At 63.4% G+C, this 57,671-nt stretch carries 45 protein-coding genes (2 of these 45 running past the window's edge); 25 read left to right on the forward strand and 20 right to left on the reverse strand.

Features of this window, described 5'->3' with window-relative positions; genetic code table 11:
- On the forward strand, window positions 1–112 hold the end of the coding sequence (dinB, locus tag FHS84_RS19140) for a DNA polymerase IV (protein WP_166937143.1). It extends 974 nt beyond the left edge of the window; only the last 112 of its 1,086 coding nucleotides appear in the window; the start codon falls outside the window, past its left edge; the stop codon is at window positions 110–112.
- A gap of 212 nt (window positions 113–324) precedes the next feature.
- Complete coding sequence (locus FHS84_RS19145) at window positions 325–1,512, forward strand: hypothetical protein (protein ID WP_166937144.1); 1,188 nt, start codon at window positions 325–327, stop codon at window positions 1,510–1,512.
- A gap of 177 nt (window positions 1,513–1,689) precedes the next feature.
- On the opposite strand, the gene FHS84_RS19150 is transcribed toward FHS84_RS19145, so the two are convergent.
- Window positions 1,690–2,541 carry a DUF72 domain-containing protein gene (locus FHS84_RS19150; RefSeq protein WP_166937145.1) on the reverse strand — a complete coding sequence of 284 codons (852 nt, stop codon included), beginning with the start codon at window positions 2,539–2,541 and terminating at the stop codon, window positions 1,690–1,692.
- A gap of 124 nt (window positions 2,542–2,665) precedes the next feature.
- On the opposite strand from FHS84_RS19150, the gene FHS84_RS19155 reads away from it, so the two are divergent.
- Window positions 2,666–3,124, forward strand: a complete 459-nt coding sequence (locus FHS84_RS19155; protein ID WP_166937146.1) for a (2Fe-2S)-binding protein — start codon at window positions 2,666–2,668, stop codon at window positions 3,122–3,124.
- A 41-nt stretch (window positions 3,125–3,165) separates the two neighbouring features.
- Here FHS84_RS19155 and FHS84_RS19160 read toward each other — a convergent pair whose 3' ends face one another.
- A complete protein-coding gene (locus FHS84_RS19160; protein ID WP_166937147.1) occupies window positions 3,166–4,044 on the reverse strand; it encodes a hypothetical protein in 879 nt (292 codons plus the stop codon).
- Window positions 4,045–4,252: 208 nt separating this feature from the next.
- Here FHS84_RS19160 and FHS84_RS19165 point away from each other — a divergent pair, with 208 nt between their 5' ends.
- From FHS84_RS19165 to FHS84_RS19185, 5 genes are all read left to right on the forward strand, one after another.
- Window positions 4,253–5,215: a hypothetical protein gene (locus FHS84_RS19165; RefSeq protein ID WP_166937148.1), complete on the forward strand. Its 963-nt coding sequence runs from the start codon at window positions 4,253–4,255 to the stop codon at window positions 5,213–5,215.
- A 1-nt stretch (window position 5,216) separates the two neighbouring features.
- Window positions 5,217–5,417 carry a DUF2905 domain-containing protein gene (locus tag FHS84_RS19170; RefSeq protein ID WP_166937149.1) on the forward strand — a complete coding sequence of 67 codons (201 nt, stop codon included), beginning with the start codon at window positions 5,217–5,219 and terminating at the stop codon, window positions 5,415–5,417.
- A 111-nt stretch (window positions 5,418–5,528) separates the two neighbouring features.
- Window positions 5,529–6,677 (forward strand): iron-containing alcohol dehydrogenase, encoded by a 1,149-nt coding sequence (locus FHS84_RS19175; RefSeq protein ID WP_166937150.1) that lies wholly within the window; start codon window positions 5,529–5,531, stop codon window positions 6,675–6,677.
- A gap of 48 nt (window positions 6,678–6,725) precedes the next feature.
- Window positions 6,726–8,606: a DUF5060 domain-containing protein gene (locus FHS84_RS19180; RefSeq protein ID WP_166937151.1), complete on the forward strand. Its 1,881-nt coding sequence runs from the start codon at window positions 6,726–6,728 to the stop codon at window positions 8,604–8,606.
- A gap of 208 nt (window positions 8,607–8,814) precedes the next feature.
- Complete coding sequence (locus tag FHS84_RS19185; protein WP_166937152.1) at window positions 8,815–10,290, forward strand: DUF4344 domain-containing metallopeptidase; 1,476 nt, start codon at window positions 8,815–8,817, stop codon at window positions 10,288–10,290.
- A 57-nt stretch (window positions 10,291–10,347) separates the two neighbouring features.
- On the opposite strand, the gene FHS84_RS19190 is transcribed toward FHS84_RS19185, so the two are convergent.
- A complete protein-coding gene (locus tag FHS84_RS19190; RefSeq protein WP_166937153.1) occupies window positions 10,348–11,217 on the reverse strand; it encodes an aldo/keto reductase in 870 nt (289 codons plus the stop codon).
- 125 nt (window positions 11,218–11,342) lie between these two features.
- Between FHS84_RS19190 and FHS84_RS19195 the strand changes: the two genes are divergently transcribed.
- The 4 genes from FHS84_RS19195 (at window position 11,343) to FHS84_RS19210 (ending at window position 15,366) form a co-directional block, all read left to right on the forward strand.
- Window positions 11,343–12,455 carry a glycosyl hydrolase gene (locus FHS84_RS19195; RefSeq protein ID WP_166937154.1) on the forward strand — a complete coding sequence of 371 codons (1,113 nt, stop codon included), beginning with the start codon at window positions 11,343–11,345 and terminating at the stop codon, window positions 12,453–12,455.
- A 9-nt stretch (window positions 12,456–12,464) separates the two neighbouring features.
- Entirely contained in the window at window positions 12,465–13,643 is a 1,179-nt protein-coding gene (locus FHS84_RS19200) for a glycoside hydrolase family 130 protein (protein ID WP_166937155.1), read from the forward strand.
- An 83-nt stretch (window positions 13,644–13,726) separates the two neighbouring features.
- On the forward strand, window positions 13,727–14,527 hold the full coding sequence (locus FHS84_RS19205; RefSeq protein ID WP_166937156.1) for a hypothetical protein: 801 nt from the start codon (window positions 13,727–13,729) through the stop codon (window positions 14,525–14,527).
- On the forward strand, window positions 14,524–15,366 hold the full coding sequence (locus tag FHS84_RS19210; protein ID WP_166937157.1) for an aspartyl protease family protein: 843 nt from the start codon (window positions 14,524–14,526) through the stop codon (window positions 15,364–15,366). Before FHS84_RS19205 ends, FHS84_RS19210 begins: the two co-directional genes overlap by 4 nt.
- Here FHS84_RS19210 and FHS84_RS19215 read toward each other — a convergent pair.
- Complete coding sequence (locus tag FHS84_RS19215) at window positions 15,363–15,830, reverse strand: hypothetical protein (RefSeq protein ID WP_166937158.1); 468 nt, start codon at window positions 15,828–15,830, stop codon at window positions 15,363–15,365. The two genes, FHS84_RS19210 and FHS84_RS19215, sit on opposite strands and share 4 nt — an antisense overlap.
- Before the next feature lie 152 nt (window positions 15,831–15,982).
- Window positions 15,983–19,048 (reverse strand): TonB-dependent receptor, encoded by a 3,066-nt coding sequence (locus FHS84_RS19220; protein ID WP_166937159.1) that lies wholly within the window; start codon window positions 19,046–19,048, stop codon window positions 15,983–15,985.
- A 591-nt stretch (window positions 19,049–19,639) separates the two neighbouring features.
- Between FHS84_RS19220 and FHS84_RS19225 the strand changes: the two genes are divergently transcribed.
- The 10 genes from FHS84_RS19225 to FHS84_RS19270 all read left to right on the forward strand — a co-directional run bounded on the left by FHS84_RS19225 (window position 19,640) and on the right by FHS84_RS19270 (window position 36,652).
- Window positions 19,640–20,764: an AGE family epimerase/isomerase gene (locus tag FHS84_RS19225; RefSeq protein ID WP_166937160.1), complete on the forward strand. Its 1,125-nt coding sequence runs from the start codon at window positions 19,640–19,642 to the stop codon at window positions 20,762–20,764.
- A gap of 106 nt (window positions 20,765–20,870) precedes the next feature.
- Window positions 20,871–22,373, forward strand: a complete 1,503-nt coding sequence (locus FHS84_RS19230) for a substrate-binding domain-containing protein (protein ID WP_166937161.1) — start codon at window positions 20,871–20,873, stop codon at window positions 22,371–22,373.
- Between the two features lie 456 nt (window positions 22,374–22,829).
- Window positions 22,830–24,635 carry a tetratricopeptide repeat protein gene (locus FHS84_RS19235; RefSeq protein ID WP_166937162.1) on the forward strand — a complete coding sequence of 602 codons (1,806 nt, stop codon included), beginning with the start codon at window positions 22,830–22,832 and terminating at the stop codon, window positions 24,633–24,635.
- A 2-nt stretch (window positions 24,636–24,637) separates the two neighbouring features.
- A complete protein-coding gene (locus tag FHS84_RS19240; protein WP_166937163.1) occupies window positions 24,638–26,143 on the forward strand; it encodes a right-handed parallel beta-helix repeat-containing protein in 1,506 nt (501 codons plus the stop codon).
- A gap of 77 nt (window positions 26,144–26,220) precedes the next feature.
- Window positions 26,221–27,777, forward strand: a complete 1,557-nt coding sequence (locus FHS84_RS19245) for a GH39 family glycosyl hydrolase (protein ID WP_208393975.1) — start codon at window positions 26,221–26,223, stop codon at window positions 27,775–27,777.
- 193 nt (window positions 27,778–27,970) lie between these two features.
- The gene (locus FHS84_RS23160; protein WP_344469992.1) at window positions 27,971–28,618 is read left to right on the forward strand and encodes a cold-shock protein; all 648 of its coding nucleotides are present in this window, start codon (window positions 27,971–27,973) and stop codon (window positions 28,616–28,618) included.
- 183 nt (window positions 28,619–28,801) lie between these two features.
- Complete coding sequence (locus tag FHS84_RS19255) at window positions 28,802–29,335, forward strand: PadR family transcriptional regulator (protein ID WP_166937164.1); 534 nt, start codon at window positions 28,802–28,804, stop codon at window positions 29,333–29,335.
- Between the two features lie 12 nt (window positions 29,336–29,347).
- Window positions 29,348–30,493 carry an efflux RND transporter periplasmic adaptor subunit gene (locus FHS84_RS19260; protein WP_166937165.1) on the forward strand — a complete coding sequence of 382 codons (1,146 nt, stop codon included), beginning with the start codon at window positions 29,348–29,350 and terminating at the stop codon, window positions 30,491–30,493.
- Complete coding sequence (locus FHS84_RS19265; RefSeq protein WP_166937166.1) at window positions 30,490–33,669, forward strand: efflux RND transporter permease subunit; 3,180 nt, start codon at window positions 30,490–30,492, stop codon at window positions 33,667–33,669. The genes FHS84_RS19260 and FHS84_RS19265 overlap by 4 nt, the downstream gene beginning before the upstream one ends.
- Window positions 33,670–33,802: 133 nt before the next feature.
- Entirely contained in the window at window positions 33,803–36,652 is a 2,850-nt protein-coding gene (locus FHS84_RS19270; protein ID WP_166937167.1) for a M16 family metallopeptidase, read from the forward strand.
- 9 nt (window positions 36,653–36,661) lie between these two features.
- Here the strand turns inward: FHS84_RS19270 and FHS84_RS19275 are convergent, their stop codons facing one another.
- From FHS84_RS19275 to FHS84_RS19325, 11 genes are all read right to left on the reverse strand, one after another.
- A complete protein-coding gene (locus tag FHS84_RS19275) occupies window positions 36,662–38,542 on the reverse strand; it encodes an ABCB family ABC transporter ATP-binding protein/permease (RefSeq protein ID WP_166937168.1) in 1,881 nt (626 codons plus the stop codon).
- A gap of 97 nt (window positions 38,543–38,639) precedes the next feature.
- Window positions 38,640–39,542, reverse strand: a complete 903-nt coding sequence (gene rarD, locus FHS84_RS19280; protein ID WP_166937169.1) for an EamA family transporter RarD — start codon at window positions 39,540–39,542, stop codon at window positions 38,640–38,642.
- A 46-nt stretch (window positions 39,543–39,588) separates the two neighbouring features.
- Window positions 39,589–41,187, reverse strand: a complete 1,599-nt coding sequence (gene cimA / locus FHS84_RS19285; protein WP_166937170.1) for a citramalate synthase — start codon at window positions 41,185–41,187, stop codon at window positions 39,589–39,591.
- Window positions 41,184–42,530, reverse strand: coding sequence for a cysteine--tRNA ligase (gene cysS, locus FHS84_RS19290; RefSeq protein WP_166937171.1), 1,347 nt, complete (start codon window positions 42,528–42,530; stop codon window positions 41,184–41,186). The genes cimA and cysS overlap by 4 nt, the downstream gene beginning before the upstream one ends.
- A gap of 184 nt (window positions 42,531–42,714) precedes the next feature.
- Complete coding sequence (gene gltX, locus FHS84_RS19295; protein WP_166937172.1) at window positions 42,715–44,046, reverse strand: glutamate--tRNA ligase; 1,332 nt, start codon at window positions 44,044–44,046, stop codon at window positions 42,715–42,717.
- Window positions 44,043–45,698, reverse strand: coding sequence for an NAD+ synthase (locus FHS84_RS19300; protein WP_166937173.1), 1,656 nt, complete (start codon window positions 45,696–45,698; stop codon window positions 44,043–44,045). The genes gltX and FHS84_RS19300 overlap by 4 nt, the downstream gene beginning before the upstream one ends.
- A gap of 173 nt (window positions 45,699–45,871) precedes the next feature.
- Window positions 45,872–46,810, reverse strand: coding sequence for a Gfo/Idh/MocA family protein (locus FHS84_RS19305; protein WP_166937174.1), 939 nt, complete (start codon window positions 46,808–46,810; stop codon window positions 45,872–45,874).
- A gap of 250 nt (window positions 46,811–47,060) precedes the next feature.
- A complete protein-coding gene (locus tag FHS84_RS19310; protein WP_166937175.1) occupies window positions 47,061–47,471 on the reverse strand; it encodes a bacteriohemerythrin in 411 nt (136 codons plus the stop codon).
- 143 nt (window positions 47,472–47,614) lie between these two features.
- On the reverse strand, window positions 47,615–48,817 hold the full coding sequence (locus tag FHS84_RS19315) for a TadE/TadG family type IV pilus assembly protein (RefSeq protein WP_166937176.1): 1,203 nt from the start codon (window positions 48,815–48,817) through the stop codon (window positions 47,615–47,617).
- A gap of 112 nt (window positions 48,818–48,929) precedes the next feature.
- Window positions 48,930–49,688, reverse strand: a complete 759-nt coding sequence (locus FHS84_RS19320; RefSeq protein ID WP_166937177.1) for a hypothetical protein — start codon at window positions 49,686–49,688, stop codon at window positions 48,930–48,932.
- Between the two features lie 8 nt (window positions 49,689–49,696).
- Window positions 49,697–51,064 carry a class II 3-deoxy-7-phosphoheptulonate synthase gene (locus FHS84_RS19325; protein ID WP_166937178.1) on the reverse strand — a complete coding sequence of 456 codons (1,368 nt, stop codon included), beginning with the start codon at window positions 51,062–51,064 and terminating at the stop codon, window positions 49,697–49,699.
- Between the two features lie 171 nt (window positions 51,065–51,235).
- Here FHS84_RS19325 and FHS84_RS19330 point away from each other — a divergent pair, with 171 nt between their 5' ends.
- Both FHS84_RS19330 and FHS84_RS19335 read left to right on the forward strand, forming a co-directional pair.
- Window positions 51,236–51,658, forward strand: a complete 423-nt coding sequence (locus tag FHS84_RS19330) for a cupin domain-containing protein (RefSeq protein ID WP_208393976.1) — start codon at window positions 51,236–51,238, stop codon at window positions 51,656–51,658.
- 68 nt (window positions 51,659–51,726) lie between these two features.
- Complete coding sequence (locus FHS84_RS19335) at window positions 51,727–53,424, forward strand: glycoside hydrolase family 43 protein (RefSeq protein ID WP_166937180.1); 1,698 nt, start codon at window positions 51,727–51,729, stop codon at window positions 53,422–53,424.
- Here FHS84_RS19335 and FHS84_RS19340 read toward each other — a convergent pair.
- Window positions 53,336–54,097: a PEP-CTERM sorting domain-containing protein gene (locus FHS84_RS19340; RefSeq protein WP_166937181.1), complete on the reverse strand. Its 762-nt coding sequence runs from the start codon at window positions 54,095–54,097 to the stop codon at window positions 53,336–53,338. The genes FHS84_RS19335 and FHS84_RS19340 overlap by 89 nt on opposite strands.
- A gap of 90 nt (window positions 54,098–54,187) precedes the next feature.
- On the reverse strand, window positions 54,188–54,781 hold the full coding sequence (locus FHS84_RS19345) for an OmpA family protein (protein ID WP_166937215.1): 594 nt from the start codon (window positions 54,779–54,781) through the stop codon (window positions 54,188–54,190).
- 138 nt (window positions 54,782–54,919) lie between these two features.
- On the opposite strand from FHS84_RS19345, the gene FHS84_RS19350 reads away from it, so the two are divergent.
- The gene (locus tag FHS84_RS19350) at window positions 54,920–55,309 is read left to right on the forward strand and encodes a lysozyme inhibitor LprI family protein (protein WP_166937182.1); all 390 of its coding nucleotides are present in this window, start codon (window positions 54,920–54,922) and stop codon (window positions 55,307–55,309) included.
- A 20-nt stretch (window positions 55,310–55,329) separates the two neighbouring features.
- Here FHS84_RS19350 and ald read toward each other — a convergent pair whose 3' ends face one another.
- Both ald and FHS84_RS19360 read right to left on the reverse strand, forming a co-directional pair.
- Entirely contained in the window at window positions 55,330–56,448 is a 1,119-nt protein-coding gene (gene ald / locus FHS84_RS19355; protein ID WP_166937183.1) for an alanine dehydrogenase, read from the reverse strand.
- A gap of 206 nt (window positions 56,449–56,654) precedes the next feature.
- Window positions 56,655–57,671 carry the 3' portion of a hypothetical protein gene (locus tag FHS84_RS19360; RefSeq protein ID WP_166937184.1) on the reverse strand. Its footprint extends 327 nt past the window's final position, so 1,017 of the gene's 1,344 nt are visible here — the last part of the coding sequence; the start codon falls outside the window, past its right edge; its stop codon occupies window positions 56,655–56,657.

Raw genomic sequence — 57,671 nt, forward strand, 5'->3', positions numbered from 1 at the left:
CATTTATCCGCTCGAGAACGGCGTCCGGCTGGTGGGCGTGACGGTGTCGCATTTCCCGGCCGAGGACGGCGACGCTTCGGATCAGCTCGATTTCGATTTCGGCAGGATTTAAGCAACGCCAGTACCTGCGCTTCGCCGGCAGACAACCTTCGCGCGACGGCGCTACCGGCAACCCGAACGCACCGGGTCCCGCACTGGCAAGGGGCCGCATTTGGTAGCGATATCACCACTCCTGCGGCATAGACAGCGCTTACCACCGAGAGGGATACTGCCCCAGCGTCCGTCAACTCAAGCGGACGACAACAAGATTTGAGGGGAGGATTTATGAACAAGTGGATCGTGGCGCTCTGCGCAGGAGCGCTTATGGCGGCGTCGGCCGTAGCGGCGGAAACCAAGAGCGGCGACATGCTGGATCATATGATCCTCAGCGCCAGCGGCGACTCCTGGACCGTGTGGGGCGCGCCGGGGGCCGTGCGCGACGATGCCGGCGTCAAAGGCGGCAAGATCACGCGCGTGACTGCCAAAAAGGGTGCCAATCCCTGGGATGCGCAGGCCTCGACGGTCGTGCCGCAAGCGGTGCAGAAGGGCGATATCATTCTGGTCGCTTACTATGCGCGCGTCGAAACACCACCCGCCGGTGCCGCCACCGCCAATATCCCGAGCGCCAGTATCGGCCTCAACAAAGCCCCCTATACCAGCTTTGCGAGCGAGCCGTCGGCGCCGAACGGAACCTGGGGCGTCTATTACACGTCGGGCGTCGCCGAAGCCGATCATCCGAAGGGCAGCCTCAATTTCGGCATCCAGCTCGCTGCGGCCGATCAGGTCGTCGATCTCGGCCCGGTCTTCATGTTCAATCTCGGACCCAATTGGGATCTCACCAAAATTCCGCACAACAAGCTGGCCGCCGCCGCGCCGGCAGCCCCTGCTGCGCCTGCCGCGGCCTCATCGCCGGAAGCCGCTTATGCCGCCGATCTCGCCAAGCTCCGCACCAAGCTGCCGGTCAAAGGCGTTTTGATCAACGATCCGACGCAAATCTATTCCTACGGTCCCGACATCACCGAGACCCAGATCGCTGCGGCCGACATCACCGGCGGCAAAGCCAAGCGCATCGTGACCAACAAGGCAGGCGCTCATCCTTATGACGACGGCGCGTCCAGCCCGATCTCGGCCGCCATCAAGAAAGGCGATGTCGTGTTCGCCGCCGTGCTGGTGCGTGCGACGGAACCTGCGCCGGGCGCGCAGGCGGCTCTGATTCCGGAACTCGGCGTGCATCTGGCGGGCGCACCCTACACCGCCATCGCCACCTCGTCGGCGACCGCACCCAAAGGCCAGTGGACCTGGGTTTATGCCAGCGGCGTCGCCACGACCGATTACGCCTCCGGCACCACCGGCTTCGCCATGCAGCTCGGCGGCAGCGCACAGACTCTCGATATCGGCGCCGTCTACGTTCTCAATCTCGGACCGGGCGTCGACACCAACAAGCTGCCGAACAATTTCGGCAAGCCGTTCTGATCGGACGCTATGGGGGAAATGGGACCCGGTACGGGATGCCGTGCCGGGTCTTTTTTTTGTGGTGGTAAAGCACTCGAACAATAGCTCCGCGTTCTTTCCTCCCTCGCGGATATCAAATCGAAGACCCGCACTTTGTTCGGATAGCGGGGGAGGAAAGACAGATTCTCGTCAGATTTCCTATTGCAGCTTTTGGATCAGCCTTTGCGCGTCGAACGGCGCTTTCACCTTGGCATCGTTGTCGAAATAGACGAACACGTCGCGCTTTTTCTTGCGTCCCGGTTTCCCCACCCGCGGACCGTCGGCAATTCCGGCCGAGGTCCAGGCCCGGATGCGCCCCGCCCAGGTGTCGAGCGCTTTGTCGGTATAACCCGAAACATAAAGCCGTTCGGAGCCGTGCAAGCGGCAATAGACGAAATCGCTGGTCTCATCCATCAGACACGGCCATTCCACCGTGTCGGCGACGACCAGCGCCACGTCGTATTTTTTCAAGAGCGCGATGAAGGCCGGATCGCGAAAAGACTCGTTGCGGATTTCGAGCGCGTGCCGCACCGGGCGTTCGGCATCGGTCCTGGTAAGCACGCTGCCGAGGCGGCCGTCGTTCTTGCGAGCCAGCGCGGCGGCTTCGCGGGTGGTGTGCGGCAGCAAAGCCAGGAACGTCTCCAGCCGCTCCGGATCGAAACGGAAACTCGGCGGCACCTGCCACAACAGCGGACCGAGCTTCTGCTTCAGCGCCAGAAGACCGGAAGCGAAGAAATTGGCGACGGCCCGATCCGCCTCTTTTAACCGGAGGACATGGGTGATGTAGCGCGGCGCCTTAACCGAGAACATGAAGTCGTCCGGGGTCTGATCGTACCAGGCGGAAAAACTCGCCGGCCGCTGCAGCGCATAGAAGGTGCCGTTGATCTCGATGCTGCGGAAGGTGCGCGAGGCGAACGGCAGTTCGTCCTTCTGGCGCAAGTCCTCGGGATAGAACACGCCCCGCCACGGCTTGTAGCGCCATCCCGAAATGCCGATCCGGACCTCTGCCATGCTCACTCCCGTCGCGGTACACAACCCGCACGGGCGGGCCCCGGTTGCAATGCCGCGGAAGGACAGCCTATTTCACGCCGAGGCTCTGCTATAAGGCCATCCCGCCGGAACGGTCGAAGCTCCCATGCGCTACACGCTGAATGTCAACGGTCAGGATTGCAGCGTCGATGTCGACGCGGATACGCCGCTGTTGTGGGTGCTGCGCAATTCCCTCAATCTCAAAGGCACCCGGTACGGCTGCGGCAAGGGCGAGTGCGGCGCCTGCACGGTGCATATCGACGGCGTTCCCAAGCAGGCGTGCCAGACGCCGATATCGGCGCTCGGAACCTCCAAGATCGTCACGCTCGAAGGCATCGGCGATACGGCAGCAGGCAAACGCGTTTTGGCGGCATGGATGAAGGCTCGCGCGACCCAGTGCGGCTATTGCCAGGGCGGACTGATCATGGCGGCCGCCGCGCTGCTGGCGGAGAACCCGAAACCCAATGACGACGAGATCGGGAACGCGATGGAAGGCCATCTCTGCCGCTGCGGGACGTACGCGCGCGTCCGACACGCGATCGAACTGGCGACCGATGAAAAGTGAACGCACCCCCGGCCGAAAAACCCGGCCGGGGATGGCTCTTCTTACATGCGCGTATCGTGAACGTGCCCGGCGGTCTCGGCACGCCAGTTCCAGGCCGGCATTCCGCCGCGCTGACGATCGCGTCCGCCTTCGACGGCCGCATACCACGCCACCGCCGCACCGAGCAGCAAGCCGGCGGCAGCCATGAAGGCCTGCAACACGGCCGCGACGCGGGCGCGATGAAGTTCCTGTGCCGAGGCTGCGATCACCCGCTCGACGCGCGCGGCCGCGGCATCGGAGGACAAACCGGTACGGTCGTAGACCATCGTCGCGAGGTAGTTACGCTCCTCGGAACCGATGCCGACGTGACCGTTGCTCTTGAGCAAGATCCGCGAAGCTTCGGCGCGCCGCGCCGCCAGCAGATTGGCGTCGGTGGTGTTGCGCGTCGACCGGAACAACTCGTCGAGCTCCGAGGCGATGATGTTTTCGCCGGCGGTCGACGCCCCCGGCCCCATGGTGCCGCCCGACGGTGCCATCATCGGCGTCACGGCGGCCGCTCCGGCCAGACCGATCAGCGCGGTGATGAGGATCGCAAGGCCCCAAGTGACGAGGCCGTGCACGCCGTCGCGGAACTCGCTTTCATGCACGGTCGGCGTGCGGAACGCGGTGCGCATCCGTCCGGCGATGTAGCCGCCGAAGCCGAAGGCGCACAGCGCCACCAGGATCAGGAACAATCCCGACAGGATCCACAGCCACGCACTGGAATCGCGCCAGGTCGGGGCCGTCGACACCACCGACAGGCCGATACCGGCGCCGAACGCCAGCAAAGTGAACGATATTCCGGCCGCCGCGATCGCACCGGCAATCACGCTCGACCACTGCACGAACGGCGCTGCGCCGTCGCTTGCCGCCTGGGTCGGCGGAATGCTCGCGGAACTCATCAGCGCAGTCCGAAAAACGAAAGAATGGCGACGATGACGACGACGAGTCCAACCAGATAAATGATGCCGTTCATGGATTTTATCCCGCTTTCATGTGTCCGGGTGAACGGCCCGCAGGCGCAATGGTTCCGACCGCGGCAGCATGCGCGTTTGGGATGCCCCGCGCCTCGCATAAGATCGGCCCAAGAGTTCCAGCGGGAGAACCTTCGTGAAACGGCTTGTTGCGACGACAGCATTCCTGGCACTGGTGGCGGGTGCGGCCACGGCCCAGTTGCAGCAAAGCAACGGTTCCGGCGGCGCCGTCGGACCGGCCCCGATCACCAATCCCGGTGCCGGAAACCCGCCGAGCTACAAGGACCCGTACGCCGGCAAGAAAGCCAAAGCGCCGAGCAAGGAAGATGTCCTGCGGGACGCCGCCGCGCTGGCGAAGCCGCTGTTCTGCGAGGTCACCGACGCCAAACTGCTCGCCGACGGCAACGCCGACATCAACGGCAAATCGGTGCATGTGCGCACCTACGAGACCGCGTGCAGCAACGGTCTCGGCTATTTCCTGGTCGATCAGGCGCCCGAACCGATGGTGGGCTTCTCCTGTTTCGGCGCCGACGCCACCCACGCGGCCGACGTCGCGGCAGGGCGCGAGCCGCAGCCGACCTGCAGCCTGCCCGCCAATGCCGACGTGAAAAAGGCAGCGGGCGCGGTGCTTTCCCGCCTCGGCCTGCAATGCACGGTGACGGCGCTGCGCCCGATCGGACGCGACACCAAAGCCAATACCGAACTCACCGAAGCCGCCTGCAGCGGCGGTACCGGATATATCATCGCGAGCCCCCTGCCCGGTGTGACGCAACCGGTTTCGGCATTGAGCTGTCCGGACTCCTATCGCCGCGGCGTCGCCTGCAAGCTGTCGAGCAACGGCGCGCCACTGGTGACCCTCGACACGTTCAAACAGGCTTTGAAGCAACACAACGTCGCCTGCACGGTAGAGGACACACGCTTGATCGGGCGCCAGAACGCCTCCAAACGCCATGTCGTCGAATTCAAGTGTCCGGAACATCCCGAGGGCCTCGTCGCCTTCATCCCGCTCGAGGATTCGACCGCCCCGTTCGAAACGATGGGCTGCTCCGATGCCGGCTATAAGCACCATATCGTCTGCTCGCTGACGCAGCTTCGCTGACATGGCGCGGCTGCTGATCGTCGGCGGCGTGGTGCTGATCCTGGCCGGACTGGCGTGGCCCTGGCTGAGCCGACTCGGCCTCGGCCGCCTGCCCGGCGACATCCTGATCCAGCGCGGGCAGACGAGTTTCTACTTCCCGATCGTGACCTGCATCATCGTCTCGGTGGTGCTGTCGCTGCTGTTCTGGCTGTTCCGAAAATAGACAGATGAGCGATTTCAGGGGCCAATCGCTCACAACTGCGGCAAGGCGCAACGTGGCCATAAGCGCTCAAATGCGGATAATCATCGCGCATTTCCGATCAGGAGCGCTCCCATGGGCTTCCGCCTGTGCTTCCCCAAAATCAACATCAGCGGCGCGGGCTGCCTCGCCGAGGTCCCGGCCGAACTCGTCAAACGCGGTCTCAAGCGGCCGCTGATCGTGACCGATGCGGTGCTGGTGAAAGCGGGCGTGGTCGCGCCGCTGATCGCGGATCTGCAGATGGCCGATCTGGCGCCGGTGGTATTCGACGGCGTCATTCCCAATCCGACCGTCGCGGTGGTGGACGCGGCCTACGCGGCCTTCAAGAACGGGCGCTGCGATTGCGTCCTCGGCGTCGGCGGCGGCAGCCCGATCGACACCGCCAAGGCGGTGCGGATTCTCTCGGCCAATGCGGGACCGATCACGCTCTATAACGGCATCGGCAAGGTCGGCAAGGAAGGCGCCTTCCTCGTCGCCATCAACACCACCGCCGGCACGGCGGCGGAAGTCACCTCCAACGCGGTCATCACCGACACCGCCAACGCGGTGAAGATGGTCATCATCGACGCCAACATCATTCCCGACATCTCGGTCAACGATCCCAAGATGATGGTCAGCGTGCCCAAAGGCACCACCGCGGCGACCGGCATGGACGCCCTCACCCATGCGGTGGAAGCCTATGTCTCGGTCGGCGCCCATCCGCTCACGGATCACGCCGCGCTCGAAGCCATCCGCATCATCGCGCAATACCTGCCGCGCGCGGTCGCGAACGGCCACGATCTCGTCGCGCGCGAACAGATGGCCTATGGCGAATTCATCGCCGGTCTCGCCTTCAACAGCGCGGGGCTGGGCCTTGTCCATGCCATGGCGCATCAGCCGGGCGCGGTGAAGGATCTGCCGCACGGAGTCTGCAACGCCATTCTCCTGCCGGTGGTGGAAGCCTTCAACCGTCCGCATGCGGTCAAGCGCTTCGCCCGGATCGCCGAAGCCCTGGGCGTCGAAACCGCCAATCTCAACGACGAGCAGGCAAGCCACGCCGCCATCGAAGCCATCCGCGATCTATCGATCAAAGTCGGTATTCCGAAGGGCTTCGCCGAACTCGGCGTGACCGAGGCCGATCTCGCCGATTTCGTGCCCAAGGCGCTCAAAGACCCCTGCGCCGGCGGCAATCCGATTCCGGCCACGGCCGACGACGTGCTGAGGCTGTACAAGCAGGCGATGTAACGGCTTCGTCGATTGCGAGGCACCAAGCGCACCGCTAGGCTGCCGCGCATGAAACGAATGCTCTGCGCGCTTGCGGTGCTGGCGCTCGCCTTGGCGAGCCCGGCCCAGGCTTCGCTCAAGCGCGGCGAAGCCCATGTCTGGGACACCCAGGAAATCGTCCTCGCGGCGGCCAAGGATTACGCCAATCCGTACGCCGACGTGACGGTGTGGATCGACCTCAAGGGACCGGGTTTCGACAAGCGCGTCTACGGCTTCTGGGATGGCGGCCGGACGTGGCGGGTGCGCTTCGTGGCAACGGCGCCGGGCGACTGGACCTGGACCGCCCATTCCGATCATCCCGACGACGCCGGTCTCAACAACGGCAACGGCGCCCTCAAAGCGGTGGCGTGGAACGCCGACGAGATCAAAGCCAATCCCAACCGGCGCGGCTTCATCCGCGCGACCGCCAACGGGCATGCTCTTCAGTATGCGGACGGAACGCCGTTCTTCATCGTCGGCGACACCTGGCTGGCGGCGTCGACGTGGCGGCTGCCGATGACCGGCGCCGATCCGCGCAGCGCGTACGCACCGGGCCCCGGCATCAGTTTCGAACAGGCGATCGGCTATCGCCAGCGCCAGGGCTTCAATTCGATCAGTTTCATCGCCGCGTTCCCCAACTGGGCGAGCGACGCGCACGGCGCCACGTATGACGATGCCAAAGGCGTCGGCATCCGCAATGCGTGGGAGAAATTCGGCGTCTGGGCGCCCGGCGCCAAGATCTCGACCGGCGACGGCGCCACCACCACGGCGAAGAACATGGAAGACGAAGCGGGCAATGTCGCGTTCCCGCTGCTCAAGCCCGAGGATTGGCTGTCCGATTTCGACCGCATCAATCCGGCGTATTTCCGCAGCCTGGATCGCAAGATGCGCTTCCTCGCCGATAACGGCTTCGCACCGATGTTCGAACCGGTACGGCGCGATACCGGGCCGTCATGGAAAGCCTATTTCGATTTCAACAAATCCTACGCCCGCTTCGTCGGCTATCTGCAGGCGCGCTACGGCGCTTACAATCTGTTGTTCAGCGGCATCCATCTCGACTGGCTGACGCCGCGCTACGGCCTGTCCGGCGCCGAGTACAACGGCGCCCTCGAACAATGGCGCCAAACCTACGGTGTGATGCCGTTCGGCCAGCCGGTGACGGCGCTGATCGACACCTCGACCTATCGCGTGTTCGGCGATCCCAAGTGGCTCACCATGCACACGGCCGGCAACCGCCCGCGCGACCACGGCATCTATCCGATGATGGAGGAGAGCTTCCGCCTTTCGCCGGCAAAGCCGCTCGCCAATATGGAGCCGTATTACACCGGCTGGGATCACACCATGAATTCGCCGGCCGGCGAACGGCCGGAGCCCGATTCCGATCGCGACATCTATTTCGCCCGCGCCATGATGTACGGCTCGGTGCTGTCGGGCGGACTGGCCGGGCATGTGCACGGCACCGCAGCGTATGACCTCACCTCGACCGGCGAGCCGGCGGGCTGGCGGCCGTACATCTGGGACGCGCTGAACTACCGCTCGGCCGGATACATGGCGCATTTGCGCGACTTCGTGCTGTCGGAAGGCGCACGCTATCAGGATCTGACACTGGCGACGGATGCGCTTTCTCCGCGCGCCAGTACGAAGGCCGTTGCCGACGGGCTCGACGGCTGGTCGTTCCTGATGCGCACGCCGGACAAGACGTTCGCGCTTGCCTATTTCGAACGCAAAGCGGCGGCACCGAAAATCGCCGGTATGAAGCCCGGCGCGCGCTATCGCTGGGTCTGGTTCGAACCGCAAACCGGCGGCTGGAGCAAAGCGATCACGCTCACCGCCGACGCCAACGGCGTGCTGCAAACCCCGGCGCTGCCGAGCAAGGACGACTGGGCGGCGAAGATTCTGGCAGCGAAATAGACTCCTGCACACGATCCAACAGCCATAAACCCAGCACATGCCAAGCAATTGATCTAGATGGCATTATCTCTAACGCAGAATTTCCTATCGAGCTACTACTAGCGCCGGAAGCGGCCTTTTGGCTCACACATGCGGTGGAATACCCATGTAAAGTGTGCGGGGGGTCCGCAGCATTCGTGCCGATCGGACTGCTTGTTCGGGGGCGAACATGGGCCGGAATAAACTCGGCGTCATTCTCAGCGTAATGATTTTTATAATCGGTATCGCTCTTGGAGCGCTGCTGATGTCGGGCGTGCTGAATCCAAGCATTTCGGTTTTTAACTATGAGCACGGATCCATCGCCACCGAGGCGCCATCCGGCTTGCTCGATAAAAGCGAGGAAGGGCTTCCGGCCGCCAGCATCAAGCACATCAACAAGGAAGCAAAAGACGCGATCTTCTTCACGGTTCTCCATGAAACCGGCCATATGTTCATCAAGGAACTTGATCTGCCGGCAATTGGTCCGGAAGAGGATGTCGCCGACGAATTCGCCGGCTTCGTCCTGACGGAAGCGATCAAGAACGCACGTACACCTGAAGAAAAGCACGACTATCGCATGGTCGTGGTGGATGGTCTGAATTTCTGGTATCTCAGCGCCCAGTTTCACGGCCTGCCCAAAACCGCAGCCGTATGGTCTGACGAGCACTCCCCCGATCTGCGACGTCTCTACAATATCTACTGCGTTGCGACCGGCGCTGATCCGGGCTTCTTCGCCCCGCTGGGCGCCAAGCTCGGGGTGCCCGACGACCGCGTCACCCGCTGCGCCGACGAGTATCAGCGCAAACTCGGGTCATGGCAGAAACTGCTTGCCGAACATCGAAAGAGCTTCATTGACCGGGTGCTCAATCGTGGCGGAAAACTGAAGCTTTCCATCGAGCCGAACGGAAGCGCTGAATACCAGGCGATCGAGAACATGTACCTGTCGAACGCCATCCAACCGTTATTGGATGTAGTTTCCGACAACCTCGCGCTCCCGGAAAACGTCAAGGTCGTCGCGAAGAAATGCGGCACGGTCAACGCCTACTGGTCGCCATCCGACAAGGCGATCTACATGTGCCACGAGATGGCATCCTACACCGTCAGCCTGTTCGTTCTCGCAGAGTTGAGCCATCTCGACCAACAGGCAAAAGCCCCCCGGCCGAGCCGGGGCAACGAAACTGCAAACAAGACAGACAGCGACACCCAGCAAAAAGCGCCGAGAGACACCACCGCGCCATCCGCTGCCAGCAACGGACCGGCGCCGGCGCCCACTTCCACAGCGGCAAATCAACCACCCCAAAAGCACGGCGGCTTTCTGATATTCGCCTATAGAAAGCTGGCCTTGAAACGCAAAATCAGCGATCTGCAATACCGGGAAATGGTCCTTTCCATGCAGATCAAACTGATGGAAGAGAAAATCGCCGATGCCCGGACGACTTTCAGCGCCTATAACTCATCGCTGCATAACGCCGACACCGTGGAAAAGGCGCACCAAGCCGAGGAAACGTATGTGGCGCAGTTGAATCAGAAGATAGCTGGCATGAGACAGGAGGTCGAACAGATCGACGCCGAGCTACTGCAATTGAATGCCAAATTGAAGGAAGTGGAAAAGCAGGACGAAGAACAGGCCAAATCCGCTCCCCCAAAATTCGGCCAAGGCGGATAAGGGAGAGCGATTTAGCCACTGCTCCTGTCAGATGACCTTCGCGACAGCGGTACGATATTACGGCATCCGCTCGCCGCGGGCGGCTTCGACGATGTCGTACCAGTCGCGGCGGCTGAGATTGACCTTGAGGCCGTCGATGCATTCGCGGGCGCGCGCTTCATTGGTGGTACCGAGGATCGGCGTCACCGCCGCGGGATGGGCCAAGAGGAACGCGATGGCGATCGCATTCGGCGAGACGCCGTGAGCGGCGGCGAGTTTCGCCAAAGCGGCGCGAACAGCTGCAAGGTCCGCCGGTCCGTTCTCGGCGAGACCGCCGCGCGCCAGCGGCGACCATGCCGCCACCGCGATGTCCTCGGCCATGGCCTGATCGAGCGTGCCGTCGAACAAGGGATCGACATGGCCGGCGGAGAATTCGATCTGATGGGCGATCAGCGGCGCCTTGAGGAAGCGCTTGAGCGCAGCGACTTCGGCCGCGGTGTAGTTCGACACGCCGACGCATGCGATCTTGCCTTCGCGCACCAGCTCGTCGAGCGCACCCGCCACCTCGGCCGGATGGGCGAGAAGATCGGGACGATGGACATAGAAGAGATCGACGCGCTCCATGCCGAGCCGCTTGAGCGAAGCCTCGCACGCCGCCTTCAGATACGGCGCCGACGAATTGTACGGCGTGCCGGGGGCGCATCCGGCCTTGGTTGCGATCATCGCCCCGTCGAGCAGCCTCGGCGCCTTGGCGCGCACCGCTCCGAGCAGTGTCTCCGCTCCGCCGAAACCGGACGCGCCGCCATAGACGTCGGCGGTATCGAGATGGTCGATGCCGCTCGCGCGCACGCGTTCGATCATGGCGATGGCTTCGTCCACCTGGTCCGCCGTGAAGCGCCAGAATCCGTAAGCCAGTCGCTTCTTGCCGCGTTCCGAGAGGGCCAACATGGTCTGCTCCGTAAATTTCACTGCCGAAAGGGAACGGTAAGCGCTGTAGTAAGCGTTGTCACGTCCGGGCGGGGTGGATAGTATCCCGGCCGTTTCAAAGCAATAGAACAACGCGGAGAGAAACGGTGCGCGCCCATTTTTCTACCTGGCTCGTCGCGGCCGGATTGAGTGTATCGGCCACGACATCTTTAACGGCAGCACCCGACGCGGCCGAAATCCACGGCAAGAAAACTGCGATCCTCTCCTATATGGCGCAATTGCCCGCGCAGAAGAAGACGCTCGCCGGCGTCCAGGTTAACGAGTTCGAGGTCTACATCGATTGCACGTCGGCGGACCGCCTCACCGAGATGACCGGAAAGCGCCCGGCGGTGCTCGGCCTCGAGCTGATGAACGCTATCGCCTATCCGCCCTACCCGTCTTACTTGATCGACCGGGCGTTGACCCAAACCGCCGCAGGCGGCCTCGTCACCATGGCGTGGCACCAGCGCAATCCGGTCGAAGTCTGCCAGCGCGGCGAATACTACGAGTGCGCGAAGAAGGCGATGAGTCCGGAAACGCTGAAGGCCGTGCTGACGCCGGGCACCAAGGAAAACGCACTGTGGCTTGCCGACGTACGCGCCATGGCCAAGACCCTGCACAAGCTGCGCGACGCCGGCGTGGTGGTGCTGTTCCGCCCCTATCACGAGATGAACGGCGGCTGGTTCTGGTGGGGCAAGCAGGAGGCGCTGCCGGAACTGTGGGACGCGCTCTATGACGAACTCGTGGTGCGCGAGAAACTCGACAACCTAATCTGGGTGTGGTCGACCGACCGCGATGCGCCCGATGCGGCGAAGTATTTCCCCAAGCGGCACAAGCCCGACATGGTCGGCACCGACATGTACGAGAACGACGCCGACACGCCGAAATTCGCCGCCGCCAAAACGAACCTGACCAAGCTCGGCGGCGCCGCGCCGTTCGCCGTCACCGAAACCGGCAAGGCGCCGGGCGCCAAGGTGCTCGACGCGATCAATCCGAGTTATGTGCTGCTCTGGGGCGATCACCTCAATGTCAACTGGACGTGGAACGGCGACTGCCCGCAGTGCAACAAGCCGGGCGAGGTCGCCGCTTTCATCAAGTTGCCGCGCATCGTCACGCTCGACGAAATTCCGGCGGCGCTGAAGACAACCATCGCCAGGGACACCACCAATCCGCGCCCCTTGCACAAATCCAATCCGGTCTGCCCGGCCAAACTGCGTTAGGAACAATCGATGTTCGAAGCCCGCGACTTCTCCGCCCGTCTCGAAGAACTGACCAAGGCGCATCAGGCGCTGATCGCCCGTCCCAATCATCCGGTGGAGAGCCACAACGGCATCTACCGGCGCTGGGCCAATCCGATCCTGACGGCGGAGCACGCGCCGCTGTTCTGGCGCTACGACCTCGATCCGAAAACCAATCCCTTCCTGATAGAACGGCTCGGCATCAACGCCGCGTTCAATTCCGGCGCGATTTACAAGGACGGAAAATATCTCCTGGTGGTGCGCGTGGAAGGCAACGACCGCAAATCGTTCTTCGCGGTGGCCGAAAGCGAGACCGGCGTCGACGGCTTCAAGTTCTGGGATTACCCGGTCGCGATGCCGGAAACCGGCGAGCCCGACACCAACGTCTACGACATGCGCCTGACCGCGCATGAGGACGGCTGGATCTACGGCCTGTTCTGCACCGAACGCAAAGACACCGCCCAGCCCAACGACGAGAGTGCGGCGGTCGCCCAATGCGGCATCGCGCGGACGAAGGATCTCGTGAGTTGGGAACGCCAGCCCGATCTGGTGACGCATTCCGGCCAGCAGCGCAATGTCGTGCTGCATCCCGAATTCGTCGACGGCAAATACGCGCTCTACACGCGTCCGCAGGACGGCTTCATTTCCGTCGGCTCGGGCGGCGGCATCGGCTGGGGCCTGACGGTCTCGATGAACCCGGCGGTAATCGACAGCGAAATCGTCATCGACAAGAAGCGCTATCACACCATCAAGGAAGTGAAGAACGGCCAGGGCCCGGCGCCGATCAAGACGCCGAAGGGCTGGCTCCACCTCGCCCACGGCGTGCGCAATACCGCGGCAGGCCTAAGATATGTGCTGTACATGTTCATGACCGCCCTGGACGAGCCCTGGCGCGTGACCCATTCGCCGAGCGGCTATTTCATCGCCCCGGAAGGCGCCGAGCGGGTCGGCGACGTCTCCAATGTGGCGTTCTCGAACGGTTGGATCGCAAACGAGGCGGGCGAAGTATTCATCTATTACGCTTCGTCCGATACGCGCATGCATGTTGCGACATCGACGGTGGCACGCCTCGTCGATTACGTCATGAACACGCCGTCCGATCCTTTGACCTCGGCCGGATGTGTCCAGCAGCGCAGCGCCCTGATCGCCCGGAATCTCGCTCTGAAATAGGTAGTCGTCCGTACGATCCGTACGATTACGCGTGACACCGCACCGCCGTCTCCGCGCGCGAGCGCGGGACTACGCTTGCGGCCATGGGACGGCTCGCAATCATCGGTTTCGTGGCGTTCGCCGCGGCGGCGCATGCGGGCGGCTACGACGATTTCAGTGCCGGCATCGATGCCAACAACCGCGGTGCGGCCGGCGTCGCGGCGATGCATTTCACGCGCGCGATCACGGCGGGCGATCTGCCGGCGAGCTATCTGCCGGCGGCGTATGTGGGACGGGCCCGCGCCGCGTTGCGGCAGGAACAATGCGCCGAAGCGGTGCGCGATCTCGATGCCGCCATCGTCCGCAAACACGATTTCGCCGACGCCTACTCGTTGCGCGCCGAAGCGCATGTCTGCCTCGGTCAGGACGGCGCCGCGTTCGCCGATGCGGATGCCGCGGTGCGCCTCAGGCCGGCGGCGGGCTATCTGTTCACCCGCTCGCGCCTCAACTGGAACCGCGGCGCCTTTGCCGAAGCCCATGCCGACGCCGAAACCGCGGCCACGCGCGATCCGGGCAATGCCTATTTCCGCTTGTGGTCGGCAGTGACCGCGACGGCGCTGGCCCGCCCGAAATCCATCGACGGCGCCGGAACCGCCACCATTGGCGACTGGCCGGGCCCCTTACTCGATCTGTTCGGCGGGCGCATCGCGCCGGAGGCGGTGTGGCAGGCGGCGGCGAACGACAAGGGACGCGCCTGCGAGGCCGCGTTCTACATCGGGGCGTGGAATCAAGCGCAGGGACGGCCGCAACTCGCCAAGAACCTCTATGCACGCGCGGCGGCCAACTGCCCGCGCAACTACGTGGCGTTCGATGCGGCGCGCCGGGCCTTGAAGAGGCTGGAATGATGCGCATCGCCCTTCTCGCCTTTTTCGCATTCGCCGCAGCCGCCTTGGCCGCACCGCCTTGCACGCCCGAAGCCTCCTGGACGCTCGAACCCGATTGGTACGGCGGCATGACCGTGCCGGTCGCGGTCGAAGGCAAGCATTTGTCGCTGCTGGTCGACACCGGCGGCGTGCGCTCGATGTTGACGGGGTCGGCCGTGGCCGATCTGAACCTCACCCCGAGACCGATCCGCAACGAACGCGTGACGCTGTACGGCGGGCTGCAAGTGACGCATTGGGTGCGCGTCGACGGCGCCGGAATGCCGGACCAGTTCTGGGTGATGCCCGACGCGCGCGTGCCCTATGCCCTGTCCGGAACTTTGGCGCCGGATTTCTTGTCGCGCTACGACGTCGGCTTCGATTTCGCCCACGCCCGCATGCGGCTCTACGCGCCCGGCGCCTGTCCGGCCGGGAACGCCATCCCGCTCAAGCCCGACCGCACCCGCCATCTGATCGTGACCGTGATGCTCGACGGCAAGCCGATCGACGCCATGCTCGACACCGGCGCCTCGCGCTCGGACTTCAGCCTCGAAACCGCCCGCGCCTTGTTCGGTACAGCCTTGCGCGAACAGCCGGCGGAGCGGGCCGACTGCGAGCGCGGCGTCTCCACCCACGCGTTCCGCCAGATCAGTATCGGCGGGGTGACGATCAACGATCCCGACATCGTGCTGGTGCCCGATGCCATCGGCGGCAGACCGGCGGACTCGCCGCGGCTGGTGCTGGGAATGGGCATTCTGCGGCGCCTGCACCTGACGGTGTTCTACAGCCGGAACAGGCTCGCGGTCGCGCGCGCCACGCCCTAGGAATTCGTGGACTTCTCGCGCCGCCGGAGGCCGCCGCCCCAGATCCAGTACGAGGCCTTTGCCGCTACCCCCAAAGTCAGCCCGACCACTACGGCGGCACCGGCCAGCATCGGCACAATCGCGTCCGGCGGCGGACCGGCCCCTTCCATCACGGCCAGGAAAATCGCGATCCCCAGCGCCGGGACCAGCGGCAGCGTTACGAACACAGCCGCCAGCAGGAACGACCCGTCGAAGCTGCCGTGATGGGTGAAGCGGTAGAACACCAACAGCCACGCCGCTTTCAAGAAGATGCACATCAGCACCATTCCGGCGGCGGCCGCCAAACTTTCGGGAATGGAGAGCGCCTCAACCCCGGCATAATAGAGGAAATAGAACACCGCGACCGAGCCGGTCGCGATGAGAGTCGCCCGCGGCCAGCGCCGTACCAATCCCCAAAAGAAATTTGCGTGCCAGCGGATGCCCATATCCCTTCCCTGGCCCGGACCGTATCACCGCCGGCCGGAGTTGGCTAACCGGAGTTATCCGCCAGTTCGGCGCAGAGCCGCATCCACGCTGGGCATAAAAAAGGGGCGGTCGCCTTGCCAACGACCGCCCCGAGAAGGCACTTCGAGAAATTCTAGTAGTTGAACTTCACGTTGAGAGCGTAGCTCCGACCAGCCTGGTCATAGGTGAACGGCTGGTTCTTGTACTGGAGGTAGCTGGAGGTGGCTTCCGCCGCCAGGTTCCGCCCTTCGAGCACAACACCCAGATTTTCGGTGATGTTGTAGCTCAACTGAGCGTCGATCTGGCCGTAGGAGCGGTCAAACACGCCGTAGGTCTTGGTACCGCCCGTTGCGGTCGAAACGACCGACAGGGTCTGGTAGGCCGAACCCACCGCGCTGCCCTTCCAGGTGTACGACACGCGGCCGGCAAACGGGCCTTGCTCGTAGTAAGCCTGGAGGGTGTAGGCGTTCTGCGCCACGCCGGGGAAACCAAGGTTGGACGTGAACGCGGTCGCGTTCTGAGTCTTCGACTTGGCATAGGTGTAGTTGGCGTTGAAGCCGAAGCCGTTCTCGAACGCATACTGCGCGTTGAGTTCGACGCCTTCGATCATACCACCGCGGCCGTTGGTGACCTTGGTGATGCCGCCGGCCGTGCCGCCGAAGTCGTCCATGACCGTCGTGGAGATGGTGGACGACGTCGTGAAGCTATCGACGCCCTTCCAGAACAGGGTCGCGGAAATCAGGCCCTGCGTGCCGAAATAGTATTCCCACGAAATGTCGACCTGGTTGGCGCGATACGGATCGAGCTGGTTGTTACCGCCCTGGCCGTTGTTGAAGTAGAAGCCGTCATGCGAGCAGACGCCCGTCGAGGCCTGAACCGCAACGTTGCAGCGCACGTCTGCAGTGGCGTGCGTGAAGTTGTAGTACATGCCCGCACCGAGCTGCCACGGATTGGCGTCGGCCATAACGCGGGCCGCCGTCAGACGCAGCTTGTGGCCTTCGAACACGTCCACATAGGCGTTCAAGCTCGGCAGGATGTCGACGTATTCGCGCTTGGTCACGACGTAGCTGGTCGAGCCCACATCCGGAAGACCGTTCCACGTCGCCGTCGAGATGTACTTCGGCGCCGGGTTGGAGTTCAGGATGTACTGGCCGATATCGAGCTGCGTCTTGACGACACGCACGCCGGTATTGATGTGGAAGCCATCGGCCGGCTTGCCGATGTCGACCATGAAGTAGCCTTCCGACACCTTCTTGGCGATCTTGAAGGAGTTGATGGCGTCCTTGAAGCGCTGCAGCGGAGCATTCGGATTGATGCTCTGCAGCCACGCCTTGGGATCGCTCATCATCTGATCGGGATTCTGGGCCAGCATCTCGCTGATGCCTGCGGCCGGGAAGAAGTCCTTGATCATCTTCAGGCGTTCGGGATTGGTGGTCGCCGTCTGGACCGGAACGAACGGCAGATCCGGATCCTGGTAATAGGTCCAGGGACCGCGGATGGTCTGGTCCATTTCCCACGACAACTGGCCTTGACCATTCGCGCAATGGGTCACGCCAGCGACGATGCTGCGCGACGCATCGTTGAACGAGCACGTGCCGTTGCCGTAGGCGTTGAGCAGGAAGCGACCGAAGTCGTAGTCGACGTTGGACGAAGCATGGCGCAGGCCGGCCGAAACCGTGACCTTGTCGATCACGTCGTACTCGACATCACCACGCAGGGCCCACTGGTCGTTCTTGGACTTCACGTCCCAGCCCCAGTGCGACTTGTAGAGGATGTAGTCGGGGTTGGTCAGCATGTCGGCGATATTGTACGAGACGCGCTGATACAGACCCTTCACGTTGGTGTAGCTGAAATCGCAGTTCACCGGATTGAGGGTACGGCCGGCATCGCCCTTGTTGCCGCCGCAAGCCTTCCAGTTGGCGAAGTGGTTGCCCGGCAGGTTGCCGGTGAACAGGCTGGCGTTCGACGCATTGCGGTTGCCGAAGTCGATGTTGTAGCCCGACTGCCGGAAGTCCGCCTGCACGAACTCGGAGTACATCGAGCCCTTGCCATAGGAGAACTTGCTGCTGGCGCGCAGCTTGCCGCCGTTGTCGTACTTGATGTTGAACTGGACGTTGTCGCCGATGTTCTTGTCTTTTTCGACAAGGGTCGCACCTTCGGCGCTGTGCGAGCGGAACGTGCCCGCCAGAACGACGCCGTTATCGTCGACCGAATAGGCCTTGGAGGCATCGAGACCCTGCGCTTCACCGTTCGAATGGATGAAGAGCTTGTCGGATACGTCCTGCCGCCCGATCGTCAGGAAGGAGTGGAACCACGACAGGCCCATCTGGACCGACGAGACGGGGTTGTAGTTCACGCCCAAGAACGTGCCGAGGCGCTTACGGTCGACCTTCTGATTGGTCAGATAGGCAAGTTCCTGCTCGATGTAGTTCTTGCCGATATTGTTGTCGATGCCCGTGGTGGGTCCGGCAACCGCCCAGTTACCGCGGTTCTGCGCCTGCGCTTCGAAGACGCGCACATCGTGCTCGTCATAGGAGATCGCAGCGAGAACGCCGAAGTTGGGCGAGAACTTGTATTGCGCGACGACCGCACCGGCCGGCGTGGCATGGGCCGCGCCCTGGCTGTAGCTGACGCCGACGTTGCCGCCGATCTTCAGGCCTTCTTCGCCGTCGGTGGCGTTACGAACGCGCAGATTGACGGTGCCGCCGAGGGCGCCCGCGACCAGCGCGGCGTTCGGCGACTTGTAGACGTCGATGCCCGCGATGAGCGACGACGGAATGCCTTCCAGAGAGTTCTGGAACAGGTTGCCGGCGCCCGAGCCCGAGCCTTCGCCCGAGGTGTACATTTCACGGCCGGTCACGAACACGTCGCTGTCGAGCAGCGTGACGTTGTAGGACAGACCGCGGATGCGGACCTGCGTGCCTTCACCGGCGACGCGATCGATCTGCACGCCCGGCAGGCGCTGCAGCGATTCAGCGACGTCCTTATCGGGCATCTTGCCGATATCTTCCGGCGCAACCGATTCAATCATCAGGTTCGAATTCTGCTTCGCACTGAGCGCGCTGGCCAGCGATGCCCGGAAGCCCGTAACCGTGACGGTTTCGATTGTGTCGGCGTTTTGCGCCTGAGCCGCTCCCGTAAGCCCGATCAGCAGTGCGGCGACTGCCGTTTGGGTACAAAACTGGTATCTGGATTTCATGGTTGGACGTCCCCTTCTGAACAAATGTTCTTGGCAATGCTGGGCTTTGCCCGTGTCACTGCTGGATGAGGAAAGGTTAGCCGGTTATGTAAGCGCTTTCTATTGGTGCAACCGGGACGTTTCCAAAATCACTGAGGGTGTGTTGGCAAAAACACTCTGGTCCAAATTGTGAACGTTAACTCTATGTGATTTCATAGTGTTATAGAATTGTCTGCACGCATTCCAATGTTAACGCTCGACGGGTAAGCGCTTTCAAAAATCCAGACGAGTCGAGGACACGGGTGCCCTCTACTTGCGGCTGCAATTTTCATTGCAACTCAATGGATTAGCAAAAATCAACCAAGCGCACGCGACATCGCGGCCTTTGGGATGGACAGTTTTTGTCTCGCGGTGTCGCGGCGTTTATCGGATAAATCAGCGCGCACCCCCCCGTGACCATCCGTCGCCCTCCCGCCGCGGGCGGAACGGTGCTCCGCCGGCCTCCAGCAGGCGCGTGATTCTAATGATCCGTATGCGGACTGTTACGAAATCACGGTGACAATCCCGGCGGCGGCGATTAGGAAAACGGCGACGTAGCCGGCAGGTAAGGCGATGAAACAAGATTTACGCGCAGTGACCGCGACGTTCGAAGACTGGCTGTTCACGAGCGCGCTGCCGCTATGGTGGCAGAGCGGCGCCGATCACGATCACGGCGGTTTCCGCGAACTGCTCGGGGAAGACGGCAAACCGGCCGGAACGTTCCGCCGCGCGCGCGTTCAAGGCCGCCAAAGCTACGTTTACGCCCAGGCGGGCGTGATGGGCTGGAACGGCCCCTGGCGCGATGGGGCTCCGCACGGGCTCGCCTATCTCAAGGCCCATTACGCCCAGCCCAACGGCCAGTTCTGCACCCTGGTGTCGGAACGCGGCGAGGTGCTGAAGCCCGACACCCTGCTTTACGATCAGGCGTTCGCCCTGCTGGCGACGGCGACGATGCTCAAAACCATGCCCGAGCGCGACGATCTGAGGGCGGCCGGACACGCGCTGTTCGACAGCATCGTGGCGGCGCGCAAGCATCCGGCGGGCGGCTTTGTAGAAACCGGCGACAAGCCGTTCCTGTCCAATCCGCACATGCATTTCCTGGAATCGCTGCTGGCCTGGTGCGAGGTCGAGCCGGACGGGATTTGGGGCGGCTGGGCCGATCACATCGCAGACCTCGCCCGCACCAAATTCATCGACGCCGAGCACGGCTTCCTGCGCGAGTATTTCGCGGCGGACTGGTCGCCCGCCCCCGGCGCCGACGGCCATGTCGTCGAGCCCGGCCACCAATTCGAATGGGCGTGGCTGTTGATGCGCTGGGGCAAGCTGCGCGGCCACCCCGAAATCCGCCCGGTCTGCCGGCGTCTGTTCGATCATGGCTGCCGCGGCGTCGATCCCAAGCGCGATGCCGCCGTTCATGCCATGAACGACGATTTCAAAGTCACGGTGCCGACGGCGCGGCTGTGGGCGCAGACCGAACGCATCAAGGCGGCCCTGATGCTGGCGGACGGCGAAGAAGCGCTGGTCGCCGAGGCCCTGAAAGGCGCCGCCACCCTGTGGCGCTATCTCGACACGCCGGTGCGCGGGTTGTGGTGGGACCGGTTCGAACCCGACGGCCATTTCGTCAAGGAACCCGCCCCCGCCTCTTCGCTCTATCACATCATCTGCTGCATCGACTGCATGCGGAACGCGGTGAAGTAAGGCGATGCGTCCTCTTTGACCGCCGGGCCACCGAGCGTAAAGTCCGGCCCGGACTCAGACAGTTGTGTTGCGGAAAGCCAAGTCAATGACGGCGCGCGGGGATTCGATGCGAGGCAAGCAGCGCCGGGAAACGGACAAGGACTTCACCGGTCCACGCCTCGACGACATCATCGATCACGACCACGCGCTGGCCAAACTCAACGCCGCGGTGGATTGGCACCTGCTCGAAGGCCGCCTCGGCCAGCCCGGCGCCGACGGCGACGACCGCCCCACCCAATCGCGCCTGCTGGTCGGATTGGCCATCCTGCGCCAGCTCTACGATCTCACCGACGAGGCGCTGTTCGACCGCTGGCTGGAGAACCCGTATTTCCAGCTCCTGTGCGGCGAAAGCCATTTCCAGCACAGCCTGCCGTTCGAACGCGGCGCCCTGACCAGCGGCCTCAGGCGCATCAGTGCCGACAAACTGCGGACGCTGATCCGCGCCGGGTTGGGCGACGCCGTCGGGTTCGAACCCGGCGAAATGCCCGAACTGGCGCGACTCGGAGTCGATCCCGCGGGGTTTGGCCGATCCAGTCGCCGCCGCGACGGCAACGGCGACAAGCCGGTCAGCATCTACGATGTCGCCAAGCGCGCCGGGGTTTCGATCAAGACCGTCTCGCTGGTCATCAACCGCCAGCCCAACGTCTCGCTGCAGACGCGCACCGCCGTGCTCGCCGCCATCGACGCCCTTGCCTACAAGCCGAACGTCTTCGCGCGGGGACTGGCGAGCGAACGGTCCTATTTGATCGGCCTGTTGCACGACGTGGCGCCCGGCTCCTACATCGCCGACCTGCAGCTCGGTGCGCTCGCCCGCTGCCGCGACGAGGGCTATCACCTGATCGTCGAATTGCTCAATCCGCAGCAGGATCGCGACGTCGACCAGCGCGTCCGCGCCCTGGTGAGCGAATCGGTCCTGCACGGCGTGATTCTCACCCCGCCTTTGTGCGACGACCGCACCATCATGCAAGAACTGTCGGCGGCCAAGACACCGTTCGTCCGCGTCGCGCCGGGCAACCGGATGCCGGGCACCTCGGTGGTCCACATCGACGAATTCAAGGCGGCCTACGAAATGACCGCCTATCTCGTCAGCCTCGGCCATCGCAGCATCGGCTTCGTCAAAGGCAAACCCGATCACGGCGCCGCGCGGCTGCGCTTCGACGGCTATCGTTCGGCACTCGCCGATGCCGGCCTCCCCTTCCAGGAAGAGTTTTGCGCGCAAGGCTTTTTCACGTATCAGTCCGGCATCGAAGCGGGCGAAAAAATCCTCTCGGCCAAGGTCCGTCCGACCGCAATCTTCGCCGGCAACGACGACATGGCAGCCGGCGTCCTGGCGATCTCCCAGAAGTTCAATCTGTCGATCCCCAACAATCTGTCGGTCGCCGGCTTCGACGATTCGATCGTCGCCCAGGTGGTGTGGCCGCGCCTGACCACCTGCCGCCAACCGCTGAAGGATATGGCCGCAGCGGCAGTCTCGCTCCTGACTCAGAAGCGTACGCACGACCGCCCGCTCGAACGCCAGCTCGCGCACGAACTTGTCGTGCGGGAATCCACGGCGCCGTACGCGGGCTAAGCCGTTTCATCGTTTATCGAAAACGGTCCGGCTGCAGTTCGTTCGTCGTGCGTTATGTCCGCAAACCGGCGCCCACGTTTTCGTGAAGCGCTCCGAGTTTTCCACCGCTTTCGCGACCGCTACAGCGACCGCGCAGCAGCGCAAGCACACCGATCCGCGCCCACCGATTTTCCGTGTACTGCTAAGACCAGCAATAGGTTAGTGCGCTTGTTGGAAACGAAGACCGTTCCTGTACAGCAGCCGGACATAGTAAACGCACACCAGATGGCGATTTTGTCTCCGACCGCCTGAATCCGCATGGCGTAAATCTTCGCAAAATGTTAAGGATAATCAAAAGAATTCCGCAGCCTAGCGTAGTGGGGATTTGGGGTGACTGGGGTAGAGAATTCTGATCGCGGATCACCTCCGCGATCCAGCGGCGGCGGCACCAGAAGACTCGCACGCGCCTTTCGCATCATGACGACGAGTCTCGTCGCGGCCGCGGCGCTTGTCGTCGTCTTCGCATCTTCGACCTTTGCCGATTACGCCGACGGCGGACGCACCGAACAGGCGATGACGTTGCCCGATGCGGTGAAGGTATGGCGCCAGGAAGCCTGGCAGCGCGACGATTTCCTCGCCCAAGTACGTCTCGGCGATCTCTATTCCGCCAACCAGTCGATCGCGCCCGGCGAAACCAAGAACGCCGCCTTCGCCGATCCGGTCGAAGCGTATGTCTGGTATTTCATGGCGCTGCGGCCGGGCCGCGATTATCGCGCCGACGACAATATGAGTGCGGCCGATACGGTCACCAACGTCCGCAGTACCGCGCTGAACAACGCCGAGCAGATCTACAATTCGCTGACCTTCGAGCAGCGTCTCGATGCCCGCGCCCGCATTCTCTATATCCTCTCGAGCCGCGGGGCCGAAGGCTTCGTCACGCTCGGGCGCATTCATGCTTCAGGCTGGCAGGACGGCAATTATCGCGGCGGAGGATCGTCGCTGCCGCAAACCAAAGTCCGTCTCTGCATGCGGTCCTCGTGGGACCATTGGTGGAGCGGCTGGCTGTGGTGGATCTGGTCGAGCCTGACCTCGCGCCCCTATCCGCATCCGCCGGTGTGGAAGTGGGTGGATAACGAACCCATCAATTGGGACCGCCGCCTGCCCGATTACCAGTGCTACGGCGCCGAGATTCCGCCGCCGCCGACCGATCTCTACAGCACGGATTCGACTTCGATGTCGGTGACCAACACCACGCCGGCGTCCGGCTCCGGCACGCCCGCGCTGATCGTGCCGCCGGCTCAGACCTCGACCAACGGCGGTTCGTCCGATGCGGTGCAAACCGTCAATCCGGGCGGCGGTTACGGCAACACGACCAACTCCTATGCCGGCACCGGCTATGGCAGCGGCGGTACGGGCGACGGTTCGTACGGCGTCATCGGAGGCACCGGTGGTTACGCAGGCGCAGGCTACGGCGCGTACGGCTACGGCGGCTATTACGGCCGGTCGGTGTCCTCGGTGTTCGTCACCAACGATGCCGAAGCGCTGACCTATTTCCTGATCGCGCAAAGCCTCGGCCATCCGCTCGCGGGGCCATATGTCGGTACCGAACGCGGCGCCATCCGGTACTACAATGCCGACGCCGGACGCATCATCGCCGACGCCGAGAAGCGCGCCCGCTTCTGGAACGCACCCTACGAGTACTATCCCGGCGTCACGGCCAAAGGCGAACTGCACAGCGACGAAAGCCTGCCGACCTTCGAGCAGCGCATGGCGCTGCGGCGCGTGCGCGAAATTCCGCTCGCCTCCATCGTCGAAGCGCTCGACTTCCGCGGCTACCGCATGAATCCGAGACTGTGCGGCCCGCCGCCGGTGTGTCTCAACCGCGCCGTCACACAATTCCAGACTGCGCTCAACTGGGAGCCGACCGGCTGGCTCAATCCGATCCAGACCGTACGGCTGATCCAGATGGCGGCGGTCGACGGCGACGCCATCGCGCAGGACCGGCTCGGCATCATGTACACCAAAGGCATCGGTGTGCCGCAGAACTTCGTCAAGGCGGAGAAGTGGTTCATCAAAGCCGCCAACCAGCGGTACCCGGACGCGTTGTTCAATCTGTCGGTGCTCTACCGAGTCGGACCCAACGGCGTCGAACCCGACGAACACAAATCCAACAGTTTCAGAGCCCAGGCGGCGGCCGCCGGCTACGCCCAGGCGCGCTGCGAACTGCTCGACCTGTTGAAACTGGCTGATGCCGCCGGCCGTCCCGAGGGGGCCAAGAGATGACCATGACCGCGCGCGTGATGCGATGGAGCCGCTTGAGTGTGCTGCCGCTGGCCGTTCTGGCCCTGCCGGCGGCCGCCGACCCGTACGACAACCTGCCGCCATACGATTATCCGAGCGAAGCCGCGACGCAGGGAGCTCCTTACGATCCGGTGCCGGAGATCGATCCTTCGTGGTGCCGCTGGCGCCCCTGCGCCCCGCGCCACCCGGTTCAAAGCGCACCGCGACATACCGGACCGAACCTGCCGGGCATCAACGGACACCCGACACTGCTGGTCGATTGCGGCCGGCCGCAGGGGCCGCGCGGGCGCCATCACGGCCCGCATGGCGAGCGCGTATTTACCTCGGTCAATGAAGCGGCCGAATTCGCGCCGCCCAACGCCACCATCCTGATCGTGCCGCCCGGCGAAGGCATGACGTGCGTCGAGTCCGTGCATGTGCGCGGGCCGCTGACCATCGCCACGTACGGCGGTTCGGGCCGCGCGGTGATCCAGGCGCCGGCCGGCGCGCCGTGTCTCAGGGCGCATATTCCGCTCGGCGACGAACTCGTCATCGACGGCGTCAAATTCATTTCCCGCGGCCGCGAAACGCCATGCGTGACGGTGGAAGCCGGCCGCGTCGTGATGCGCAATTCGGCCGTGGATTCGCGCGGCACCGACTGGGGCTTCGATGTCCAGGAATCCGGCGAGCTGATCCTGGAAAACGCGAAGATCGAAACCGACGCTTCGGCGGTGCATGCGCGCCGGGCCGCGGTCGCCCTCAAGAACGTCGATATCGACATCGCCGGCCGCAACATGGCGGCGTCGCTCAATCTCGGCCGCACCGATTGCCTCGACCGCAAAGCCGGCACCATTCACGGCTCGGTCGGCCTCGCGCTCGAGTGCAGCGAAGGTTCGATGGAAGGCGGCTCGATCATCGGCGGCGCCGTGGGCATTCTCGCCTCGGCCGGTACGCGCGGCTTGCGCTTCACCGACGTCAAGATCACCAAGGCCGATACCGGCATGCTGATCCTGCCGGGACAGCGCGGCGTGGTGACGGTCGAACGGGCGGCCATCGCCAAGTCGCATGACGGCATCGTGGTGGCGCCCGGTGCGGAATCGCAGATCACCGGCTCGGTGATTACCGATAGCCGCGATACCGGCATCACCGCTTTCGGTGCCGGCACGCTGATCGCCTCCAACAAGATCGTCAACGCCGACGACGGCATCCGCCTGCTGGCGCCCGCCGCCTTCCCGCCGCCGGTGTTCCCCGAATTCTCCGCGGTCGCGATGATCGACGGCGACGACGGCGGGCCGATCGTGCAGAACAATCTGGTCGCCAATGTGCGCCATGCGGCCGTGCGGATCGACGCGCGCGCGGGCGGACGCCAGCATCGTCTCGACGGCAAGCTGATGGGCAACACGCTTTACGCGATGAGCCCGGCGGTCTGCATCGACGACGACTACAACGACGATCCGGTTCGCGTCCGCGCCAACACCTGCAACCGCGAGCGGTTCTTCTGGCCGTTCTGAACGGAACGCCTTGCCTCATCGACGCGTCCCTTTCGGTCTGCTTATAGTCATATAAATAGGACCAAGGGAGAGCGGGCATGCGGCGGGCAATGGGATTTGGGCTGGGGCTGGCGGCGATGCTGGTATCGGCGTCGGCGGGCGAGCGTCTCATCGCGGCCGATATGGCCAAGCCGGCGGCGCCGCGCGACATGGCCTGGCAGGACTGCGTCGGCGCCGACCATCCCGGCATTCTTCTGCGCACGGACAATCTCGCCCACCTGAAGCTCGCCCATGACGAGACCGGCTTCAGATACATCCGCTTCCACGGCATCTTCCACGACGACATGGCGGCCTATCGCGAGGTGGACGGCAAGCCGGTCCACGACTTCACAAAGGTCATTGCGGCTTACGACGCCATCCTGAAGACGGGCATGAAACCGTTCGTCGAGATCGGCTTCATGCCGCACGACCTCGCCACCGGAACGAAGCCGATCTTCTATTGGCAGGCCAACGGCTCGCCGCCCAAAGACTACGGCAAATGGGCCGATTTCATTGCCGATTTCATCTCCACGATGGAAGCGCGCTTCGGCAAGGCGGAAGTGCAGAGCTGGCGCTTCGAGGTGTGGAACGAACCCAATCTCGACGGCTTCTGGACCGACGGCAATCAGCAGGAGTATTTCAAGCTCTACGACACGACCGTGAAGGCGATCAAAAAGGTCGACCCGACGCTGAAGGTCGGCGGACCGGCGACGGCGGGCGCAGCCTGGGTGCCGGAGTTCATCGCCCACGCCAAAGCGGCCGGCGTTCCGGTCGATTTCATCACCACCCATACCTACGGCGTCAAAGGCGGCTTCCTCGACGAAAAGGGCGACGGCGACAACAAACTCGATCCCGATCCCGCTTCGATTTCCGGCGACGTGTGGAAAGTGCGCCATGAGATCGACGCCTCGACCATGCCCGGCCTGCCGCTCTATTTCACCGAATGGAGCACCAGCTACAATCCGCGCGATCCGATCCACGACGATTATCTCTCCGCCGCTTTCATCCTCGACAAGCTGAAGAAGAGCGAAGGCGCCGCGGGCTCGATGAGCTATTGGACGTATACGGACTTGTTTGAGGAAGCCGGTCCGCCGCCGGCCGCCTTCCACGGCGGCTTCGGCCTCATCAGCCGCGACGGCATCCGCAAAGCGGCGTTCTTCGCCTACAAATATCTCGATCATCTCGGCGCCCAGACGGTAACGGGCGGCGACGCGCAATCCATCGTCACGCGCGACGGCGACAATTTCGCCGGTCTCGTCTGGAATTACACGACACCGGAGATGACCGAGAGCAACCGGCCCTATTTCCGCAAACTGCATCCCGCGCCGGCCGCGGACCCCGTCAAGCTGACCGTCACGGCCCTCAAGCCCGGCACTTACAAGCTCACGATCCGCCGCACCGGTTACGACGCCAACGATGCTTACTCCCAATACATTCGCTGGGGTCTGCCGAAGGATTTGTCGGCCGGACAGATCGAGACCTTACGGACGCTCACGGCCGATAAGCCGGAGCTCGAGCGGACCGTCAAAGTCGGGGCAGACGGGGTATTCCGGCGGGCGATTCCGTTCCGGATCAACGACGTTGCGCTGGTACGACTGGAGCGGGTGTCGCCCTAGCCTCTCAGGCGAGAGCGTTACCATGGAATGATACTACCAAGCAGAATCCGCGGCTTGGCTTGGTATCGGTTGTTACCGACGCCCCATATTTCTTGCCCTAGCGGCGCCGAGCTTGCGCGAGACCGCTTGCGGATCAGCTTTGAGTTTAGGCATGATGCAAGTTGACGCACTGGCCCGGCCGCCGGACGGGTCCGTGCGCTCTTGGATCATTTCCGGCTGGTGCGGCATCGGCATACACATGGCAAACTTCGACAACGGCGACAGGCCCCTCGCCCAAGCTTCGGTGAAGGGCACGGTCAAGTGGTTCAACGCGACCAAAGGATACGGTTTCATCACGCTTGAAAACGGCGGCGATGCATTCTGTCACGCCTCCGCGCTGGCCGCACTGGGCACACCCAATCTTCCGCAAGGCGCAACGATCGTTTGCGATCTGCAGGAATCGGCGCGCGGTCTTCAAGTGGTTACCGTGCATACGATCGATACGTCGACGGCCGATCCCGCAGCCTCCTCGCGCGGACCTCGCCGCGAAGGCGGCCCGCGTGGCGGCTTCGGCGGCGGCGGCTTCGGTGGTGGCGGCTATGGTGGTGGCGGCTACGGCGGCGGCGGCGGTTATCGCGATGCCGGCCCAAGCGGCCCCATGGTCGAAGGCAAAGTGAAGTTCTTCAACGACCAGAAAGGCTTCGGCTTCGTCATGCCGGACGACGGCGGCGGCGATGTATACGTTCACGCCAGTGCTCTGCGACGCTCCGGCATTGCCGCTCTCGAACCCGAACAACGGGTACGCTTCTCGACCCGGCAGGGGATGAAGGGCGTCGAGGTTGATCGCGTAGAAGTGATTTGATCTCTCGTTCGATGGGTTAACCGGCCAGATCGCGGTTTTTCGCCGGATTTTGGCACTAGTTGCGAGGCCTACGCACGGCGCGGGCCTCGCTTGCACCCGCAGACCGCTATAGCGGCCTTGAATACCCCGAATTTCGCCATATCTACCCCCGAGCTATATCAGACCAATATAGCGGAGGGTGGGTTGGACGTCCGTACAATATGCCTCGGCATTCTCACACGCGGAGATGCCACCGGCTATGAAATCAAGAAGCTGTTCGAGGACGGCCGCTTCTCCTATTTCGTTGAGGCGAGCTTCGGCTCGATCTATCCGGCTCTGTCGCGCCTGACCGAGGACGGCCTCGTCTCCGTCCGTGAAGAGGCGGGCGGGCGCCGGCCGGATCGCAAGGTCTACTCCATCACCGAAAAGGGGAAGAGCACCTTCGTCGCCGGCCTCAACGGTCCGATGCCCGACGATCGCTTCCGCTCGCCGTTCCTGTTCGCGATGATGTTCTCCAATTTCCTCGATCAGACGCGGATCGCCGCCATGATCGACGGCTACATCGCCGATACCGAAGCCAAGCTGGCGCAGATCACCTGCGAGTGCGGCCGGCCGTGCAATGCCCAAGAAGCGTTCATCTGCGGTTATGGCCGGACGGCCTATTCTGCGGTTTTGGGCTTCCTCAAAGAACGCCGTAAAGAATTCAAGACGGACGCCGCCATCGCGGCAGCCGAGTGAGGGTGGATAACCGTGGTTTCGCAATTCAAAGAAAAAGTCGACGGACTTTATGAACGGCTGATGCCGGGCTTCTGGCTACGCCTGAATCCGAAAACACAGTGGGCCTTCGGCATCGCCATCATGGTGGCCCTCTATCTGTCGACCGGTCTGATCCGCTACATCCTGCCTCACCCCGCCGAGGCGCAGGCGAACACCGCCTCCCAGGTGCCGGTCGTGCGCGTCGCCCGCATGGTGGCGGTGCCGCACGAGGCGGTCATCGTCGTCCGCGGCCGCACCGAAGCGCTGCATCAGGTCGACGTCCGCGCCGAGGTCGATGGCGTCGTCTCCGCGATCCATTTCGAGAAGGGCGATCACGTCAAGGCGGGCCAGGTCTTGTGCGAGCTCAAGGTCAACGACCGCGCCGCCCGCGCGCTGCAAGCCAGCGCCCAGATGGCCCAGTCGCAGAAGGAACTCGAAGTCGCGCGCGAACTCTACAAGGAAGGCTTCCGCTCCAAGACCCAGATGGCCCAGGCCGAAGCCACTTATGAAGCCTCCAAAGCCGGCGCCTCGACCATGAACATTCAGCTCGCTAACACCAAGATCCGCGCCCCCTTCGCCGGCGTGGTCGATGAGCGCTATGCCAATCTCGGCGACTACATGCAGGTCGGCAACAAATGCGCCATGGTCGTGGCACCCGAGCCGTTCCTGGCGGTCGGCACCTTGAGCGAAGAACTCGTCGGCCAAGTCCAGCCCGGCAACAAGGTGCAGGTCAAACTCGTCACCGGCGAAACCGTGCCCGGTACCGTGCGTTTCGTCGCCACCCATGCCGACGCGACCAGCCGTACCTTCCGGCTGGAAGTCGAAATCCCCAATCCCAACGCCAAGCTGAAGAGCGGCGTCTCGGCTCAGATTGTCATCGTGCCCAACCGGCTGATTCCGGCGGTGAAGATCTCTTCCGGAATTCTGGTCTTGGAAGACACCGGGGTGGTTGGCGTGCGCGTGGTCGACAAAGGCAAGGCCAAGTTCCTGCCGGTGCAGGTGATCTCCGACGGGCCCGACGGCACCTGGATCTCCGGCTTGCCGAAGGTCTCCGACGTGATCGTGGTGGGACAGGAATTCGTCGCCAACGGCGAACGCGTCAAAGCGGTGTACGAGCAGAAGCCGGGTAAGGCGTCATGACCAAAATCGTCGAGTGGGCGGTCGAAAACACCAAGCTGATCGGCGCCCTGATCCTGGTGGTGATCCTGGGCGGCGCCTGGGCTCTGGCATCGATCCCGAAAGAATCCGACCCGGACGTCCCGATCCCCTATATCGGCGTCTACGTCTCCTATCCCGGTGTCAGTCCGGAAGACTCCGAACGGCTGATCCTGCGTCCACTGGAGACGGCACTGCGCTCGGTGCAGGGCATCCGTCACGTCCGCGGCTGGGCTTATCAAGGCGGCGTCTCGATCGAAATCGAGTTCATGGCCGACACCAAGATGCAGAAGGCCCTGGCCGATGTGCGTGCCCAGGTCGACTCCGCGCGCGCCCGATTACCAAAGGAGGCCGATCCTCCCGTCATCAACGAAGCCTCGACCAGCGATAACCCGGTGATCACCGTCGCCATCTACGGCGATATGCCCGAACGCGCGCTTCTGCACATCACCAAGTCGCTGCGCGACGAGCTTCGGATGATCCCTTCGGTGCTCGATGCCGAGCTGTTCGGCACCCGCGACGAGCTTCTGGAAATCACCATCGATCCGGCCAAGCTCGAGACCTACGGCATCACCCAGAACGAGATCTATACCGCGGTCACCAACAACAATACCCTGATCGCGGCGGGCACGATCGAAACCGGCAAAGGCAGCTTCCAGGTCAAGGTGCCGGGCGTCATCGCCACCGCCCAGGATGTGCTCAACCTGCCGATCCGCGCCACCGCGGATTCGACCATCCGCCTGCAGGACGTCGCCCAGGTGCATCGCACCTTCGTCGACCCCAACAGCTTCGCGCGCATGAACGGCAAGCCCACCATGGGCATCGAAATCAAGAAGCGCGTCGGCACCAACCTGATCGAGACCAATCAGAAGGTGAAGGAAGCCGTCGCCAAGGCGATGAAGACCTGGCCGGAAGGCGTGCACGCAACCTTCATGTTCGACCAGTCGACCTTCATCGCCGACCAGCTCGGCAGCCTGTTCGACTCCATCCTGCTCGCCATCCTGCTGGTGATGGTCATCATCGTGGCGGCGCTGGGCGTCAGATCCGGCATGCTCGTCGGCATCGCCATCCCGACCTCGTTCCTGATGGCGTTCCTGGTCCTCAACGGCGTCGGCTACACGCTGAATTTCATGATCATGTTCGCCATGCTGCTCGCCGTGGGCATCCTGGTGGACGGCGCGATCATCGTGGTCGAATACGCCGACCGCAAAATGACCGAAGGCCACAAGCCGCGGGAAGCGTTCGCCGAAGCCGCGCTGCGCATGTTCTGGCCGGTGGTCAGCGCCACCGCCACCATGATCGGCGCCTTCGCGCCGATGCTGCTGTGGCCGGGCATCGTCGGCTCGTTCATGAGCTACTTCCCGATCACGCTCATCGTGGTGCTGTCGTCGTCGATGATCGTGGCGCTGATCTTCCTGCCCGTGATGGGCGGCTGGTTCGGCAAGCCGCCGCCGCATGACGAAGCGCATGAGCGCGCCATTGAGGCCTCGGAAACCGGTGACTGGCGCCATATCCCCGGCATCACCGGCTGGTACGCCCATCTCGCCGAGCGCATCACCCAGCATCCCGGCCGCGTCGTCGCCGCCGCCGCAGGCCTTGCAGTGACGGTGTTGATCGCGTTCGTCCTCTTCAACAAGGGCACCGAATTCTTCGTCACCACCGACCCCGACATGGCGAACATCTACGTGTCGGCACGCGGCAACCTGTCGGCGGCGGAAAAACGCGATCTGCTGTTGAGCGTGGAAAAGCGCATCGAGGGCCTCGACGGCGTGCAGTATTTCTACGCCCGCACCGGCGGCGGCGGCCAAGGTGCTCCGGTGGACGTCATCGGACGCATTACGGTCGAGATGAAGCCGATCGACGAACGCACGCGCACCGGCAAGGCCATCCTCGAAGACGTGCGCAAGCGCACCGAAGGCATGCCGGGCATCCGCGTCGAAGTGCATGAGCCGCAATCCGGCCCGTCGGCGTCGAAAGACGTCGTGGTCGATGTCACCTCGGAAGACTTCGGCGCCCTGTCGCAGGTGGTGGATACCGTCCGTCACCATATGGATGCGAGTCCGGAACTGCGCGACGTCGAAGACACCCGCGCTTTGCCCGGCATCGAATGGAACATGAAAATCGACCGCGAGCTGGCGAGCCGGTTCGGTGTCTCCACTTACGAGATCGGCACCGCGGTCCAGCTCGTCACCAACGGTATCTTCATCGCCCGCTACCGGCCTGACGATACCGACGACGAAGTCGACATCCGCGTGCGCTACCCCTCGAACGACCGCGGCGTCGCCGCGCTCGACGACCTCAGGCTGCCGACCAACTCCGGTGCGGTGGTGCCGCTCTCGAGCTTCGTCAAGGTGGTCGCCGGACAAAAGACCAACCAGATCGAACATGCCGACAGCCGGCGCGTCTATCACATCCGCGCCAACATGAAGCCCAACACGATCCTGCCCAACCAGGAGATGGGCAAGATCAAGGAATGGATTGCGAAGCAGAACTTCCCGTCCAACGTCCACGTCGCGTTCAAGGGTTCGACCGAGGACCAGGACGAGTCCATGAACTTCCTCAGCGTGGCGGGGATCATGGCGCTCGGCATCATCGCGGTGGTGCTGCTGGCGATGTTCAACAGCATCTATCACACCTTCCTGATCCTGGTGGCGGTGATCCTCGCGATGATCGGCGCCCTCCTCGGCATGGTGGTGATGGGTCAGACCTTCTCGGTGATTATGACCGGCACCGGCCTGCTCGCGCTTGCCGGCGTGGTGGTGAACCATAACATCGTCTTGATCGACACCTTCCATCGGCACCTGAAGTCGGGCATGGAGCCGATCGAAGCGGTGGTGCGGTCCAGCGCCCAACGTCTGCGTCCGGTGTTCCTCACCACCGTCACCGCCATCTGCGGCCTGTTGCCGATGATGTATGCGGTCGAAATCGACTTCTGGAAGCGGTCGGTCACCATCGGCAGCGTCAATGCGATGATGTGGATCCAGATCTCCACCGCGATCATCTTCGGCCTCGCCTTCTCGAAGATGATTACCCTCGGCCTGATCCCGGCAATGCTGGCCTGGCCGTATCGCGTCCACGAACGCCGCGAGGCCCGCAAGGCGGCGCGCGCCGCCCGGCGGGGGCACATTCCCGGCATCCCCGAGCGCGTCTCGGCGGAGTAACCTAACGTCACTCGGCAAAAAGGCCCGCTCCAGCGGGCCTTTTTCTTTGGCCGGGGCCAGACGCCGCACCTGCGCACGTTGGTCGGACGCGGCGGGCTTGATACCCTTGGCCCTCGCGCAAGGGGGGCTGGGTATGAAGCGGATATTGCGGTTTGCGGTGCCGGTGCTGATTTTCGCCGGCAGTCTTCTCGGCGCCATCGCCGGCACGGTTACCATTACGACCCCGGCCGTCTGGCCCAAGACCGATGTGCCGCCCGACCCTACCATCACCTTCGGCACGCTGCCCAACGGCATGCGCTATCTGATCAAGCCGAACACCCATCCCGAACACGGCGTATCGTTCTTCCTGAGGATCGCGACGGGCTCGTTCAACGAAACGCCCAAGACCGCCGGCATCTCGCATTTCATCGAGCATATGAGCTTCCGCGGCACCGCCCATATCCCCGATGGCGAAGCCTTCAAGCGGTTGCAGCAGATCGGCGTCGGCCTCGGCTCCGACTCCAACGCCTTCACCATGGCGGATTCGACGGTCTACACCTTCGATTTTCCCGGCAACGACGCGGCGACGCTCGATACCGCGCTGACGCTGACGCGCGACATCGCCAGCGGAATCCTGTTCGATCCCAAGGCGGTCGAGTCCGAGCGCCAGGTGGTGTTGTCGGAATACCGGCTGCGCGACAGCGCCCAGCTGCGCATGACCCGCGCAACCTACAAGGCGATGTACGGCGACCAGCTCGCCGATGCCTATATCGCGCTCGGCAGCGATGCCGCGATCAAGGCCGCCAGCGCGGACGATCTCAAAGCCTATTACCGCACCTATTACCGGCCCGACCGGGCAGTGCTGATCGTGGTCGGCGACATCGATCCCAAGGCGATCGAGAGCGAAATCAAAAAGCGCTTCTCCGATTGGAAAGCGGCCACCCCCAAGCCGGCCGATCCCACCTTCACGACACCGAACCCGCCCAAAGCGGCCGAAGTGCATCTGTACACCGAGGACGGCGCCAATTCGGCCGTCCAGATGACGTGGGTCTTGCCTTTCGATCCCACGCCCGAGACGCGGGCCCGAGACATTCGCGACACGGTACGCGAGGTCGCCTTGCGAACCCTCAACCTGCGCCTGCACAAGCTCGCCACCTCGGCCGATCCGCCATTCCTTTCGGCGGGTGCCGGAGCGGCCAACAATTTCCGCACCTCGTTCGTTGCGTCGATCGGCGCATCGGTCGGCAAAGGCGATCCCAAGCGCGCCCTCAAGGCGCTGCGCCAAACGCTGATGACCATCCTGCATGACGGCGTCGACCAGGACGAAGTCGACCGCGCGGTCGAACAGCAGCGCGTGATGCTGACGACATCGGTCACCGCCGCGGCCAGCCGCAAGAACAACAATCTCACCGGCTTTTTCTCGACCGCCATCGGCAAGGACGCCGTGCTCGACGCGCCCGACAACTGGACGCCGACCTTCGAAGCGGCCGTCAAAGGCCTCACCGCCGCCCAAGTCACCGCGTCTTTGCGCGACTTATTCCTGCAAGGCCAGCCGCTGGTAATCGTCGCCAGTCCGACGCCGATCGAGGGCGGCGCGGATGCCATGCTCGCCGCGTACAATGACGCCGGCACATTGCAGAAAGCTGCCGCCGCCACCGCCCCCGTGGTCTGGCCCTATACCAATTTCGGGCCGGCCGGCACCATCGCGTCTCAGACCCGTATCGACGATCTCGACGTCACGACGGCAATCTTCGCCAACGGCGTGCGCGTTATCGTCAAGCCGACCAAGCTTCAGGCGGGCCAAGTGCAGATCCTGGTCCGGATCGGCCATGGGCTTTACGGCATGCCGCGGAACAAGATCACACCACGCTGGGCCATCGGCGGTGCCTGGGGCTTGGGTGGCGTCAATCGCATCGCCACACCGGACTTGCCGCAAGCGCTCAGCGGACGGCAATGGGGCGCCCACCCCGATCTGGCCGAAAGCGCGTTCCAGGTTACGGCGCAAACGCGCCCGGCCGATTTGGAAGCGGAGTTGCAGTTCATCGCCGCCTTCGTCACCGATCCGGCGTGGCGTCCGGAAGGACTGGCCCAGATCAAATCGGCGACGGAAACGGGATTGGCCCAGGCGATCACGACGCCCGGCGGCGTTTATGGTCTGCACTATTGGGAATACCTGCACAACGGCGACAAACGCTGGCTTCCGCCGACGCTGGACGAACTCAAGAACACCGATCTCGCCGCCGTCAAAGCGCTGATCGCCGACGATCTCAAAGTCGGAACGATGGATATCATCATCGTCGGCGACACCACGGTCGACGCGGCGCTCGATAGCGTGAAGCGGACGTTCGGCGCAACCGCCAAGCGCAAGCTCGAGCTGAAGCCCTATGCCCCGCAAGAAACCATGCCCAAAGGTGGCGCGGCGCCGCTGGTGCTGCATCACGCAGGAAAATCGCAGGAAGCCGTCGCCATGCTCGGCTGGGAAACCACCGGCATGTTCCCCGACACCCAGACGCCGCGCGTGCTGCGCATTCTCGAAGCGGTAATGCGAACCCGCATTTTTGACGAACTGAGAACCAAGGAAGGCATCACCTATTCGCCCCAGACCACAAACATCAATTCCTGGGTGACGCCCGGTTGGGGTGTTCTATCGGTGACCGCAACGGTGCCTGCTGACAAGCTCGCGACCTTCTATGCCGCGGCGAAGAAGGTCGCGTCCGATCTCGCGGCGAACGAGATTGCCGCCGACGAATTCGAACGCGCCCGCGGCCCACTCGTCACCGAAGCGGAACATGCCCGCGAGACCAACAATTACTGGCTGTACGAACTCAGCGGCATTGCCGTGGAGCCCCGTGCGTTCGACATCATCCGGGGCCGCATCTCGGGCTTGAAGGCGGTGACGCCTGCGGACATGAAAAAGGCGGCGCAGGAGTTCCTCAAGGACGACCGTACCTTGCGGATGATCGTCGTGCCGGAAGGCTTCACGGTGCCGGACACGCTGCCGTAGACCGAGAGGTCATTCTCCCGCCAGCGGATTGGTGCGGACGGCGCCGGGCGTGGCCAGCGGATCGGATTCGAGCTTCTTGACGCGCTCGCGCGCCGCTTCGGCCCGCTTCTGCCGGTTCCACATCGCGGCGTACGCACCTTTCCGGGCGACGAGATCGTCGTGGCGACCGCGCTCGACAATTTCGCCCTTTTCCAGCACCAGGATTTCGTCGGCATCGACCACGGTCGACAGCCGGTGCGCGATGACGAGCGTGGTGCGGTTGCGCGAGACTTCGTGCAGTGCGCTCTGGATTTCGCGCTCGGTGTGGGTGTCGAGCGCGGAAGTGGCTTCGTCGAGCAGCAGGATCGGCGGATTCTTGAGAATGGTGCGGGCGATGGCGACACGCTGCTTCTCGCCGCCGGACAGTTTCAGGCCGCGCTCGCCGACCATCGCTTCGTAAGCCTGCGGCAGTTCGCGGATGAACTTGTCGATCTGGGCCAAGCGGGCGGCTTCCTTGACCTCGGTGTCCGCTGCGCCGATGCGGCCGTAAGCGATGTTGTAACGCACCGTGTCGTTGAAGAGGACCGTATCCTGCGGAACAATGCCAATGGAGGCGCGCAGGGAATCCTGCGTCACGTCGCGAATATCCTGGCCGTCGATGGTCACGCGGCCCGAAGCGATGTCGTAGAAGCGGTAGAGAATGCGGCTGATGGTGGACTTTCCGGCGCCCGACGGCCCGACGATCGCGACGGTCTTGCCGGCCGGAACAGCGAAGGAGATGCCCTTCAGAACGGTCCGCGCCGGTTCGTAGGCGAATACGACATTGTCGAAGCGGATCTCGCCACCCGACACCTTCAGCGCCGGAGCGCCGGGCTTGTCTTTCACTTCCTCGCGCTGGCCAAGCAGGCGGAACATGGCGTCCATGTCGACCAAGGCCTGCACGATTTCGCGATAAACGGTGCCGAGCAGGTTCAGCGGCACATAAAGCTGCAGCAGAATCGCGTTGGCGGTGGCAAAATCGCCGAGTGTCCGCGTGCCCGCCTTGACCGCGATCGCCGCCAGCACCAGCACGATGCCCATGCCGACATTGATGATCGCGGCTTGCCCGGTGTTGAGCACGCTGAGCGAGGTCTGCGACTGGATCGACGCGTTGGTGAATTTCTCCATCGAGACGTCGAACCGCGCGGTCTCGTGCTTCTCGGCGTTGAAGTATTTCACCGTCTCGTAGTTGAGCAGACTGTCGACCGTTTTGGTATTGGCGTCCTGGTCCGACATGTTCATGTCGCGGCGGAACTGGATGCGCCAGCGCGTGATGGCGAAGGTGAACCAGACGTAGAGCGCCACCGTCACCAGCATCACCAGTGTCGAGGCCAGATTGAGAGTTGCGTACATCTCGACGCTGAACACGATCAGCACGAAGATGGTCGGGAAAATCGAGAAGATGGCGAACGACAACAGGGTGTCGATGCCCTTGGTGCCGCGCTCGATCACGCGGCTGAGACCACCGGTCTTGCGTTCGAGATGGAACCGCAGCGACAGCGAATGCAGATGGGCGAAGGTCTTGACCCCGACCTCGCGCATGGCGTGGTACTGCACCTTGGCGAAGATGCCGTCACGGAGCTGCGCCATCGCCTGCATCAGGATGCGGCCGAAGGCGTACGACACGATGAACACGATCGTGATGCCGAGCGGGATGCTGTAATAGGGTTTAACTGCCAGCTTGTTGGTCGCCCAGCCCATGAACAGGGGATAGGCGCCGGTCGCCGCCACGGCACCTAGGAGGCAGACCAGCGAAATCACGACCCGCCATTTCAGGTCGCGGCGCCCTTTCGGCCACAAATAGGGCATCAGCGCCCACAGCGGCCGCAAGGTCGGTACGCCCTCGCCTTCTTCCAGCAGCGATCTCGCCATGGCAATTCCCCGCGTTGTGCAAGGACACTTAGGTAAGGTGCCGTGGGCGAGTCTTCAATCCCGAATAATTTGGCCCCAAAAGGTCCGGCCCGGAAAATCAGGCTTTCGCCCGAGCCCGCAGATGCCCGTCGAGCGCCACCAGCACCAATGCGACCCAGACGCAGCCAAACGCCGTCATATCGGTCCTGGTGAACGGCTCGCCCAGCATAAACACGGCGATCAGGAGAGAGATCGACGGCGACAGGTATTGCAGGAATCCGAGCGTCGACATGCGCACGCGGCGCGCTCCCGCCGCGAACAGGATCAGCGGCAAGGCGGTCAGCGGTCCGCCGAGGATGAGAAGGATATCCGTGCCCGGATGCGCCAGCGTGAAGGCGCCCGTGCCCTGCCAGCCCCAGAACAACAGGATGCCCGCGGTGAACGGCAGGAGCAAACAGGTCTCGATGGTCATGCCGTCGAGCGCCGCCACCGGCGTCAGCTTGCGGATATAACCGTAGACCGCGAAGGAGACCGCGAGCCCGAGCGCGATGAACGGGAAATGCCCGAGCGTCAGCGCCTTGAACAGCACAGCCACGGCGGCAAGGCCGATCGCAACCAGCCGAAGCGGCGACATGCGCTCGCCCAGAAGCACAACGCCGATGGCGATGTTGAGTAGCGGATTGATGTAATAGCCGAGCGAGGCTTCGACCAGTTCCGCCTTGGCAATGGCGTAGATGTAGAGTGTCCAGTTGCAGGCGATGAAGAGCGCCGACAGCGACAGCGCCCGCACCACCTTGCGGCTGCGCAACGCCGCGAACACTTCGCCGCGACGGCCGAGCGCCAGGATCACGATCAGGCCGAACAGCGCCGACCACACCATGCGGTGGTAGGAAAGCTCGAACGGCGGCACGCTGCCGAGCATATGCCAGTAAAGCGGCAGTACACCCCACAGACTGTAGGAACCGACGGCGTAAAAAATCCCAGCCGTTTCGTTCGGCGCCGATGAAAGCTCTTTGGACATCGTCGTTACATAAGGGGCCGGTCGCCCGGCATCCATCACATTCGCGTTACGGTCGCGCGCCGTCGCGCAGGAGCTTCAGGTAGATGGCATCGACCAGCGCCTCGAACGAGGCATCGACGATATTTTCCGATACGCCGACGGTGGAAAAGCGCGTGCCCTTGCCGTCCTTCGACTCCACCATAACCCGTGTAATAGCCTCGGTGCCGGCGGTGAGGATACGAACTTTATAGTCAGTGAGGGACAGGTCGGCGAGATAGCTCGAATACTTGCCGAGGTCCTTGCGCAAGGCCTTCGACAAGGCGTCGACCGGGCCTTGGCCGAAATCGACATTGTAATAGGTCTCGCCGTCGACCCGCACCCGCACCATAGCTTCCGACACGGTCGTCAGTTCGCCGCGCGAATTGTGACGCTTTTCGACGATGACGCGGAACCGATCGACCTCAAAGAACTCCGGAACCTCGCCGAGCACACGGCGGGCAAGAAGTTCGAACGAGGCCTCGGCGCCATCATAGGTGTAGCCGAGATGCTCGCGCTCCTTGATGTCTTCGAGGAGCTTGCTCAGCCGCGGGTCCTTGGCGTCGACATCGATGCCGGCATCGGCCAGCCGCGCCAGGAGATTGGATCGCCCCGCCTGATCGGAGACGAGAATCTTGCGGCGATTGCCGACGCTTTCTGGCGGCACATGCTCGTAGGTGCGCGTGTCCTTGAGCATGGCGGAGGAATGCAGACCGCCTTTGTGCGCGAAGGCCGACGGACCGACATAGGCCGCATGGCGTGCGGGCGCACGATTGAGGATCTCGTCCAGCATCCGGCTGGCGCGGGTCAGCGTCTTCAACTGATCGGTGGTGATGCCGAGTTCGAGCGTGTCGCGGAACGGCTCCTTCAGCATCAGACTCGGGATGATCGAGCACAGATTGGCGTTGCCGCAGCGCTCGCCGAGACCATTCAGCGTGCCCTGGACTTGGCGCACACCCGCTTCCACCGCCGCCAGGCTGTTGGCGACTGCCTGTTCGGTGTCGTTATGGGCATGGATGCCGAGGCGGATGCCGGGGATTTCGACCAGCACTTCCGACACGATCTCGTGCACTTCGCTCGGCATCGAGCCGCCGTTGGTGTCGCACAGCACGACCCATTCGGCGCCGGCCTCGTGCGCCGCCTTGATGCATTCGAGCGCGTAGTCCGGATTGGCCTTGTAGCCGTCGAAGAAGTGTTCGGCATCGAACAGGGCTTCGCGTCCCGCCGCCTTCACCGCCGCGATGGATTCGGCGATCGCTTCGAGATTTTCGCTCCGCGGAATGCCGAGCGCGACATCGACCTGGAAGTCCCAGGTCTTGCCGACCAGACACACCGCTTCGGCCGACGAATTCACCACCGCGGCAAAACCGGGATCGTTATGGACGCTGCGCCCGGCGCGCTTGGTCATGCCGAATGCGGCGAAGCGCGCCTTCTTGAGCGCGGGACGCTCGGAGAAGAACTCCGTGTCCGCCGGATTGGCGCCGGGCCAGCCGCCCTCGACGTAATCGATCCCCAGCGCATCGAGCGCCTCTGCGATCTGACGCTTGTCGTCGACCGAAAAATCCACGCCCTGCGTCTGGGCGCCGTCGCGCAAGGTGACATCGTAGATGTAAAGGCGATCCTTGCTCATTTTGTCACTTCCCAGGTGGTGCCGGTGGGGCCGTCTTTCAGCACGATGCCTTTCGACAGCAGCTCATCACGGATGCGGTCGCTTTCCTTGAAGTTCTTGGCTTTGCGCGCGGCGGTGCGCGCGGCGATTTGCGCTTCGATTTCGGCCGGAGAAACACCCTCCGACAGCTTGAGCGCGATCTGAGCCGGATCGACTGAGAAGCCCATCAGGTGGAGTGCGCCCGCCATACCGGCTGGGTCGGCTTGATGCAGTTCGGCGATGGCTTTCGGCGTGTTGAGATCGTCTTCCAGCGCATCGAGGAAGGCGGCCGGAACCGCACCGGCCTGCGGTGCGGCGGTGTTGTACCAGTGTTCCAGCGTGCGATGCGATTCCTTGAGGCCTGCCAGCGTCCAGTCGATCGGCTGGCGATAATGCGTGCGCAGCATGTTGAGACGCAGCACTTCGCCCGGCCAATCCTTCAGCAGCTCATTGATGGTGATGAAGTTGCCGAGGCTCTTCGACATCTTCTCGCCTTCGACCTGCAGGAAGCCGTTGTGCATCCAGATGTTGGCGAGCGGCTTGCCGTGGTGGCAGCCTTCCGACTGCGCGATTTCGTTTTCGTGGTGCGGGAACATCAGATCGACGCCGCCGCCGTGAATGTCGAAGGTGTCGCCGAGCAGCTTGCCGCCCATCACCGAACATTCGATGTGCCAGCCCGGACGGCCGCGGCCCCACGGCGACTCCCAGCCGGGCGTCTGATCGTCCGAAGGTTTCCACAACACGAAATCCATCGGGTTTTTCTTGTAAGGCGCCACTTCTACCCGTGCGCCCGCCATCATCTCGTCGAGCGAACGGCGCGAAAGCTTGCCGTAGTCGGACTTGGACGAGACGTCGTAGAGCACATGGCCTTCGGCGGCGTAAGCGTGACCGGCCGCGATCAGCTCGCCGATCATCTCGATCATGCCCGCGACGTATTCGGTGGCGCGCGGAGTGTGGTTCGGCATCAGGCAGCCGAGCGCAGCCACATCGTCGAGATATTGCTGGGCGGTCTTGGTGGTGATTTCCACCCGCGCCTGTTCGACCGAAATGCCTTTCGCCTTGGCCGTCTCGGCCGCGCGTGCGTTGATCTTGTCGTCGATGTCCGTGATGTTGCGGACATAAGTGACGTGATCGGCGCCGTAGACGTGGCGCAAAAGGCGGTACAGCACGTCGAACACGATCACCGGCCGGGCGTTGCCGATATGGGCATAGTCGTAGACCGTCGGTCCGCAGCAATACATGCGGACATTGTTCGAATCGAAGCCCGGCTGGGCATCAAGCTGGTCTTTCTGGCGGGTAAGCGTGTTGTGCAGACGAATGGACATAGCGGCCTTCATAGCGGTGTTCGGGGATCAGCCCCCCACCCGATCTGGCTTCGCTCGCGCTACACCGGATCGACCTCCCCGCAAGGGGAGGTAGTTAAATAGGGCTGTTCTGGGTTTTGGGCAAAAGGGGAGTGTCGCGGCGGTCAGCCGCAAATTCGCGCGATAATCGTGCAGGCGAGAAAAGTCACGCCGTTTCCCCTTCGAGGCGGGCAAGGGCCCGCTGTCGTCCGATGAGCGGTAGCAGCTTTTTCAGCTCCGGTCCATGGTCCATGCCGGTCAGGGCCAAACGGAGGGGATGGAAAAGATCCTTGCCCTTCCGGCCCGAGGCGGCGGCCACGGCCTTGGTGAACAGGCTCCAAGTGCCCTCATCCCAAGGCTCCGGCGGCAGCGCGGCGACGGCTTGCGCAACAAAATTGTTATCCTCGATCACCGGCGTGACGGGGCCGACAACCAGCGGCCAGAAATCCTTCACGTCCGAGAAGCGAGCGAGATTCGCTTTTACCGCGTCCCAGAACGCTTCGCCGCCGACACCGGCCGCGCGCAGACGGCCTTCCACCGCCGCATAAGGCAACAGGTGCAGCAGCTTGGCATTGAGCTTGCCGAGTTCGGCCGGATCGAAATGCGCCGGGGCGCGGCCGATCTTGGCCATATCGAAACTGGCCAGGAGCTCGTCCAGCGAAACATGCGGAGCGATGGCGTCGGAGGTGCCGGTCTTGGCGAGATAGCTGACCGCCGCCATCGGCTCGATGCCGTCTTCGCGCAGGAGTTTCAGCGACAACGAGCCCAGACGCTTCGACAGCGCTTCGCCGCCCGCACCGATCAACAGCGGATGATGGGCGAAGGCCGGCGCCTTGCCGGACAGCGCTTCGAAAATCTCGATCTGCACCGCCGTGTTGGTGACGTGATCCTCGCCGCGGATGATGTGGGTGATGCCGAAATCGACGTCATCGACCACCGACGGCAGGGTGTAGAGGAAACGGCCGTCTTCGCGGATCAGCACCGGGTCCGACAGGTTCGCGGTGTCGATCTCGACCTCGCCGCGGATGAGGTCGTGCCATTTGACCTTCTTTTGCGACAGCTTGAAACGCCAATGCGGCCGCTTGCCGGCGGCTTCGAGCTTGGCGCGCTCTTCGGCGGTGAGATTCAGCGCTGCGCGGTCATAGACCGGCGGCTTGCCGCTGGCGATCTGGCGCTGGCGGCGGCGGTCGAGTTCGAGCTGGGATTCGTAACAGGGATACAGCCGGCCGATTTTCTTGAGCAGGTCCGCGGCGGCCTGATGCTGCGGCGCGCGTTCCGACTGGCGGGCGAAGAGATCATAGCGAATGCCGAGCCAGCCGAGATGCTCGATGATGCCGTCTTCGTATTCCTTTTTGGAGCGCTCGGTGTCGGTGTCGTCGATGCGCAGCAGGAACTTGCCGCCCGCCTTCTTGGCGAAGAGGTAATTGAGCACAGCCGTGCGGGCATTGCCGACATGCAGCAAACCGGTAGGCGACGGAGCAAAGCGGACGACAGTCATCGTGCGTCTCTGAAAGCGTTGGTGATGGGATAGCGGCGGTCGCGGCCGAAGTTGCGGGGGCCGATTTTGACACCCGGCGGGGCTTGGCGACGCTTGTATTCGGAGAGGTATAGCAAATGCTCGACCCGCTTGACGGTGGCGGGATCATAGCCTTTGGCGACGACTTCTTCGAACGACAATTCCTGCTCGACCAAGCACAGCAAGATGCCGTCGAGGATTTCATAGGGCGGCAGGCTGTCCTGATCGGTCTGGTTGGCGCGCAATTCCGCCGTCGGCGGCTTGACGATGATGCGTTCGGGAATAACGCGGCCATTGGGGCCCTTGGCGCCCGCCGGCATATTCGCATTGCGCCAATGGCTGAGGCGGAACACCTCCATCTTGTAGATGTCCTTCAGCACATTGTAGCCGCCGCACATGTCACCATAGAGGGTGGCGTAGCCGACGCTCATCTCCGATTTGTTGCCGGTCGTCAGCACCATCGGACCGAACTTGTTGGAGATCGCCATCAGGATCAGGCCGCGGATACGCGATTGGATGTTTTCTTCGGTGGTATCGGCCGCGCGCCCGGCAAAGGTGGACGCCAGCGTGGTGCCGAACGCCTTCACTGCCTCTTCGATGGCGATGGTTTCGTACTTCACGCCCAGCAGCTTGGCGCACTCTTCGGCATCGACGAGGCTGTCGTCGGAGGTATAGCGCGACGGCAGCATCACGCAGCGCACGCGATCCGCCCCCAACGCATCGACGGCCACCGCGGCCGACAAGGCGCTGTCGATACCGCCGCTCAGACCCAGCACCACACCGGGGAAGCGGTTCTTGTTCACGTAATCGCGCAGGCCCAGCATCATGGCGTGATAGACCGACTGCGAACGCTCTTCGGGCGATGCGATCTCGCCAGGGGTGCAGACCCAACCGGTGGCGGTGCGTGTCCATTCGGTGGTGACGACGTTCTCCGCCCACGGCGGCATCAGCCGCGCCAGCGATCCGTCGGCATTCACCACGATCGATGCGCCGTCGAATACGACTTCGTCCTGGCCGCCGACCGTATTGAGATAGGCCATCGGCTTGCCCGCCGCGGCCACGCGCGCTTTGACGAGATTGAGGCGAACGTTTTCCTTGTCCGCTTCATAGGGCGAAGCGTTGGGCACCAGCAGGATTTCCGCGCCGGCGGCCACGATCGCGCCGACAATCGTGTCGTCCGTCCAGATGTCTTCGCAGATCGGCACACCGATTTTCACGCCGCGCACATCGAACGGCCCGGCAGAACGTCCGGCGGAGAAAATCCGCTTCTCGTCGAACACGCCGTAATTGGGCAGATCGGCTTTCAAGGTACGGCCGACGATCTTGCCGCCGTCGAGATGGGCGACGGCATTGTAAAGTTTGCCGTCCTCGCGCCACGGCGTGCCGATCAGCACGCTTGGTCCCGATACGGTATCGGCGGCGAGCGCTTGAACCGCCGCCAGCGCGTCATCGACAAAGGCTCGCTTGAGGATCAGGTCCTCCGGCGGATACCCGGTGATGTACAGCTCGGGAAAAAGAATGAGGTCGGCGTCGGCCGCGGCGGCGCGTGCGGCGCGGGCCTTGGCGAGGTTGCCGGTCAAATCGCCCATGGTCGGGTTGAGCTGGGCGAGCGCGATGCGGATGCGGTCAGTCACGGCAGGGTATTTAGTACACTTTTGAGCATAAATAAACCCGGCTTCGCTTGTAGCTACGCCGTGGCAAGCCCGCCTTCGCCTGACACCACCGGCAAGTGCGGCTTCACGTTTGTCCCTACAAGCAAAAAGGGCGGACCGGAAGGCCCGCCCTTGAAGGCAGTAGCGAGAAACGATCAGTTCGCAGCGGCGACAGCCACGACGTCGCGGCGCACGCGAGAACGGATGGAACGTTCCCAGGCCTCGTCGACCAGGATGGCCGTGGCCAGGGCATTACGCGCTTCTTCCGGACGCACCAACGGCGACGTACCGGTTCGTACGGATTCGACAAACGAGGTCACCGATTCGCCCAGCGGATCGCCGACGTCGAGCGCATTGAGCGCCCGCGGCGTCGTGTTGGTCACCGAGCGGGTGAGGAAATCGATCTCGACGATACCGTCGGCATAGACGGCTTTCATACCGCGGCTGCGCTCGGGCGCCACGCGGCTGGTCTCGAGACGCGCCACGGCGCCGTTCTCGAACATCACCGCCGCCTGCACGTCGTCGGCCAACAGCGACTTCTCGCAACGGCCGCGCGCCTGCACGCTGCGCACCTTGCCGGGAATGAGTTGATGCACGAGGTCGAGGTCGTGGATCATGAGATCGAGCACGACGCTGACGTCGGCGCCACGGCCCGTCCACGGACCCTTGCGCCAGCACGACACTTCGAGCGGCACTTCGTTGTAATCGAGCAGCCCCGTATGGGCGAAAACAAAGCGTTCCTGATGACCCACCGTCAGCACTTTGCCGGTCTTCGCGGCCAAGGTAACGAGATCGTCGGCTTCTTCGACCGAGGTCGCGATCGGCTTTTCGACCATCACATTGGCGCCGGCGTTGAGGAACGCGCGCACGATGGTCGAATGCGTGGTGGCGGGCGAGCAAACGCTGACGAGATCGACTTCGCCCAGAAGCTCGCGCCAATCGGCAACGCCGCGCACGCCATGGGTCGTCGGCGCATTGCGACGGACTTCCGGCGACGGATCGGCAATGGCGACGAGTTCGACGCCCTCGATGCCACGATACTTGGTGGCATGGTGACGGCCGAACGCTCCGGCGCCGATAACGGCTGCTTTCAAGAAACCACTCTCACGCACGATACGGATGGGCGACACAGGAATTCCCCCGTGATGACAGGCACATACTGCCCGGACGTCGCCTTTGTGCGAGTCATTTTATGTTTCGTCTTGTTACACCTGTCCGGAAATGAAGGTTTCCCGGCGCTAACGACGCCCGCTTTTCATGGTTAACGAAACGTTCCGCAGGCGCGGAGAGTTGTCAAAAAGTAATGCGCCAACACCCGTAAAGCGAGAACGTCCGGCGAGATCTCTACCGGATGCCGTTTGCGGTCAGGCAGTCGCGATAGCGGATGTCGGCTACGCCGATATGGCCCATCAAGCTGTTCCTGAGGAAGCTCATCACCGGAAGCGACAGGGCGCTGGGGCCGATGGTTTCGTACTGCCGGCTGATTCCGCAGAACTGGCGCATCAGAGCGGCATGCGAGTCGCGGTGGGCGGGACTGTCATCATAGCCGGCGCGGGCCAACAGCCCTTCCTCGTACCGGATATGGGACGCCGTCGCGCCGATCAGCTGGTTCAGAACCCCGCCGAGCTCAATCTTGCCTTTGCCCGACATCAGTCCTTCGTGCAGCCCATTGAGCAGAACCAGCATCTTTTCGTGCTGATCATCCAGGCTTTCCACACCGACACTGAGCTCGCGTGCCCACTTTACGACCGCCATGACACCCCCACTGCAGCCTAACGCATAAGTTGTAGCACGGCGGAGGCTAACGGAGTCCTAAGGCGTAGGTAAAACTACGGAGGACGCGGCGTCCGGTACTCGCAAGAAGTGCAACAGGACGCTTCCCGGCGAGGACCTGACTGTCACCTGATCAGATAGGCACTGCCGCTCGACCCCGAACCGGCGATCGTCTTGGTCGCGGGGGGCGTGACGTACCAGGTGGCGTTGTTCACGATCAACGTATCGACCACCACCGTGACCTGGTCGGTCGTGACATTGGCGCCCGAGTTGAGGGTCATCTGGCGGCTGGGCAGATAGATCAGCCCGTTGAGGACGTGCCCCTTGGAATCGTCGAGTATGAACTGGCTCTTCGACAACCCACCCGCCTCGTACATCAGGATGCCGGCATAGGTGCCGCTGGTCGGAGCCGAGAGCGTCGCCTTGACGCCGCTGTTGAACTGGATCTTCGACGTATCGGCGAAATAGAAGGTCACCCCGCTGCCCGTCCAGGTGCCGCCGTTGACGTTCCAGCCGCCGCCTTTGATGACGTAGACGCCGGGGTTGAAAGTGAGATTGTTGGTGCCGTTGAAATTAAACCAGCCGCAGTAAACGCCCGGCGACATCGTGAACGAACCGCCATTGTAATTGCCGTTACTATTGGTGCAGCTCGAGCTCGACGGCGTCGGCAGATTGCCGGCGAACGGATCGGAAGCCACTTTGCAGCCCTTCGCCAGATTGGGATGGGTTCCGCCGTTGTCGGTGATCGAATTGCCGGCGATGCAGGTTTTGGCGCTGATCAGCGTGCTCTGATTGTTGAAAATCGCCGCCGGATAGCCGGTCGAGGCGACATGGACTTCGCACTTCGGCGCTTCGATATCGGCGCCGCTATTCATCAGCAGTGCCTGCGATGCCGTCTGGTCCAGAACCAGGATACAAGCCGTCGAACTGCCGCCCTGCTTGGCGGTGGCCGTCACCTCGACGGCAATCGTCTTGACGCCGACGATCGACAGAAAGCTCATCGGGACGGTCGCGGAAACCTTTCCGGTAAAGCTCGCATCGCCGTTGATCGTGTAGATCGGCGTGCCTGTCACGCCGTATTTCGACAGCGGCTCGGCGGCGAACACCGAAGCGGCAACGCTGGTCGAATTGCCGGCGCTTGCCCCCGCCAGCACGGCGGAGTCGATGGCGTTCTGCAACGCCGTTTTGGCGTCCATCGCCGATATGAAATCGACCCCCGCTCCGGCGGCGAGCGTCAGCGGCACCATCGCCAGTGCGTACACCCAGGCAATATTGCCTTCACAATTCCGGATGAATTTGGCGAAAGAGCCACAACCAAACAGGTGCATGACAGCGCATTCATTGAAAATCCAACCCTCGGTATACCCGCATTGCGGTAAAAAACCGTTACGGGAAGGGTAGAATTTGGCTAAAAAGCCAATCGACAGAATGCGCTAGACGCTACTTCTCGCTGCCGCTGGCGAGCAGGGCCGCAAGGGCGGCATACACCACGTAGGCGAACATCAGCGGCGCCAGTCCGATCAGCAGCACGCCGGGCAGCCCGATGAAGGCGCTGCAGGGCAACAGCATGATCGGCGAACCGACAAACAGGCACTGGATGCCGACCACCGCGACGATCCCCAGCACGGCCGCCAGCCCGGTCGGCGACAGGCTCTGCGGATGCAGCATGCGATCGACCCGCATGGCGTTGGCGGTTTGTTTCAGCCGCGAAACCGCCGAGGCCGCGAACACCAGCGCCAGCAGCCAAGCGGCGGACGAAGCCAAGACGCGGCCGCCGTCGACGGCGCACGTATCCAGCCGCGCGATCACCATCGCATTGCCGGGGATCGCGAAATAAAGCGCGTTCTCCACCGCATCGGTGATCGACCCGGACAGATGGCGCGGCGCGTACCACACCTGAATGACGAAACTCAGGGCGGCAAAAACGAGAAAGACGATGTCGTTGAACATCGGCATGGTGCGAGGCGTGACGCCGGGCTTGAAGATCGCCGTGGCGCGGGCGTGAAAGGCATCGCGCGACACGCCATAGCCGCCGACAAACAACAGCCCCATCGCTGCAAACAGCAGCACCGCGGCGAGCACCTGGAACACCACCGGCCAGGGATCGGTGCCGTTGAGAACCGCCGTCCGCAGCGCATGCGCGCCGGCAAACAGGCAGATCACCACCCAGGCCTTGGCCAACAGCCGCGAAACGCCCATGTGCCGACCTACGCCGTGTATCCGGCGTCCTTCATGCGTTCCGCCCGGATGCTTTCCGCCAACAGGAACGCGAGCTCGATCGACTGGCTGGCGTTGAGGCGCGGATCGCAATGGGTGTGATAGCGCTTCTCGAGATCCTCTTCGCCGATGGCTTGCGCTCCGCCGAGGCATTCGGTGACGTTCTGGCCGGTCATCTCGAAATGGACGCCGCCGGCGTGCGTGCCCTCGACACGGTGGACGTCGAAGAACGTCTTCGTTTCCGCAAGAATGCGGTCGAACGGACGCGTCTTGTAGCCGGTGGCCGATTTGACGGTATTGCCGTGCATCGGGTCGCACGACCACACGACATTGAAGCCTTCGCGCTTCACCACTCGGATCAGCCGCGGCAGGCTTGCCTCGACCTTGTCGGAACCGAAGCGGCAGATCAGCGTGATGCGGCCGGGCAGGTTTTCCGGGTTCAGTGTCTCGATCAGCCGCGCCAATCCGTCATTGGTGATCGACGGGCCGCATTTGAGCCCGAGCGGGTTCTTGATGCCGCGGCAGAATTCGACATGCGCCCCATCGAGCTGACGGGTGCGGTCGCCGATCCAGACCATATGGGCGGAACAGTCGTACCAGTCGCCGCTGGTGGAATCGACGCGGGTCAGCGCCTGCTCGTAGCCGAGGAACAGTGCCTCGTGGCTGGTGTAGAAATCGGTCGAGCGCAGCTGCGGCACGCTTTCCGGCGTGATGCCGCAAGCGCGCATGAAATCGAGCGCCTCGGACACGCGGTGCGCCAAACCGGCAAACTGCTCGGCCGCCGGCGACTTCTCGATAAAGCCCAGCATCCATTTGTGGACGTTGTGCAGATCGGCATAACCGCCGTTGGTGAAGGCCCGGAGCAGATTCAGCGTCGCCGCCGATTGGGCATAGCCTTCCATCAGCCGGTGCGGATCGGGTATCCGCGCTTCGGGGGTGAACTCGATGCCGTTGATATTGTCGCCGCGATAGGACGGCAGACAGACCTCGCCTCGGGTCTCGAAATCGTCGGACCGCGGCTTGGCGAACTGGCCGGCGATACGCCCCACCTTCACCACCGGCACGGCAGCGCCGAAGGTCAGCACGATCGCCATCTGCAACAGGACGCGCAGGGTGTCGCGGATATTGTCGGGGTGGAATTCGGCAAAGCTCTCGGCGCAGTCGCCGCCCTGAAGCAGGAAAGCCTTGCCTTCGGCAACCTGGGCCAGCGACGACATAAGATTGCGCGCCTCGCCGGCAAACACCAGCGGGGGGTGGGTACGCAGCCGGTTCTCGACCGCCGCCAGCGCCTCGGAATCGGGATAGGCGGGGACTTGGACGATCGGCTTCGAACGCCAGCTTTCAGGGGACCAAACCACGGGGAACTCCTTTGCGGGAGCGGGTATAGGGGAACCGGCGGGGCATTTCCAGTAATCCGGACAGGGGTAGTGAACGGCGCCGCACGCGCTTGTTACCCTTGCATCATTGTCCGATCACCTTCGGGTGCGTAGGAGAATTCCCTGGAACAGACGCCAGATATGAGGCTCTTGATGATCGCCAAAGTACTTCCGGGTGCCGCCGCCATTTTCCTCTTCACGGCCGGTGCCGTAGCCGCCCCTCCCATGGTGGTGACCGACGAAAAGACCATCGCCAAGGACGAGCCGCCCCCGCATGGCGCCATTGGCATGTCCACCGTTTCGGCGTTCAGCGCCTCTGCTCCCGGCCGGATGATGGAGTTCAAAAAGCGCGTCCTGCACAAAGGCGCCGCCCTCGGCCTGCATCCGATCGCCCATGACGAGGTTTACTATGTCGTATCGGGGACTGGCGAAGTGGTTTCGGATGGCGACAAGAAGATCATGACCGCCGGAATGGCGGCGTATCTCTACAACGGTGCCAATGTAGGGATCTCACAGATGGGCGAAGAACCTCTGGTGCTGATTGTCGCCTACCCTCTGGCCGCACCCGCGAAATAGCGGTTTGCGCCGCTGTAGCCCAGGTCATATTGTCGTAGAAAACAACATCATCCGCCAGGGGGCCTGCTATGGGCAAAACCGTTCTCAGCATCACCTCAACTTTTTTGCTCGCCGCGTGCGCTGCGCCGCCGCCGCCCCCTCCGCCGCCTCCCCCACCGCCCGCTCCAGCGATCGCCCATTTCGACAGTTTTTCCTACGCCGGACATGATGCCGTCTATGACGCGAAGAAGGCCGGACCGAAGGACTATCTGAATCCGATCACGCCGGGCTATTATCCCGATCCGTCGATCACGCGCGTGGGCGAAGATTATTACCTCGTCAATTCGAGTTTCACCCACTTCCCCGGTCTGCCGGTGTGGCACTCGAAGGACATGGTGCACTGGACCCAGATCGGTAATGCCGTAGACCGTCCCAGCCAGGCCGATTTCGGCAAGCTGGAAGTCTCGCGCGGATTGTTCGCACCGGCGATCAACTATCACGACGGCACGTACTACATCATCAACACCTGCGTCGATTGCGTGCCCGACAATCAGGAGAATTTCCTCATCACCGCGAAGGACCCGGCCGGTCCGTGGTCGGACCCGGTGGTGCTCGGATTCGAAGGCATCGATCCCTCGATCTATTTCGAGAAGGACAAGGCCTACATCGTCAATAACGGCGGCCCGGACGGTCCGGCGCTCTACAACGGCCACCGCGCCATCTGGATGCAGGAATACGATATCGCCGCCAAGAAGATGGTCGGCCCGCGCAAGGTGCTGGTCAACGGTGGCGTCGATATCTCGAAGAAGCCGATCTGGATCGAAGGCCCGCATCTCTACAAGATCAAGGGCTGGTATTATCTGATGGCGGCCGAAGGCGGCACCGCCGAGGACCACTCGGAAGTGATCTTCCGCTCCAAGAAACTGTGGGGACCGTATGTGCCGTACAAAGGCAATCCGATCCTCACCCAGCGCGATCTGGGCCAACGCGAATTCCCGGTGACCTCCACCGGTCACGCCGACATGGTTCAAACCCAGAAGGGCGAATGGTATGCCGTGTTCCTCGGCACCCGGCCCTATAGCGGCGATTTCTACAACACCGGCCGCGAGACCTTCATGCTGCCGGTCACCTGGAAGAACGGCTGGCCGATCATCCTGAAGAAAGGCGCGCCGGTGCCTTACGTGGCCAAGCGTCCGAACCTGCCGGACGAAGGCGGGCCACAGCCGCACGCCGGCAATTTCGGCACCGAAGAGACATTCGACAAGCCGCTCGGGCTCGATTGGGTGATGATCCGTACACCGCATGAAAGCTGGTACAAGGTCGAAAGCGGTGCCTTGAACATCCAATCGCGGCCGGTCGCGATCGGCGCACCCGCCAATCCGTCCTTCATCGCCAAACGCCAGCAGCACGCCAACGCCACGGTGACGAGCACGATGCGCTTCGATCCCAAGATCGACGGCGAGCGCGCGGGATTGGTCGCGTTCCAGAACTCGAACGCGTTCTACTTCCTCGGCGTGGTGCGCGACGGCGGCAAGTCGCAAGTCTGCGTGACACGACGGGCCGGCGCGGCCGATCCGGAACAGGGCGCGACGCTTGGCTGCGCGCCGGCACCGCAAGGTGCGCTGACGCTGCAGATCGCGGTCAAATCCGACAAGATCGACTTCGCCTTCGGCCAGAACGGCGCGTTGACGACGCTCGTCAAGGACGCGGACGCGACGGTGCTTTCGACCAAGAAAGCTGGCGGATTTGTCGGAACGGTGATCGGGCCTTACGCCTACACGCCGTAGCCGCGGCCCCGGCGAAGAACAATGCGAGCGCGGGCGGTTCGGGTACCGGATCGGCCGCCTCGCCCTTCGCGGTTACCTGGATGTAGATCCGCCAGTCGGCGGCAAGATCGCTTCCGCTCGCCGACGGGCCGAGCGTGAAAATGCTCTCCTGGAACGTCGGAGGCATCGGGCGGCATTCGTGACGGCCGCTTTGGCCGGGCCCGCTTACCATGTTGCAGCCCTGCAGATCGGAGCCGCCGGCCCCATCGACGACGGTCAGGTAATCGGCGGATTCGCGTCCGCCGTTATCGACGCTGGCACCGGTGCCCGAACCGGCCGGATAGAACGACGAAAAGCGCGACTTGAAAGCGAACACACCGCCGAACGCGTGGCCGCTGGTGTTGCGCAATACGAGGCCGCCGGTGCGATCGATGGTCGTCATTTTCCAGGCGCCGTTCGCGCTGATCGCCGTTGCCGAGGCGCTGTCGCCGCAGCCGCCCAGGCCGTCGCCGTGCGCAGTACCGCTGCAAAGAAGTTCGATCCCTGAGGGCAGCACGGACGATTTGGTGACGCCGTCGTCATACCAAGCGAAGTCGGCGCGCCAGAACGCGTTCTTCACCGACGCGATCGCGGTAGCATCGGCTCCGACACTCAGAACGACCACTGCAATCAGCGCAAAAACGAATGACGGCATGTGCACACCCCCTTTTGAAGAAGGAAGCACGCAATCCGGGGTTCCCGCAAGATCGGTACTGAAGAATTTCGTACGCTGTACTAACGTCAGCTATTTCGGATTGGGCGTGATCCTGATCTCGATCCGCCGGTTCTTCGCATCCGCCGCATTGGCGACGCGCAAGTTGGTGGCGCCGAGCCCGTTGACGCTAAGGCGGCCCGACGCGATGCCGTAACGGACGAGACCGTCGGCGACGAGCTTGGCGCGCTTCTGCGATGCCGCCACGGCCGCATCGGGGCTCGACCCGGCATCGCTGTAGCCGTTCACCTCGATGAGGGTGTGATCGTAGTGGCCGAGCACCTGCACCATCGCGCGCAGGAAGGCATCGCCCCAATCCGAGATCTCGCCGTGATCGAACAGCCTGTCGCTCTGCAGCGTGACCGCCAGCCCGTCGCCGCGCCGCGACACCAGCACGCCCTGCCCGCGCAGATAACTGCGCAGATCAGATTCCTGGGCATCCATGTAAGTCCCGACCGTCGCCTTGGTCAGCGGCCCGGCCGAATGGATCGGCGGCAGTGCCGGCTGCTGCGCCCGCGGCGGCACCGGCGCGGACGGCGTGGGGCTCTCTGACGGCGACACGGCTTGGGGCGACTGACAACCCGCAAGCATCAGCACCGCCACCGCGGCCAAAAGTTTCTTTTGCATGAGACCCCATTCCAACGGACGGGCAAAAAGATGCAATTGTTCCCGTCAGGCGGCAAGCACCGTCGCGCCACACCGGCTGAAAATGCGTGCGACGAACGGACGGCTCGCGTAAACTGCGCGCCGGGTCGGGGGACTTACATGAAACTGGTACTAACTCTCGCGAGTCTTGCGCTCGCCGTTCCGGCGCTGGCCGGCGACATCGACTGCCGCAACGCCATGAGCCAGAACGCCATGAACCGCTGCGCCGAAGCGGAATTTCAGGCCGCCGACGCCCGCCTGAATGCGGCGTACGGCACGCTGATGGCGGCGCTCAACGATGCCGGGTTCCGGGCCAAACTGAAGGCGTCGCAACGTGCCTGGATCGAATTTCGCGACCGCGAATGCACTTACGAGACCGCCGACAACGAAGGCGGGTCGATCCATCCGATGGTTTATGCCGGTTGTCTGGCGCGGCTGACCCGCCAGCGCACCATGGAATTGCAGGCCAAACTCGCGTGCTGGAGAAACGCCGAGAAGTGCGGGATGTAGCCCGCACTTCCCATCGTGCGTCAGAGTCCCAACACCTTTTCCGCGCTTTCGAACGGCAGATGCTGCGCGTCGGCGACCGCTTTGTAGGTCAGTGCGCCTTTGTACACGTTGAGGCCCGCGCGTAGATGCGCATCGGCCTTCATCGCCGCGTCGGCGCCCATATTAGCGAGCGCCAGAGTGAACGGCAGAGTCGCGTTGTTGAGTGCGAAGGTCGAGGTCCGCGCCACGGCGCCCGGCATGTTGGCGACGCAGTAATGCACCACATCGTGCACCATATAGGTCGGATCGGCATGCGTGGTGGGATGGCTGGTTTCGGCGCAACCGCCCTGGTCGATGGCGACGTCGACGATGACGGAGCCCTTTTTCATTTCGCGGACCATCTTTTCGGTGATCAGCTTGGGCGCTTCGGCACCCGGCAACAGCACGCCGCCGACCACGAGATCGGCCGTGACGATCTCGCTCTCGATGGTGTCCATGGTCGAATAAAGGGTGTGGAGCTGCGAGCCGAATTGCTCGTCGAGTTCCTTGAGCCGCTTTAGCGAGACGTCGAGCACGATGACATGGGCTTCGAGACCCATCGCCATGCGCGCCGCATTGGTGCCGACCACACCGCCGCCGAGCACCACTACCTTCGCCGCGGAAACGCCCGGCACACCGCCGAGCAGCAGGCCGCGGCCGCCTTGGGCACGCTCGAGACAATGGGCGCCGGCCTGAATCGACATGCGTCCGGCCACTTCGCTCATCGGCGCCAGCAGCGGCAGGCCGCCGTGCGGATCGGTGACGGTCTCATAGGCGATGCAGACGGCGCCGGATGCGATCAGTCCCTTGGTCTGGTCCGGATCGGGCGCCAGATGCAAATAGGTGAAAAGGGTCTGGCCCTTTTTCAGCATCGCGATCTCGACCGCTTGCGGCTCCTTCACCTTCACGATCATGTCGGCAACGTCGAATACCTCGGCCGCGGCCGGCAGGATCTTGGCTCCGGCCTTCATGTACAATTCGTCGGTGAGATCGATGGCGTCGCCCGCCTTGGTCTCGACAAACACCTCATGTCCGCGCGCGGTCAGTTCGCGCACGGCGGCCGGCGTCAGGCCGACGCGATATTCGTGGTTCTTGATTTCCTTTGGAACACCGACGCGCATGTTCAAGTCCCTCAGCGGAAGTCTTCGCCGCAAAGGCTAGCAGTGCGGGAGTGCCGATCAATCGACATCCGCGCATTCCGGTGCCCCGCGTATTGCATTCCGTCGCGCGCTTGCGGCCGGAGGGCTCAAACGGAACGATTGTGTCTGTAAAAGAAGAGGGCCCGACGCGTCATTGCCGGGCCCTCGTTCAAGCTATGGCGTTTCGATCAGTTGCTGGGCTGGGTGCCTCGCGGATGGTCGCCGCCGACACGGTTATCGCCAGCGCCGCGGCCGCCGCCATCCTGATTGTTTCCACCTCTACCGCCACCCGGCGTGCCGTTACGGCCACCGCCGGCCGGACCTTGCATGCCGCCTTGGTTGCTGCCGCCGGTCGGAGCGACACCACCCTGGTTGTTGCCGCCAGTCGGAGTGACGCCGCCCTGGCCACCGGGATGGAAGCCGCCGCGACCGCCTTGGCCGGTCTGATTGCCGCCGGTCGGACCTTGCATGCCGCCTGGGTTGTTGCCGCCGGTCGGAGTGACGCCGCCCTGGCCACCGGGATGGAATCCGCCGAAGCCGCCGGGACGACCCTGACCGGGTTGATTACCGCCCGTCGGACCTTGCATGCCGCCCTGGTTGTTGCCGCCGGTCGGAGTGACGCCGCCCTGGCTACCGGGATGGAATCCGCCGAAGCCGCCGGGACGACCCTGACCGGGTTGATTACCACCGGTCGGACCACCCTGGTTGTTGCCGCCGGTCGGGCCTTGCATACCGCCCTGATTGTTGCCACCGGTGGGGCCGAAACCGCTTTGGTTGCCGGGGTGGAAGCCGCCGCGACCGCCCTGGCCACCGCGATTACCGCCTTGGCCGTTTTGCGGCCAGCCGCCGTTATTCCAATTGCCGTTGTTGTTGCCGTTATTATTGTTGTTGCCGTTCCAGTTGCCGGGTCCGTCGTGACGGCCATCGCGGCCATCCCGATGACCATCCCGGTCGCCGTTGTTCCAATTGCCGTTGTTATTGCCGTTCCAGTTGCCGTCGTGACGACCGTCCCGGCCATCCCAACGACCATCGCGGCCGTTCCCGCGATCGTTCCAGTTACCGCGATCGTTCCAGTCGCCGCGGCCGCGACGATCCCAATCGCGATCGCCATGCTCGCGGTGCCAACGGCGGCGCCAGTCATCGCGAATGCGGAAGCCGTTGTTCTCGTACCACGGAAAACCGAGCGGTTCGCGGAAGCGGTCGAC

Source organism: Rhizomicrobium electricum (assembly GCF_011762045.1).
Lineage (GTDB): Bacteria > Pseudomonadota > Alphaproteobacteria > Micropepsales > Micropepsaceae > Rhizomicrobium > Rhizomicrobium electricum.

Bases quoted from the DNA above. Each gene is read 5' to 3' on its own strand.
- FHS84_RS19210 (WP_166937157.1), top strand. From the start codon at position 14,524: ATGATGCGCATCGCCCTTCTCGCCTTTTTCGCATTCGCCGCAGCCGCC.
- ald (WP_166937183.1), bottom strand. From the start codon at position 56,448: ATGCGCGTCGGTGTTCCAAAGGAAATCAAGAACCACGAATATCGCGTC.
- FHS84_RS19350 (WP_166937182.1), top strand. From the start codon at position 54,920: ATGAAACTGGTACTAACTCTCGCGAGTCTTGCGCTCGCCGTTCCGGCG.
- FHS84_RS19270 (WP_166937167.1), top strand. From the start codon at position 33,803: ATGAAGCGGATATTGCGGTTTGCGGTGCCGGTGCTGATTTTCGCCGGC.
- FHS84_RS19185 (WP_166937152.1), top strand. From the start codon at position 8,815: ATGGGCCGGAATAAACTCGGCGTCATTCTCAGCGTAATGATTTTTATA.
- FHS84_RS19275 (WP_166937168.1), bottom strand. From the start codon at position 38,542: ATGGCGAGATCGCTGCTGGAAGAAGGCGAGGGCGTACCGACCTTGCGG.
- gltX (WP_166937172.1), bottom strand. From the start codon at position 44,046: ATGACTGTCGTCCGCTTTGCTCCGTCGCCTACCGGTTTGCTGCATGTC.
- FHS84_RS19230 (WP_166937161.1), top strand. From the start codon at position 20,871: ATGCGAGGCAAGCAGCGCCGGGAAACGGACAAGGACTTCACCGGTCCA.
- FHS84_RS19150 (WP_166937145.1), bottom strand. From the start codon at position 2,541: ATGGCAGAGGTCCGGATCGGCATTTCGGGATGGCGCTACAAGCCGTGG.
- FHS84_RS19330 (WP_208393976.1), top strand. From the start codon at position 51,236: ATGATCGCCAAAGTACTTCCGGGTGCCGCCGCCATTTTCCTCTTCACG.
- cysS (WP_166937171.1), bottom strand. From the start codon at position 42,530: ATGTCCATTCGTCTGCACAACACGCTTACCCGCCAGAAAGACCAGCTT.
- FHS84_RS19160 (WP_166937147.1), bottom strand. From the start codon at position 4,044: ATGAGTTCCGCGAGCATTCCGCCGACCCAGGCGGCAAGCGACGGCGCA.
- FHS84_RS19345 (WP_166937215.1), bottom strand. From the start codon at position 54,781: ATGCAAAAGAAACTTTTGGCCGCGGTGGCGGTGCTGATGCTTGCGGGT.
- FHS84_RS19220 (WP_166937159.1), bottom strand. From the start codon at position 19,048: ATGAAATCCAGATACCAGTTTTGTACCCAAACGGCAGTCGCCGCACTG.
- FHS84_RS19145 (WP_166937144.1), top strand. From the start codon at position 325: ATGAACAAGTGGATCGTGGCGCTCTGCGCAGGAGCGCTTATGGCGGCG.
- FHS84_RS19265 (WP_166937166.1), top strand. From the start codon at position 30,490: ATGACCAAAATCGTCGAGTGGGCGGTCGAAAACACCAAGCTGATCGGC.
- FHS84_RS19215 (WP_166937158.1), bottom strand. From the start codon at position 15,830: ATGGGCATCCGCTGGCACGCAAATTTCTTTTGGGGATTGGTACGGCGC.
- FHS84_RS19225 (WP_166937160.1), top strand. From the start codon at position 19,640: ATGAAACAAGATTTACGCGCAGTGACCGCGACGTTCGAAGACTGGCTG.
- FHS84_RS19205 (WP_166937156.1), top strand. From the start codon at position 13,727: ATGGGACGGCTCGCAATCATCGGTTTCGTGGCGTTCGCCGCGGCGGCG.
- FHS84_RS19245 (WP_208393975.1), top strand. From the start codon at position 26,221: ATGCGGCGGGCAATGGGATTTGGGCTGGGGCTGGCGGCGATGCTGGTA.
- rarD (WP_166937169.1), bottom strand. From the start codon at position 39,542: ATGTCCAAAGAGCTTTCATCGGCGCCGAACGAAACGGCTGGGATTTTT.
- FHS84_RS19200 (WP_166937155.1), top strand. From the start codon at position 12,465: ATGTTCGAAGCCCGCGACTTCTCCGCCCGTCTCGAAGAACTGACCAAG.
- FHS84_RS19175 (WP_166937150.1), top strand. From the start codon at position 5,529: ATGGGCTTCCGCCTGTGCTTCCCCAAAATCAACATCAGCGGCGCGGGC.
- FHS84_RS19235 (WP_166937162.1), top strand. From the start codon at position 22,830: ATGACGACGAGTCTCGTCGCGGCCGCGGCGCTTGTCGTCGTCTTCGCA.
- FHS84_RS19310 (WP_166937175.1), bottom strand. From the start codon at position 47,471: ATGGCGGTCGTAAAGTGGGCACGCGAGCTCAGTGTCGGTGTGGAAAGC.
- cimA (WP_166937170.1), bottom strand. From the start codon at position 41,187: ATGAGCAAGGATCGCCTTTACATCTACGATGTCACCTTGCGCGACGGC.
- FHS84_RS19320 (WP_166937177.1), bottom strand. From the start codon at position 49,688: ATGGGCGTTTCGCGGCTGTTGGCCAAGGCCTGGGTGGTGATCTGCCTG.
- FHS84_RS19340 (WP_166937181.1), bottom strand. From the start codon at position 54,097: ATGCCGTCATTCGTTTTTGCGCTGATTGCAGTGGTCGTTCTGAGTGTC.
- FHS84_RS19190 (WP_166937153.1), bottom strand. From the start codon at position 11,217: ATGTTGGCCCTCTCGGAACGCGGCAAGAAGCGACTGGCTTACGGATTC.
- FHS84_RS19170 (WP_166937149.1), top strand. From the start codon at position 5,217: ATGGCGCGGCTGCTGATCGTCGGCGGCGTGGTGCTGATCCTGGCCGGA.
- FHS84_RS19335 (WP_166937180.1), top strand. From the start codon at position 51,727: ATGGGCAAAACCGTTCTCAGCATCACCTCAACTTTTTTGCTCGCCGCG.
- FHS84_RS19315 (WP_166937176.1), bottom strand. From the start codon at position 48,817: ATGCACCTGTTTGGTTGTGGCTCTTTCGCCAAATTCATCCGGAATTGT.
- FHS84_RS19240 (WP_166937163.1), top strand. From the start codon at position 24,638: ATGACCGCGCGCGTGATGCGATGGAGCCGCTTGAGTGTGCTGCCGCTG.
- FHS84_RS19180 (WP_166937151.1), top strand. From the start codon at position 6,726: ATGAAACGAATGCTCTGCGCGCTTGCGGTGCTGGCGCTCGCCTTGGCG.
- FHS84_RS19155 (WP_166937146.1), top strand. From the start codon at position 2,666: ATGCGCTACACGCTGAATGTCAACGGTCAGGATTGCAGCGTCGATGTC.